Genomic DNA, 41579 nt, shown 5'->3' on the forward strand with positions numbered 1-41579 from the left:
GCTGATGCAAACTGGCCAAGTGCTACAAAACTTGGCGACCCTACGGGGATTCGAACCCCGGTACTCACCGTGAAAGGGTGATGTCCTAGGCCTCTAGACGATAGGGTCATAACCTGGACGGATTCTTGCGAATCATCTCGACACTTTGGTGGAGGTAAGCGGGATCGAACCGCTGACCTCTTGCATGCCATGCAAGCGCTCTCCCAGCTGAGCTATACCCCCTTTGGAATACCGCTTGAACATTGCTGTTTGAGCAGAAGACCTCGTTGGTGTCGAGCCTCAAATTATAGACAGAAAATTCAGGCGTTTCTCAGTCTTTGCAGAATTTTTTCTCTTTTGCTCAAGGCCAGCACCGCATCCAGTGAGGGCGTCTGCGCCGTGCCCATGACCAAGACACGCACAGGCATGGCCAAGAGCGGCATCTTCAGGCCGGTTTCGGCCAAGGTCGCCTTGACCGCCGCCGCAATCGATGGCTTGTCCCAATCGCACACCGCCAACTTGTCGGCCAACAATGCCAGTGCGGGTTGAACGGCCTCGGTCACATGCAAAGCTTTTTCCTCGGGATGGGGCACCACGTCCACATAGAAGGCCGAAATCCACTTGGCCAACACCACCAGCGTGTCACAGCGGTCTTTGAACAAACCGCAGAGGGTGGCTAAGCGCTCGTCAGGCGTGACACCCAGTGGGGACAAAAAGGGCAAAACATGTTGGGCCAATGCCGCATCGTCCATGGCCTTGAGGTGCTGGGCATTGACCCATTTCAGCTTGGCTTCGTCAAACTGCGCGGCGCTGCGGCCCAGGTGGTCCAGATTGAACCAGTCGATGAACTGGGCACGGCTGAAAATTTCGTCGTCGCCGTGGCTCCAGCCCAAGCGGGCCAAATAGTTGACCATGGCGTCAGGCAGATAACCCTCGTCGCGGTAAGCCGTCACGGCTTTGGCGCCGTTGCGCTTGCTCATCTTCTCGCCCTGCTCGTTGAGCACGGTGGGCAGGTGGGCGTACACCGGTGGCTCTTGACCCAAGGCTTGGAAGATGTTGATTTGGCGCGGGGTGTTGTTCACATGGTCATCGCCGCGGATGACGTGCGTGATCTGCATGTCGATGTCGTCCACCACCACACAGAAGTTGTAGGTCGGCGTGCCATCGGGCCGGGCAATCACCAGGTCGTCCAACTCGTCGTTGCTGATCTCGATGCGGCCTTTGACCTTGTCGTCCCAAGCCACCACACCGCCGATGGGGTTTTTGAAGCGCAGCACGGGTTTGACACCTGCCGGGATGGCGGGCAAGCTTTTGCCCTCGGCAGGACGCCAGGTGCCGTCGTAACGGGGTTTTTCCTTGTTGGCCATTTGACGTTCGCGCAACGCGTCCAACTCGGCCACGCTCACGTAACAGGGGTAGACATGTCCGGCCGCGATCAAATCGGCCAGCACCGCTTTGTAGCGGTCCATGCGCTGCATTTGGTAAAAGGGGCCTTCGTCGTGGTTCAGTTCCAGCCAAGCCATGCCTTCGATGATCACATCCACCGACGCTTGTGTGGAGCGGTCCAAGTCGGTGTCTTCGATGCGCAAAATGAAGTCGCCGCCGGTGGCGCGGGCAAAGGCCCAGGGGTAGAGGGCCGAGCGGATGTTGCCCAGGTGGATGAAGCCGGTGGGCGATGGGGCAAAACGGGTTCGGGTGCGGGCACGCGTGGGGTTGCTGTCAGCAATGGGGAGCTTGTTCGTCATATCAAAGGGTGTCGAGGCCAAGGGACAGGTCTTTTTGCACGTCTTGGGGATGCTCCAAACCGACCGCCACACGGATCAGGCCTTGGCCAATGCCGGCGGCTTGGCGCTGGGCCTCGGTCAGGCGGCCATGCGAGGTGCTGGCCGGGTGGGCCACCAGGGTTTTGGTGTCCCCCAAATTGGTGGACAAGGACAGCATTTGCATCGCGTTGAGCACATGAAAGGCATGTGCCCGCGATTGCTCGGGGCTGTCGGCCTTCATGTCAAATGACACCACGGCCCCGCCCAAACCCGACATTTGGCGCATGGCCAAGTCGTGCTGCGGGTGACTGGCCAAGCCGGGGTAGTGCACGCGCGCCACGGCGGGGTGTTTCTCTAGCCACTCGGCCAGCGCCAGCGCACGTGCAGATTGGGCACGCATGCGCAAGTCCAGTGTTTCCAGCCCCTTCAAAACGACCCAAGCATTGAAGGGTGCCAAGCTCATGCCCCCGCTTTTGAGCACCGGCAAAAACTTCTCGGTGATCATTTGCTGCGAGGCGCACAGCGCCCCCGCCATCACGCGGCCTTGGCCATCAAGGTACTTGGTGCCCGAGTGCATGATGATGTCGGCCCCCATGGCCACAGGGCGTTGCAAAGCAGGCGTGGCAAAGCAGTTGTCCAGCGCCAACAAGGCACCCGCGTTGTGCGCCATGTCGGCCAGGGCTTGGATGTCGCACACCTCGGTCAAAGGGTTGGTGGGCGTTTCTGCAAACAAGAGCTGGGTGTTGGGACGGACCGCTGCTTGCCATTCCTTCAAATCGGTCTGCGAGACAAAACTCGATTCGACACCAAACTTGGCCAAATCAGAACCAATCAGCTTGATGGTCGAGCCGAACATGGAGCGCGAGCACACCACATGGTCGCCCGCCTTCAAAAGGCCCATGCACATCATCAAAATGGCCGACATGCCCGATGAGGTGCCCATCGCGGCTTCTGTGCCTTCCATGGCGGCCAAGCGCATTTCCATGCTGCTCACCGTGGGGTTGCCGTAACGGCCATAGGTGTAGCCCTCTTCGTCGCCCGCGAATCGACGCGCTGCGGCTTCGGCCGTGGGCTGCACGTAACCACTGGTCAGGTAAAGGGCCTCGGAGTTCTCGCCATACTGGCTGCGCTCGACCGCCGCACGCACGGCCAAGGTGTCAATGTGCAGGTCGTCAAATCGGTTGGATGCGGTCATGGTGGGAGCTCACACGCTGGCGTTGGGCAAGGCCAAACGCGAGTTGTCGTCATCGCCCTCTTCGGTTTGAGGGCGGGTTTGGTTCAAACGGTTGATGTCGTCGGCAGAGATATCGCCCGTCACGTACACGCCGTCAAAGCAAGAAGCGTCGAAATCCGACAGCGCACCGGCCGCATTGACACGCGCTTGGGCCACCGCGGTTTTCATGGCGTCCACGTCCTGGTATATCAAGGCGTCGCAGCCAATGATCTGTCGGATCTCTTCGATGCTGCGGCCATGGGCCACCAACTCTTGGCTGGTCGGCATGTCGATGCCATACACATTGGGGTAGCGCACAGGGGGCGCAGCGCTGGCCAGGTAAACCTTGCGCGCGCCCGCGTCTCGGGCCATCTGCACGATTTCTCGGCTGGTGGTGCCGCGCACGATGGAGTCATCGACCAGCAGCACGTTGCGGCCCTTGAATTCGCTCACGATGGTGTTGAGCTTTTGGCGCACCGACTTTTTGCGCACCGCCTGACCCGGCATGATGAAGGTGCGGCCCACGTAACGGTTTTTGACAAAACCCTCGCGGTAAGGAATGCCCAACAAATGCGCCAACTGCGTGGCACTGGGTCGGCTCGATTCTGGGATGGGAATGATCACATCGATGTCGCTGGGCGGCACCGTCGAGATGACACGCTTGGCCAAGGTTTCGCCCAAATTCAAACGGGCCTGGTAGACCGAGATGCCATCCATGGTGGAGTCGGGTCGAGCCAGGTACACATACTCAAAAATACAGGGGCTGAGCTGCGCTTTTTCAGAGCAAGCCTGCGTGTGCACCTGAGCGTTCAGATCCACAAAAATGGCTTCGCCCGGGGCCACATCGCGCTCAAACTGGTGCGCCGTGCCGTCCAGGGCCACCGATTCGCTGGCCAGCATGATGGAGCCGTCTTCACCACGACCCATGCACAAAGGGCGGATGCCGTGCGGGTCACGAAAAGCCACCAAGCCATGGCCCGCGATCAAGGCGATCACCGCATAAGAGCCTTTGACACGGCGGTTCACGCCGCGCACGGCCTCGAACACGTCCACGGGCTTGAGGGGCAAGCCGCGGGTGGTTTTTTCCAGTTCATGCGCCAACACGTTGAGCAAGACCTCGGAGTCGCTGTCGGTGTTGATGTGGCGGTGGTCGTTGGAAAAAAGCTCGGCCTTCAGCGCCTGCGCGTTGGTCAAGTTGCCGTTGTGCACCAACACCAAGCCAAAGGGTGCGTTGACGTAAAAGGGCTGGGCCTCTTCTTCGCTGAAAGCGTTGCCCGCCGTGGGGTAGCGCACCTGGCCCAAGCCGCAGTTGCCCGGCAAGCTGCGCATGTTGCGGGTGCGAAACACGTCGCGCACCATGCCCTTGGCCTTGTGCATGAAAAACTTGCGGTCCAGTTGCGTGACGATGCCCGCCGCGTCTTGGCCCCTGTGCTGCAGCAGCAACAAGGCGTCGTAAATCATCTGGTTGACCGGAGCGCTGCTGACAACGCCAACAATTCCACACATAGCTGTTTATCCGTTCAAAAATCGAAACACCCCAACGTCCTCAGGGCAAAAAATTCAACAGCGCTGGTGGCAGCATGGGCTTTAAGCCTTTGAGCATTGTGTCAAGCCACACCGGACCCACAGCGTTTTGCCACCAAGACCCAGATGCCATGCCCAGCAGCTGCAAAACCAACGTCAGCGCCAACAGCAATACCAATCCACGGGCCAAACCAAAAATCCCCCCCAAGGCCCGGTCTATCGGGCGCAAACCAACGGTTTCCACCAACTTTTTGACCAACCAAGACACCAGTCCTGCGGCAAAAAGAACGGCGATAAAAACCAATGCAAAACCCACCGCATATTGAACCTGGGTAGCCGCTTCATCCAAGTAGGGCAACAAACCCGCCACATCGACCGCAAACCATTGGGCCATGGCAAAGGCGACAACCCAACCCGCCAAAGACAGCACTTCATACACCAAACCACGCCAAAGACCCACCAACATGGAAGCCAGCAAGAGCCCCAACAAAATCAAGTCCGTCAGGGCCATTTGCACGTCAGAGCTTCAACACAGCGGGCGACAAATCGAGTCGCCGAATTTTGGCGGCGGCTTGGTCGGCCTCTTCGCGGCTGGCAAAAGGGCCCACGCGAATGCGGGTGGTGGGCTGGCTGGCCTTGCCGTCGATGACCTGGATGAAAGTGACCCAACCGGCTTGCTCCAACTTGCGCCGGACTTCACGCACCTTGGCAGGGTCTGTGAAAGCCCCAACCTGAACCACATGCCTTGTGGGGGCACTGGCACTGGCACTGGCACTGGCATTGGGTCTGGCGATGGGAGGGGGGGGCGTCCTCCCCTCCAACAGGGCGCGGGCTTTGCTGCCGTCGTCCCTTGGCTTGGATTCAGGCTTCGCAGGCTGCGGGGCTGCGGGCTTGACTGGCGACTTGGCTTCGTTTTTTTCAGCAAGTGCCTGAGGCTTGGCGGGCGCGGCGGGTGCGCTGAGTGCGGCTGGCGGCTGTGCTGGCACTCGCGAGGATGCACCCGGGTCGGAAGAAGGCAAGGCGACCTGCTCTTCGTTGTCGTCAAGGCCCGCTTGCGCAGGCAGCGCAGGCTTGCCAGGCGTCAGCGGCTGAACCGGGTCTTGGGCGGCACCACGCAAAGCGTCTGTCGGGTAGCGGTCAGGCATCAAAATGGGGGTGTCCACTGCAACCGGGCGCGGCTGGGTGTCAAACACCAGTGGAAAACCCACCACCGCCAAAGACACCAAGACCACGGCCCCCATCAAGCGGTGACGGGCTCGGCGTCGCAGCACTTCGATGCCTTCACCTGGGCTTGCGCCAAGGGCCTCTGACGAGGCATCTTGACCGGGGGAACGGAACTTGAAAAACGCCATGACAGGTGTTCAGGGGGTGAGGTGTTTGGCCAGCAAACGCGGGATGCCGTCTTTCAAAACACCGCCCACCGTGTAAAAAGAGCCAAAGACGACAATTCTATCAGCCGGGTCTGCCGCTTCGATGGCCGCCTGCAGGGCCGACAAGGGGTCTGCGTACACGCTGGACGCGGTGTCTGCACGGGTGTTTTGCGCCTGCCAGGCCTGCTGCAAATCCAAGGCTTTGGCCGCACGGGGCACGGGCAAATCGGTGAAATACCAACGGTCCACCATGGGGTTGACGCGCTGCAGCATGGCCAACAGGTCTTTGTCCGCCATGGCCCCCAGCACGGCATGGGTGGTGGGGTAAAAACCCATGGCATCCAGATTGACCGCCAGCGCCGCCACCGAATGGGGGTTGTGCGCCACATCCAGCACCAAAACCGGCTGGCCTGGCACGATCTGAAAACGCCCGGGCAACTCGACCATGGCCAAGCCATTGCGCACCGCTTGGGCGGTGACAGGAATGCGCTGGCGCAAAGCATCCAAGGCGGCCAACACGCCCGAGGCATTGATCAGCTGGTTGGCCCCGCGCAAAGCCGGGTAGGCCATGCCGCTGTAACGGCGCTCGCGCCCAGCCCAGGCCCATTGCTGCTTGTCGCCCGAAAAATTGAAATCCCGGCCAAACAACCAGACATCGGCTCCCAAGGCGGCCGCATGGTCCAACACGCTTTGCGGTGGCACCGGGTCGCTCACGATGACAGGCCGTCTGGCCCGCACGATGCCCGCCTTTTCAAAGCCAATGCGCTCGCGGTCTTTGCCCAAGATGGCGGCGTGGTCGATGTCGATGCTGGTGATCACCGCACAATCGGCGTCGATGATGTTCACCGCATCCAGGCGCCCACCCATGCCGACTTCCAAAATCGCCACGTCCAGATGGGCCTGAGCCATCATGTGCAAGATGGCCAGCGTGCTGAATTCAAAATACGTCAGGCTGACCTCGCCGCGCACCGCCTCCACGGCCGCAAAAGCAGCGGCAAACTCGTCGGTCGAGGCCGACTCGCCATGCAAGCGGCAGCGCTCTTCAAAACGCACCAAGTGGGGCGAGGTGTAGACCCCGGTGCGGTAGCCCGCTTGCAGCAAAACCGCCTCCAACATGGCGCAGGTTGAGCCTTTGCCATTGGTGCCCGCCACCGTGATCACGGGACAGTCAAAACGCAGCGCCATGCGGTCCGCCACGGTTTTCACGCGCTCCAAGCCCATGTCAATCGCCACGGGGTGCAGCTGCTCGCACCAGTCAAGCCATTCCTGTAAAGTCTTCATATGCGGCGATTGTCGCCCAGTCTGCTTCCATCCCATTTCTGCACGCCCCCATGGTCCTCATTGTTTACGGCATTCCCAATTGCGACAGCGTCAAAAAGGCCCGCACCTGGTTGGCCCAGCAAGGCCTGCAAGCGGCTTTTCACGATTTCAAAAAGCAAGGCGTGCCTGAAGCCGAGCTCGACCAGTGGCTGAGCGCGGTCGGCTGGGAGACCCTGCTCAACCGCAAAGGATCGACTTGGCGTCAGTTGGATGCTGAGCGACAAGCGGGCGTGACCGACCGTGCCAGCGCCAAGGCCGTCATGCTGGCGCATGCCAGCACCATCAAACGGCCTGTGATTGCATGGCCATCGGGCCGCATCACGGTGGGCTTTTTGCCAGAGCAATGGCCGACCTGAACCCTGAACTGCCGGATTTTTGATCTGTTTTGCATCGCAAACACCCTTGACTGTTACCCAACTTTACAAGCCGCACACACGCTTTTGACCACAGCTTGCCTACACTGAACGCACATTCACCACCGGGGAAACGCCCATGAAACAGCCCATCATCTCCACTGCCCTGCTGGTCATGGCCTTTTCGACCCATGGGGTGGTCACGGCCCAAGAGCTTGGCCAAGTCATCTCCCGCACTGCGGTTTACCAAGCTGTGGCTGTGCCTCGGCAAACCTGCGTACAGACCCCAGTGGCCGTGTCATCCACGTCAGGGGCTGGTGCCTTGATGGGAGCCATCGCTGGCGGGGCCATGGGCAATGCGGTGGGCGATGGCTCGGGCCGAGCTTTGGCCACCATGATCGGCATTGTGGGTGGTGCCATGGTTGGCGACCGGATCGAAGCGCCCAGCACCAGCCACAGCGTCAACCAGACCCACTGCAGCACGCAAACCGCCTACGAAAATCGCCTGGTCGCCTACAACGTGGTTTACGAATACGCAGGCAAACAATACAGCGCTCAACTGCCACAAGATCCAGGCCCCACCATCGCCCTGAGCATCACGCCACAAGTGCAGGACATGCGCAACCAAGCCCCGCCTGCGCCAGAGCAAGTCACCGTCATCACCCAGCCACCGCAAGTGGTGTACCTGCCCGCCCCTGTGTATGGCACGGCACCGGTGTACCACCCTGCGCCGGTGTATTGGCATGCCCCGGTTTACCGCAGCCGGCCATCCCTTCACACACACATCGACCTGAGCTGGCGTGCCAACCGACCGGTGGCTCGTCACCCCAGTCACCGCCATCCCTCTGATCGGCCACCCGGTGTTCGACACCCTCTTCGTGATGACCGCCAGTACTGGCGTTGAAATACCGCACCGATGCCTTTGACACCGGCCTTGGAAACAGCGGTGTCGGGGATCATCGCTTGACAAGCGCTTTGCTCAAGCCCATTGGCCAAAGTGGGGTGGCCTAAAATAGTGTGGTCTTAACCTGTGCGCGGCCTGCGTGCCGCGCTTTTTTGCGGGCGCTCTTACCCCGCCAACCTTTGTCTGTTCAGCCCATGACCACCCACACCATCGACGGCGTCTGCGTCAACACCCAAGCCAATGTTTACTTTGACGGCAAGTGCGTCAGCCACGGCCTGACCCTGGCCGACGGCACCAAACTGTCGGTGGGCGTGATCTTGCCCGCCACGCTGACCTTCAACACCGGCGCACCCGAGATCATGGAATGCGTGGGCGGCTCTTGCGAATACAAACTCGAGGGCAGCACCGAATGGGTCAAGTCCAGCGCGGGCGAACAATTCAGCGTGCCCGGCAACTCCAAGTTCGAGATACGTATTCCCGAGGGCGGCGAGCCCTACCACTACATCTGCCACTTTGCTTAAGCCGCTCGTCATTGCCCATGCCAGCTGTCGCCAAGCCCAGCCTGCGTCACCGCCAAGCCCAGCTTGCGTCATCGCAAGTGTCAGCCTGCGTCACCGCCAAGCCCAGCTTGCGTCATCGCAAGTGTCAGCCTGCGTCACCGCCAAGCCCAGCTTGCGTCATCGCAAGTGTCAGCCTGCGTCATCGCAAGTGTCAGCCTGCGTCATCGCAAGTGTCAGCCTGCATCACCGCCAAGCCCAGCTTGCGTCATCGCAAGTGCCAGCCAGCGTCACCGCCAAGCCCAGCTTGCGTCATCGCGAGCGAAGCGTGGCGATCCATGGGCCGCTTCGCTTTGCCCGCAGTGACGAAGTGACTGGGTCACATGAACGAACAAAATTGACTTGTTGAAAACCCCATGAGCACCATCTTGCAAAACCTGCCCAAAGGGCAAAAAGTCGGCATCGCCTTCTCGGGCGGCCTGGACACCTCGGCCGCCCTGCTGTGGATGAAACAAAAGGGCGCCCTGCCCTATGCCTACACCGCCAACCTGGGCCAGCCTGACGAAGCCGACTACAACGAAATTCCGCGCAAAGCGATGGCCTACGGTGCCGAAAAAGCCCGCCTGGTCGACTGCCGCACCCAGCTGGCCTATGAAGGCATTGCCGCCATCCAAAGTGGCGCCTTCCACATCTCCACCGGCGGCATCACCTACTTCAACACCACGCCACTGGGCCGCGCCGTCACCGGCACCATGCTGGTGGCCGCCATGAAGGAAGACGAGGTCAACATCTGGGGCGACGGCAGCACCTTCAAGGGCAACGACATCGAGCGCTTTTACCGTTACGGCCTGCTGACCAATCCGAGCCTGAAAATCTACAAGCCCTGGCTGGACCAGCTGTTCATCGATGAGCTGGGCGGCCGCGCCGAAATGAGCGCCTTCATGAGCGCCAACGGCTTTGGCTACAAGATGAGCGCCGAAAAGGCCTACTCCACCGACAGCAACATGCTGGGCGCGACCCACGAAGCCAAAGACCTGGAAAGCCTGCAAAGCGGCATGAAAATCGTCAACCCCATCATGGGCGTGGCGTTCTGGAAACCCGAAGTCGACGTCAAGGCCGAAGAGGTCAGCGTGCGCTTTGAAGAAGGCATGCCCGTGGCCCTCAATGGTGTGGCATACGCCGACCCGGTTGAGCTGTTCCTCAAAGCCAACGAAATCGGTGGTCGCCACGGCCTGGGCATGAGCGACCAGATCGAAAACCGCATCATCGAGGCCAAGAGCCGCGGCATCTACGAAGCCCCCGGCATGGCGCTGCTGCACATCGCCTACGAACGCTTGGTCACCGGCATCCACAACGAAGACACCATCGAGCAGTACCGCATGAACGGCTTGAAGCTGGGACGTTTGTTGTACCAAGGCCGCTGGTTTGACCCGCAGTGCATCATGCTGCGCGAAACCGCCCAGCGCTGGGTGGCCCGCGCCGTGACCGGCACCGTGACGCTGGAGCTGCGCCGTGGCAACGACTACAGCATCTTGAACACCGAATCACCCAACCTGACCTACGCCCCAGAGCGTTTGTCGATGGAAAAAGTGGAAGACGCGCCGTTCAGTCCGCTCGACCGCATTGGCCAATTGACCATGCGCAACCTTGACATCGTGGATACCCGCGCCAAACTGGGCATCTACGCGCACACCGGTTTGTTGTCGGTTGGGGAAGGCCCACACATCTACAAACTGGACGGCAACGGCAAGAAGTGATGCTTGTGATGTTCCAACAAAAAACGGCCTTTTGGCCGTTTTTTGTTGTCTTGCTTGTTTTGTGGACGTTCTCCGCCTTGTCACTGCGGCCAGCCGGCCCGCCTCATGCTCGCTTCGCTCGCCAAATCGGCTCGTCCGGCTGCCCGCAGTGACAAGGCTGCGTGATTGGCAACATCTGGTTAATTGGACGGCGGCCATTGCATGGCGGCATGCAGTACCCGAAGGACGCGGACATGTTCGCCCACTACGTCGTAAACCAGCAAGTAATTGGGGTGCACCACCAGCTCACGCGTTCCCATCACCCTGCCCTTTCGTCCCAAGCCCGGATGGTGGATCAAAAGCCAGGCTTTTTCCGAGAATATTTCATCCAATGCCAACGCCGCAGTGGGTTTGTCGGCTTCGATGTAGTCATAAATACCCTCCCGGTCCGCAATGGCCTCGGGTGTCCAAAACAAATCCATCAGCCAGCCGCTTCAAGCTTGCCGCGAGTGGCTGCACGACGCGCCGCGAATTGCGCCTCGACATCCGCTGCGGAAACCAGATTTCCGGCATTGGCCGAATCCAGTCCCGCCTGAACCTGCTGACGAAACCAGACCTCATGGTCGGTCGATGCTTGTTGTTGCAAAACAAATTCACGCATGAAATCACGGAGCAGTTGTGCACCGCTGCGATCCCGCCCTTTGGCCGCTAAAGTGAACTGCTCTTTCAATGATTCCTCGACTCGAAAGGTGAAGGTTGCATCACTCATATCAGCTCCATGTGTTACAAATAAAGTACATGGTAGCACTACACCAGAAATTCAGCGCCGTGCAGCCTTGCCCCAACCCGGTAAGCGTTTCAGCGGCAGGCCTTGGCCGTGGTGCTCAGAGAGCTCATGCCTTGGTGTCGTCGCTTTTGTTGAACCTGTCATGGCTGGGACATCGATGACGCGGCTCTGCTGTTCGCATCAATGATGGCCCCAATCCGCTCGATCAGCGCTCTTTCAGCGGAGGTCAGCGGGTATTGTCTGATAGCGGTGCTCACCGTTTTGTCCCAACACCTGCGCACATCTTTGGCCATTTTTCGAAACAAGGCCATGGTGGGTTTGAAAGCAAAACCACAGTCATGACAAAACGCTTTCCAGGAATGGACCCCGACCGTCTCGTAAGTGCTCTCATCACCGATGAACAATGCCAAATCATGGTCGCCATAGGCTTGCACACACATGAGGTCGTAAAAAGGCGCAAGCCCGTAAGCTTGGTTGTTGACCATCACTGAAATATTTTTGGCATGTGCATCGCTGTTGCCAATCAAGTAATTGAACATCACCCACCGCTGCACTGAAAGCAAGTCTTTGCCCGGCAGCTTCACATCACGAAAGGCTTTCACAATTTTGGGGAGACTCACGAAACCACCTTGCCGCTCGTACTTCCAGTCAGCACCCACGCTCAGCAACTGGCACGCATCAATCTGATGCAAACAGACCACCCCGGCACGGGTGATCCGGCGGTCATATCGCTGCACCAGATACACGGTCTCGGGCACCTGCAACAAATGAACAGGCGGTACGGGCAAACGCATCTCATGCGCCAACTTCATGCACAAATACTCGTTGATCGCACTCGGCTGGTACTTGTGCAGCCTCGAATCCGGTTTGGCAATGTGTGTGGTCGGCGCGCCGCCCACGCTGTTATACAAGACATCTCGCCGATCGTCGTAACGCAAGCCGACTTTGTCTTGCGCACCAGCCAGAGACATGCGCGTTTGGGCATTGGAAGTCAGCAACGGTTGGCCGCTGGCACGCGCCCTGACCCGTGCACTCAAGGTTTCTTGAGACAACTTGCTGTAAGTTTGCTGTGTGTCTGGTGCCTGTGCTTCTGGCAAAACAGAGAGCACGCCGGGCAATTCAGCTCCCAACTCGCCCATCAGTTCGAAGGTGTTGGCGTTGCGAATCGGCATCTGACTCAAGACTTCGTCCAGCGGTGTGCCTTCGGGCAACAAATTCGCAAAGAACGTCTTGACCGCGTCGCCTCTGAAGGGCTCGGTCCGCAATTCAAACTGAGGGGCCAACGGAAATGCAGCCTCATCCTGAACCCACTGCACGTCGTATTGAAAAAAGTACTGCGCCGCCTCATGCCCCAACCACCCTACAGGCTGGGCATTGGCCCACACACGCAGCCTGATCATGAGGGTTCACCTTGGGCGGTGACGATCCGATCGTCTGACACCCCAAAGTCAGGCCGCCCAATCGCACGGGCCGGGTGCTGCCCCAAGACTTGCGCTTGAGGCAAGCCCATAAGGTCCAGGCTCAGCCCCAAACCATGGATCAGTCTCACGAGCTTGCCCAAGCTGCAGTTTTGCGGGGCAGACTCTGCATCGCGAATAAAAGAAGCGCTCACCCCGCAAACCGACGCAGCCTCTTCACGTGAAAGCTTTTGACGTTTGCGCTCGATTTCCAGCACTTTGGCCAACTCACTCAGATTGGACTCTTCAATGATCATATTTTGACCTCATGGGGTCATACTGTGACAGAAAACAGATGCCATGTCGATAATTTATCCTCATGAGGTCAAATTTCAAAATATTTCCATGTCTGCGATCTTATTTGACCTCATAAGATCAAAAAACCACCCACATTTACAGGTAAAGCAGCCAAGACCCGTCTCTTGATCCGGCCATGTGAAGTTTGCAGGTGCCCTGGCTCAATCCCCAGCTGGGTCATCTCGGCCTTGTTTTTTTACCATCCCGGCCTTGAGATGGGATCCAGTGCATGCTGCCGATTTTTCAAAGGGGCCATGGTGCGCACTGGATCCCGGGTCTTCACCCGGGATGACAATGGTTTCATGGATATTGCAACTTCATCGGGCTGGAGCAATAGCCCCGTGTAGGGGCCTGAGCAGATCGGCCGATTTGGCGAGCGAAGCGAGTACGAGGTTGGCCGTTCGGGCCACAAACCGGTGCGGCGAAGCACCACAAACGCCCAGAATCAAATCACCACAGGCTCAGGCTCCAGCCGAATGCCAAAGCGCTCGTACACACTGGTTTGAATGGCTTTGGCCAGGGTCATCACCTCGCCCCCGGTGCAGGGGTTCTCGCGTCCACCCCGATTGACCAGCACCAGCGCCTGTTTTTCATAGACCCCGGCATGGCCCACGCTCTTGCCTTTCCAACCGCAGGCGTCGATCAACCAGCCGGCCGCCAGCTTGATGCTGCCGTCGGGCATTGGGTAATGCACCACTTTCGGGTCGCGGGCGATGATGTCGGCGCATTGTTCGGGCGTGACCGTGGGGTTTTTAAAAAAACTGCCCGCGTTGCCAATCACCGCCGGGTCGGGCAGTTTGGCCCGGCGAATGGCCACCACCCAGTCAAAAATTTGCCGCGCATCGGGGCTGTGCATGCCGGTCTCGGCCATCTTGCGTTGCAGGTCCAGGTAGGCCAGCTCGGGTTTCCAGCGCTTGGGCAGCGCAAAACGCACGCGCAAAATCACCGCCCGCCCGGCCAAGCCCAAACCCTCGGCTCCAGAAGAAGCGTGTTTGAACACCGAATCGCGGTAGCTGAAGCCGCATTGCGCGGCATTCAGGCTGAACAATTCGCCGGTGAACAGGTCCATGGCGTCGAGCGAGTCAAAGCGGTCTTGCAGCTCCACGCCGTAAGCGCCAATGTTTTGCACGGGCGATGCGCCCACGGTGCCGGGGATCAGGGCCATGTTTTCCAGGCCCGGATAGCCGTGGTCCAGCGTCCAGACGACCAGTGCGTGCCAGTCCACGCCCGCGCCCGCCTCGATCACCCAGTGTTTGTCGGTCTCATGGGCCAGGCGAATGCCCGGCACCTCGACCTTGAGCACCAAGGCTTTCACGTCACCGGTCAGCACGATGTTGCTGCCGCCCCCCAGCACTTGACGCGGCCAAGTGGCCAGGTGCGGGTCGGCCAACAGCGCCAGCAAATCGGCCTCTGAGTGCACCCGCAGCAACGCCTGGGCCTTGGCGGCGATGCCGAAGGTGTTGTAAGGCTGCAGCGGGACATTTTTCTCAAGGAACATGGGAGAATTGTCGCACTCTCAACACTCGGATTTTCACCACCATGCCCTCGTTTGACACCGTTTGCGAACCCAATATGGTCGAAGTGCGCAATGCCGTCGACACCTCTGCCAAAGAGATCGGCACCCGTTTTGACTTCAAAGGCACGTCTGCGGCCATTGAACTCAAGGACAAAGAGATCACCATGTTCGGTGACGCCGAGTTTCAGCTCACGCAAGTCGAAGACATCCTGCGCAACAAACTGACCAAGCGCAATGTGGATGTGCGTTTTTTGGACATTGGCAAAGTCGAGAAAATCGGCGGCGACAAGGTCAAGCAGGTGGTCAAGGTGAAAAACGGCATCGAGACCGAAGATGCCAAAAAGATCACCCGCCTCATCAAGGACAGCAAGATCAAGGTTCAAGCATCCATCCAGGGCGATGCGGTGCGCGTGAACGGTGCCAAGCGCGATGACCTGCAAGCCGCCATGGCCCTGCTGCGCAAAGACATGACCGAGTTGCCACTGTCCTTCGACAACTTCCGCGATTGATCAGGGCGCTGGGTCGTCCAAAAAACCGCCCGAGCGCAGCGTGACCACCAAGGTGTCGCGCCAGCCGCCCGGTTGTTCGGGTTGGATGGGGGTGGTTTCATGAATCACGCGGCTGTCGTCCAGCAGCAGCACCGACCACGGCTCGCTCAAGGTGAAACGCTGTCCACGCGGGCTGTCCATGTCAAACACCCGGGTTTCGCCGCCCTTGATGCCCTGGCGTCCCACCAAAAACACCGCCACCCAGTTCACGCCATCGCGGTGCGCCCCCTCGGGTGTGGGTCGGCCAATGCCGTCAGTGGTGTCGATGCGGAACTGGTGCGCTTCAGTGAACCAGGTTTGCGGGCCTTGCGCCGCAGAGGCCACATGACCGAGCCAACACAGCAATTTTTGCCAAGCGGCTTGCTGCACCACCTCGGGCGACATCGGCTCAAACCAGCGCTGCATGCCGCCGTGCAAAGCGTTGTAAGACAGGGGTTGCCAATGCGCCCGGTGCGGTACCGCCTGCACCTCTTGGCCTGTCAATTCAAAACTGGCATGACGGCGGCGGCGGTAACGCCCACCGTCCTTGAGGTGCTGGTCGGCTGGCAAATCGTTCCAGCTCGGCTCCAGCGCTTGCAAGTCCGCGATCGAGACACCCGCCAAAGCGCCAACACTTGTGGCGTCGAGCACCGCAAAGCCTTGCACGGCCAAAGTGGCCTGGAGTTGATCGGGTGCGGTCAAAGGGGGCAGCAGCGTTGATTGGGGCATGAAAACGTCCAGGAGATCAGGCAAAGGACGCAAGCATAACGCCCCGCCGATCCTGGCCTCAGCAGATGGCGCAGAGCAAGGCTTTTCCATCCTCAAGCCTGACCTGCGTCAAAGTCCGCAGTCCATTGGCACCCTAAGCTGGGGCATCAGAAAAGGACCGACGATGAGCAGATTGCAATGGAGCGACGCCTTGTCGCTGGACATGCCCGGCATGGACGATGGGCACAAAACCTTGGTCAGCTTACTGGACCTCGCGCATGAAGCCCCCGATCCGGTTTTGGCATCACGCTGGCGCGATCTGGTGCAACACACCGCCCGCGTTTTTGAGCGGGAAGAGCGCTGGATGCACATGACGCAATTTTCTTCCGACCACATCCACAGCACGCAACACAAGGTGGTGTTGAAAGTCATGCAAGAGGGCCTGCGCTTGGGCGAATCTGGCGACTTGGCACCGATCCGCAACATGGCGGCCGAATTGGGGCAATGGTTTGCCAAGCACACCCAATCCATGGATGCCGCACTGGCCCTGCACCTGCGCCGGGTCGGCTATGACCCGGTCACGGGCGTGCTCAGCATGCCCGATGACATCGCCCTGGAGGACTGCGCTCAGTCCTGAATTCAAGCGTAACGCTGGCTGGCCAGTTTCGCGCCTTCGGCCAGGGCCTTGAGTTTGGCCTCGGCCACAGCGCGGCTCATCGGGGCCAAGCCGCAGTTGGTGCACGCAATCAGGCGGTGCTTGGGTACGAACTGCAAAGCGCGACCAATCGTGTCGGCGATTTCTTCGGCGGTTTCGATGGCCGGATTGGCCACATCGATCACGCCCACCATCACGTCTTTGCCTTCCAGCAGTTTCATCATCTCCATCGGCACATGCGAGTGCATGCACTCCAGGCTCACTTGCTGGATGCTGCTCTTGGCCAAGGCTGGGAAGACTTTTTCATACTGACGCCATTCGTCGCCCAGCGTCTTTTTCCAGTTGTTGTTGGCCTCAATGCCGTAGCCGTAGCAAATGTGCACGGCGGTGGTGCAGCTCAGGCCGCGCGCGGCGATCTCCAGCGCCTGCACGCCCCAGTCGGCGGCCTCGTCCATGTAGACGTTGAAGGCCGGTTCGTCGAACTGGATGATGTCCACGCCATCGGCCTGCAGCGCCAGTGCTTCTTGGTTGAGCAACTCGGCAAAGGCCATGGCCATCTTGACCTTGTCGCCATAAAAGCGGTCGGCCACGGTGTCCACAATCGTCATCGGGCCAGGCAAGGTGAATTTGAGTTTTTTCTTCGTGTGGGCACGCGCCAGTTGCGCTTCAAAGGCGTGCACACGGCCCCTCAGGCGCAGCGGGGCTACCACCTGTGGCACCTGCGCGTCGTAGCGGTTGTTGCGGATGCCCATGGTGACCTTGTTCACAAAATCGATGCCCTCGACCTGCTCGACAAAGCCATGCACAAAGTGCTGGCGGGCTTGTTCGCCGTCACCAATCACGTCCAGCCCTGCATCTTCTTGCGCTTTGATCCAGAGCAGCGTGGCGTCGGCTTTGGCTTGCTGCAACTCGGGGCCTTGGCTGGTCCACTGGGGCCAGAGTTTTTCGGTCTCGGCCAACCAAGAGGGTTTGGGCAAACTGCCAGCGATCGCGGTGGTGAACATGAAAAAAGTCCTTGGATCAAACAACAAAATCGAAAAAAATTTGCGCCCGAAAATCAGACCACCACGGTTGCCGCCAGCGCAAATTCTTGCGCCAGCAATTCGTAAGACCGGCATTGGGCCGCAGGGTCGTGTGTCCAGGTGATGAGCACCAACTCATCAACCTGCAGGCGCGCTGCCAGTTGGCGCAGTTTGCGCCCCACGGTGGCGGCCGAGCCGATCAAGGCCCCTTCTCGCAGGCGCTCTAGTGCAAACTGCTCGGCCGGGCTGTAGTCACGGGCCGCTTCTTCAGGCGACAAGAGCACGCCAATGCGGCCCAGGTTGCGGTCCATCTTCCAGCGGGCCCGGCTCTCGAAAAGACGCAGCGCTTCTTCATCGGTGTCGGCAGCCAAGGCCCAGACGCACAGGGCGGCGTGGGGCTTTTGCAGCGCCTCACTGGGACGAAAAGTCTCACGGTAAATCTGCAGGGCGTCATCTTCGCCCTGCCCGTCGGTGATGAAGTACGCAAACGCATAGGGCAGACCCAAATGCGCCGACAGTTGCGCGCCATAGTCTGAGCTGCCCAGCATCCACACGGCAGGTGCAGTCTCTGACAGCGGGTAGGCAAACACGTTGTGCCCCGGGTGCCCGGGCGGCAAGTTTTGCCCATTCACCCAAGCCTGCAATTCCATGACCTGCTGCGGAAATCGTTCGGAGGCATTGCGATCAGGGTTGAGCAATTGCGCGGTGCGCCCGTCGCTGCCCGGAGCGCGCCCCACACCCAAGTCGATGCGGCCCGGCGCCAGCGCATCCAGCACCCGAAACTGCTCGGCCACCTTGAGCGCCGCGTAGTGCGGCAGCATCACGCCCGCGCTGCCAATGCGGATGCGTTGTGTGCGGGCGGCAATCGCCGCCATCAACACCTCGGGCGCACTGCCCACGATGCTGGGGTGGCTGTGGTGCTCACTCACCCAGAACCGGTGGTAGCCCCAGGCCTCGGCTTTTTCGGCCAAAGCCAGGGTCTGGCGAACAGTGGCGTCTTGGCCGCGCCCTTCGGCAGCGGCAGATTGGTCGAGGATGGAAAGTGTCAGGCTCATTCAAGATCAAGGTCGGTTGTAGGCAATGGGGGTGCGCGTCGTTTGGCCCCCACTCAAGCGCCTTTGGACGAATGCAATGCCGCCACTTCGGCTTCTTGCAGCGCCCGCCACATGACTTTGCCGCTGCCACTTTTGGGCAGTGCATCGACAAAACTGACAGCGCGGGGTATTTTGTAAACCGCCATGTTCTCACGGCACCAGTCGATGATGTCTTGCTCACTCACCACAGCCTGCTGGCCTTGGCGCAAGACCACCACCGCCTTGACCGACTCGCCCCGGTAAGCGTCGCGCATGGCGATGACGCAAGCCTCTTGGATGGCCGGGTGGCGAAACATGAGCGCCTCCACCTCGGCGGGCCAGACCTTGAAACCGCTGGCATTGATCATGCGTTTGAGGCGGTCGGTCATGAAATAGTAACCCTCCTCGTCCACCCGGCCCATGTCGCCCGAGCGGAAGTAGCGCAGCCCATCGCGCTCAAAGAAGGCTTCAGCCGTGGCTTCAGGCCTTTTCCAATAACCCTTGAACACCTGCGGCCCGCTGATCGCGATTTCGCCCGACTCGCCAATGGGCAAATCGGCCAGGGTCTCGGGGTCAATGATGCGCGAATGCACGCTCAAGAAAGGGATGCCCAGGCACTGCTTCTTGGGCGCATCGGGCGGGTTGGTGTGCGAAGGAGCCGCCGTTTCGGTCAGGCCGTAGCCCTCGATGTAGCGCAGCCCGAATTGGTCCAACAAACGCTGTGCCACCGCCTCGGGCATGGCCGCGCCACCGCCGCCAATGTAGACCAAGCTGTTCAGGTCGTAACGGTCCATGTTTGGGCTGCCCAACAAATCAATCACCATGGTGGGGATGTTGGTCCAGTGCGTCACGTGCCATTTGGAAATCAAATGCCCCGCCACATCGCGGTCCCAGCGCGGCATGATCACCAAACTGGCTCCCAAGTAAATGCTGGCGTGCATCACGCTGACCATGCCAGTGATGTGGAACATGGGCACCACACACAGGCTCACGTTTTCGGGCGTGCCATTGCCCCACAGGCCGCTGGCCATGGCGTTGTGCATGATGCTGCCATGCGTGTGCATGCAGCCTTTGGGCAGCCCGGTGGTGCCACTGGTGTAGGGCAGCACCGCCAAGTCTTCGCTTTTGGCTTGCGTTGCGGGCAAAGCCTGCGCAGCTTGGGCCATCACATCGGCCCACGCATGCACCTGGCCCGACTGCAAACCCGGCAGTTCCCGCTGGGGCAACAGCCACGTGGCCCAAGCCTCTGGCATCTCTTCAGGGCTGACCGCAGCGGGGTTAAAGACATCGGTGAACTGCGTCACCAGCACATGTTTCAGGCGCTGGTCAGCGGGCAAGGCATCGCTGGCCTTGACCAACTCAGGTGCCAAATCCGCCGTGGTCACCGCCACCCGGGTGTCCGGGTCGGTGATGTAGTGCTGGAGCTCCTGCGCGCGGTTCATCGGGTTCACCGGCACCACCACCGCATCGATGCGCAAAATCGCAAAGTGAGTAATTACCCACTGCGGACAATTCTGCATGTCCAACACCACCCGGTCACCGGCTGTCACGCCCAAAACTTGCAGTTGTCCAGCCAAACGCTCGGCACTGGCCAATATCTCACGGTATGTCCAGACCTGGCCCATGAAAACCAGCGCGGTTTTGTCGGGGTAACGCAAGGCACTGATCGCCAAGTTCATCCACAAAGACGCGGCAGGTGCATTAATTTTGACGGGCAGTCGGGCAGGCCAGACGGCAGCGTGGGCAGTCATTGAGGGTCTCCTGTGATGTAGGGCCATGTTACTTGGGTGGTTCGAGTGCAGCGACACCCTGTTAGTCGCAAGCGGGACCGGACCAGATGCGCAAGAAGCGCCCAACAGAGACAGATTTTTGTAAGTTTGAGCTAAATTGTTTCGAATTGTTTCAATCAATCAAAATTAGTATTCTTTTTTAACCATTTGCCATTTTTATTATTAAAATTGAGTCATGCAAACACATCCCACACCCGATACGCCCGAAGACTACTGTGGTACCACCTACGCAGCCAAATTGCTCGGCCTGTCGGTGGGAACCATCCAAACTTTGGTTGAAAAAAATGAACTGGTCGCCTGGAAGACGCAAGGTGGACACCGCCGCATCTCCATGCCCTCCATCCGCGAATACCAAAAAAAGCACAACATGCAGATGAGTCCCGGCCAAAACCGCGAGTACCGGCTGCGCATCTTGTTGGTCGAAGACGACCCGGTTACCCGTGAAATGGTGCGCGACTTTTGCAACCGTTGCGAAATGCCTGTCGATTGCACCGCGATGTCTTCCGGCCTAGAAGCCCTCATTGACATGGCCAGCATCCAACCCGATGTGCTGATCGCCGACTTGAATATGCCCGGTGTAGACGGTTTTGAATTGCTGCGCACCCTCAAACACTCAACACAATTCCAACGCATGACTTGTCTGGTGATCTCTGCACTGACACCAGAAGAGATTGCAGCCCGTGGCGGCTTGCCCGAGGGCACTATTTTCATGGCCAAACCCGTGAACATGCAATGGTTCAACGGCTTTTTCACGGCCTTGATCGCGGGCCGAAAACAGGAGCACCAAGCCGCCTGATGTTTTTTAAAACTAAAACATTTTGTTTCAATTTTAAAAAACAAAACCCACGCAACAAGCCACACGTTTCTCACAATGGTCAGCGCTGCAGATTTTTGCAGTCAACCCAAGGAGCGTCATCATGTGGAAGAAGATTGCAAGTTTGCTATGGGCATTGGGGTTTGCAAGCCTGTCTTGGGCTCAGCAACTCGACTTGAACAAAGCCACTGAAATTCAGTTGGATGCCCTCAAAGGGGTCGGCCCCGTGCTGACCAAAGAGCTGATCAGTGAACGCCAAAAAATGCCATTCAAGGACTGGAATGACGTGACCACCCGGGTCAAAGGCATCGGTGCACAAAAAGCCAGCAGCCTTTCAGAGCAAGGGGTTCGGGTGCAGGGCGCTGCTTTTGCTGGAACAACAGACAAAAAACAGACCAAAGACGCTGGCAAAGACGCGACAAAAACAGCCCCTGCCAAATCGACAGACGCTGCAGCGCCCAAAACCTCGCCTGCCAAAAACTGAGGCTTTGCTTGAAGCGGGGCCGCTCTGGGATCGGCCAGCCAACGTGCCAAACTCAGGCCCTTCAAGCCCTTCAAGCCCTTCAAGCCCCTCAAGCCCGTTCACGGGCTTGAGCACCCGTCTCACCAAACCCGCCGCCACCCGGCGTGTGGATCTCAAACACATCCCCCGCCTGCATCTCGACCTGGCCAATGTGCGCGAGCTCTTGCACGCTGCCATCCCTGCGCACCACCCGGTTGATGCCCGGCAGGCCGCTGTGCCCGCCCGCCATGCCAAAGGCCGGATGAACGCGCCCGTTGGACAAAATGCCTGCCGTCATCGGCTCTAAAAAGCGCACGCGGCGCACGCCCCCATCGCCACCCTGCCAGCGCCCCGCGCCGCCTGAGCCTGGGCGAATCGCGTAACTCTCCAGCCGCACCGGAAAGCGGAACTCCAGCACCTCCGGGTCGGTGAGGCGTGAATTGGTCATGTGGGTTTGCACCACCGAGGTGCCGTCAAAACCACCCACCAGTTGGCCCTGTGCGTCATAGCGACCGCCCGCCCCGCTGCCGCCCGAGATGGTTTCGTAATACTGCACCCGCGCATTGCCAAAGGTGAAGTTGTTCATGGTGGGCTGGCTGCCCGCCATCACGCCCAAAGCGCCAAACAGCGCGTTGGTGATGCAGGTCGAGGTTTCCACATTGCCTGCCACCACCGAAGCCGGTGGGTTGGGGTTGAGCATGGAGCCCTGCGGAATGGTGACCTTGAGCGGCTTCAAGCAACCCGCGTTCAGCGGGATGTCGTCGTCCACCAAGCTGCGGAACACGTACAGGACGGCCGCCATGCACACCGCACGCGGCGCATTGAAGTTGTTGGGCAGCTGGGCGCTGGTGCCGGTGAAGTCAATCTCGGCCGTGCGCTCGGCGCCATTCACGCGCACCGCCACCTGGATCTGCGCGCCGTTGTCCAGCGGCAAAGTGAATGCGCCGTCTTTCAGGCGCGTGATGACGCGGCGCACCGATTCTTCGGCGTTGTCCTGCACATGGCGCATGTAGGCCTGCACCACGTCCAAGCCAAACTGCGCCACCATGCGGCGCAGCTCTTGCACGCCTTTTTCGTTGGCGGCAATCTGCGCTTTCAGGTCGGCCATGTTTTGTGCTGGGTTGCGCGAGGGGTATTCGCCGCTTTGCAGCAAGGCCACCATCTCGGCCTCGCGCAAATGGCCCGCATCGACCAGCTTAACGTTGTCGATCTGCACGCCCTCTTCTTCGATGCGCGTCGAAAACGGTGGCATGGAGCCCGGCGTCAAACCGCCCACATCGGCGTGGTGCCCGCGTGAGCCGACATAAAACACAGGGTCAGCGTGGCCCTCCAAATACACCGGCGTGATCACGGTGATGTCGGGCAAATGCGTGCCGCCGTGGTAAGGGTCGTTCAGCACAAACACATCGCCCGGCTGCATGCGGCCTTGGTTCTCCTTGATCACGGTTTGGATGCTCTCGCCCATCGAGCCCAAATGGACCGGCATGTGCGGCGCGTTGGCAATCAAATGGCCCTCGGCGCTGAACAAGGCGCAAGAGAAGTCGAGGCGCTCTTTGATGTTGACCGAGTAGGCCGTGTTTTGCAGCTGCAGGCCCATTTGCTCGGCGATGTTCATGAACAGGTTGTTGAACACCTCCAGCAGCACCGGGTCGGCCTGCGTGCCTGCGGCGTGCTGCACCGCCCGCGCTTGCACGCGCACCAGAAGCAAATGGTCCAGCGCCGTCAATCGCGCTTGCCAACCGGCCTCCACCACGGTGGTGGCGTTCTTCTCGGCAATGATGGCGGGGCCGTCGATCACGTCGCCGGGGCGCATGTCTTCGCGCACCACCAAAGCGGCGCCTTGCCACTGGGCCACACCTTGCGCATTGGCGGCATAGACCTGCACCGTGTCACGGCGCGGCACATCGCGCTGCGGGTGCACGGCCAGCACGGCTTCTTCGGGCGCATCGCCGGGCAACACGGCCTCGACCGACACGGCTTCGACCACCAAGGCCTTGCCCTGCATCAAGAAGGCAAAGCGCTGGCGGTACGCGGCCTCAAAACCGGCCACCAACTGGGTTTGATCGCCCCAGGGCACGACCAAGGCCGAGTCGGTGCCCTCGTAGCGCAAATGCACGCGCTGGCGCAGCTCGATGCGCTGGGCACTGGCCGCATCCCCACCCATTTGCGCCAGCAAGGCTTGTCGCGTGGACTCGCCCAAGGCGTGCAAGCGCTCGGCCATGAAGGGCATGGCCGCAGCGTCCAGACGCCGTTCAAAGGATTCTTCGCGCATCACGTTCTGGTCGGCCAAGCCCATGCCGTAGGCCGAGAGCACACCCGCCAGCGGGTGCACCATCACCTGCGACATGCCCAAGGCATCGGCCACCAAACACGCATGCTGCCCGCCCGCACCGCCAAAACACTGCAAGGTGTAGCGCGTCACGTCGTAACCCCGTGCCACCGAGATTTTCTTGATCGCATTGGCCATTTGCTGCACCGCGATCTGGATGAAGCCATGCGCCACGTCTTCAGCGGCGCGCCCGGTTTGTGTGGCAAGTTTTGCAAAATGCCCGTGCACCACCTCGGCGTCCAGCGGCTGCTTGGCATCCGGCCCGAACACCGACGGGAAAAATTTCGGCTGAACCTTGCCCACCATCACGTTGGCATCGGTCACGGCCAGCGGCCCGCCCCGGCGGTAACTGGCGGGCCCCGGGTTGGCCCCCGCGCTTTGCGGCCCCACCCGAAAGCGCGCACCGTCATAGGCCAGCAAAGACCCGCCGCCTGCGGCCACGGTGTGGATGCTCATCATGGGCGCGCGCATGCGCACGCCCGCCACCTGGGTTTCGAACTCACGCTCAAACTGCCCGGCAAAGTGCGACACATCGGTGGAGGTGCCGCCCATGTCAAAACCAATCACCTTGTCGTGCCCCGCCAGCTGCGCCGTGCGGGCCATGCCCACAATGCCGCCCGCCGGGCCGCTCAAAATCGCGTCCTTGCCCGCGAACACCTGCGCGTCGGTCAAGCCGCCAGACGACTGCATGAACATGAGCTTGACGCCCGGCATTTCACTCGCCACCTGGTTCACGTAGCGTCCCAAAATCGGCGACAAATACGCATCCACCACCGTGGTGTCGCCCCGGCTGACCAGCTTCATCATCGGGCTGGTCTGGTGCGAAGTACTCACTTGCGTGAAACCGACCTCACGCGCCAGGCGCGCGGCGGCCAGCTCATGCGCCGTGTGCCGCCAGCCGTGCATGAACACAATGGCCACCGAGCGCACGCCTTGAGCGTGCGCGTTCACCAATTGGGTGCGCAAATGCGCTTCGTCCAAGGGCTGCAAGACCTCGCCGTCCACCGTCACACGCTCTTGCGCCTCGACCACCGCGCTGTAGAGCAACTCGGGCAAAACAATCTGGCGGTCAAACAAGCGCGGGCGGTTTTGGTAGGCAATGCGCAGCGCGTCGCCAAAGCCTTGGGTGGTCACCAGCAGGGTGGCCTCGCCCTTGCGCTCGAGCAGCGCATTGGTGGCCACGGTGGTGCCCATCTTCACGCACTCGACCTGCTCGGGCGTGACCGGCTCGCCGGGTTTCAAACCCAGCAAATGCCGGATGCCCGCCACCGCCGCATCGCGGTATTGCTCGGGGTTTTCGCTCAAAAGCTTGTGCGTGACCAGGCTGCCATCGGGCCGTTTGCCAACCACGTCGGTGAAAGTGCCGCCTCGGTCGATCCAGAATTGCCAGCGTTGTTGGCCAGAGAGTGCGCTGTTGGAGTCAGTCATAAAGCGATAGAGAAGCTAAAAGGGATCACAAAGAAGCCGCAGCACGCGCCGCCTGGTCGTACATGCCAGACAGTACACGCAGCAAGCGGGCCAATTCACCAATGTCACGGTTCAGACCGTCGTCGGCCTTCAGGGCGTCGATCAGGCAGCTCTCGCGAATTTCGCGGTAGCGCTGCACATGACTGCGGCCCAAATCGGTCGCAGCATAAGTCACGTCCTTGCCATGCTTTTGCGACTGCACCACGCCCAGGCCTTGCAGCTTTTTCAGGGCGTAGTTCACCAAGTGGGTGTCTTCGATGTTCATGATGAAACAGATGTCGGCCAGGCGTTTGTCGCGGGCGCGGTGCGTCACATGGTGCAGCACCAGCACATCGAGCGGGGTTAAATCCTTCAAACCCGCCGCCGACATGCAGTGGATGATCCAGCGGTGAAACGCATTGCCCGCCACGATCAATCCAAACTCGAACTCGCTCATCTCAGCGCTGTCTGGCGAGACCAGATGGGCCGACGACACAATGGGGTTGGCCACGCTGGCGGCCATGGAGGATTTACGCGGCATAGGTGAAGATGGGGCAGTTGGTGTTTGGTAAAAAGATGAGAAAGTTTAGGCCAACTGCCGACAATTTGCCAACAATTTGTTGACTATAAGGGAAAGTACCGATCACAAATTGTCGTTAGATTGCCTACAGTGAGCATCTGCCAGAGGCTTTTAATGCGCGCTTGTAGCGGGCTCGCCTCTTGCATAGACCCATGGACTGTCCGTTCACCCACCGCTTGTTCCAACACCTCACAGGAGTTCTCATGCACCGTCGCACTCTTCACCTCAGCCTGCTGGCTGGCCTGCTCGCTGTTTCCGGCTTTGTGTCGGCCCAAACCAAGTGGGACTTGCCGGCCGCTTACCCCGCCACCAATTTCCACTCGGTCAACCTGAACCAGTTCGCTGCCGATGTGGACAAAGCCTCGGGCGGCAAACTCAAGATCACGGTGCACCCCGGTGCCTCGCTGTTCAAAGCCCCAGAAATCAAGCGCGCCGTGCAAGGTGGGCAAGCCCAGATTGGCGAGATTTTGTTGGCCGCCTACCAAAACGAATGGCAAATGTTTGGTGCCGATGGCCTGCCCTTTTTGGCCACCAGCTACGACGACTCGATGAAGCTCTACCGCGCCCAGCGCCCCATCTTGGAAAAAAAACTGGCCGAGCAAGGCATGATGCTCTTGTACGCCGTGGCTTGGCCACCTCAGGGCATCTACAGCAAAAAGCCCATCCAGAGCGCTGCCGACCTCAAGGGCAGCAAATGGCGCGCCTACAGCCCATCCACCTCGCGCATTGCCGAACTGGTGGGCGCGCAGCCCGTGACAGTGCAAGCGGCCGAACTCTCGCAGGCCCTGGCCACTGGCGTAGTGGAGTCCAACATGACCTCGGGGGCCACAGGCGTGGACAGCAAGCTCTACGAACACCTGAAGTTTTACTACGACGTGCAAGCCTGGCTGCCCAAGAACGCCATCATCGTCAACAAAAAAGCCTTTGACGCGCTCGACAAGCCCACCCAAGACGCCGTGGTCAAAGCCGCTGCCGAGGCCGAAACCCGTGGCTGGACAGCTTCGCGCAAAGTCAACACCGACACCATGGCCGTGCTCAAGGCCAATGGCATGAGCATCGAGCCGCCATCGGCGCAACTCAAAGCCGACATGCAAAAAGTGGGCGAGACCATGCTCAAAGAATGGCTGGCCAAAGCGGGCCCAGAAGGCCAAGCCATGCTGGACGCTTACCGCAAGTAAGCACAGGCACGCCCCCTGAAGCGCCCAACTCGCTTCAGGGGGTTTTTCTTTGAACCGAAAACCATATTGATATGCGAAAAACCCTGAACGCCCTTTACGAAGCCTCGGCCTGGGTGGCGGCTTTGCTCATGGTCGGCGTTTTGCTGATGGTGCTGCTGTCCATCGTCAGCCGTTTGCTGCACTTTTATGTGCCTGGCACCGACGCTTACGCAGGCTACACCATGGCGGGTGCGGGCTTCATGGCCCTGGCGCACACACTCAAACGCGGCGAGCACATCCGGGTCACGCTGATTTTGGGTCGGCTCAAGGGCGTGGCACGGCATCGGCTGGAGCTTTGGGCGCTGACGGTGGCATCGGTGCTGTCTTTGTTGCTGAGTTTTTTTGCTTGGCGACTGGCCTGGCAATCGCATGTGTTTCATGACATTTCCACGGGCAGCGATGCCACGCCCTTATGGATTCCGCAGATTTTGATGGGTCTGGGCTGCACCGTGTTGTCTCTGGCTTTGCTCGATGAATGGTGGCTGGAATGGCGCGGTCAACGCGCGCACAGCCAAGGGACAGGCCATGAATGACTTTTTGATCACCTTTTTGCTCATCGTCTCGCTGTTCGCCCTGCTGGGCAGCGGTGTCTGGATCGGCCTGACCCTGGCCGGTGTGGCCTGGATCGGCATGGAGCTTTTCTCCACCCGCTCGGCGGGCGATGCCATGGCCTTGACCATTTGGGGCTCGGCCAGCAGCTGGACCCTCACGGCCTTGCCCTTGTTCGTTTGGATGGGCGAGATTCTGTTCCGGACCAAGCTCTCAGAAAGCATGTTTCGCGGCCTGGCGCCTTGGGTCAATGCCCTGCCCGGTCGTTTGCTGCACACCAACATTTTGGGTTGCACCATCTTCGCGGCGGTCTCGGGTTCGTCGGCGGCCACCTGCGCCACCATCGGGAAGATGAGCATCCCTGAGTTGACGCAGCGCGGCTACCCGGCCGACAAAATTGTCGGCTCGCTGGGCGGCGCCAGCACGCTGGGCCTGCTGATTCCGCCCTCCATCATCATGATCGTGTATGGCGTGGCGGCCGAAGTGTCGATTGCCAAACTCTTCGTGGCAGGCGTGATTCCGGGCATGATGCTGGCTGCTTTGTTCAGCGGCTATTTGATGGTCTGGGCCTTGCGCAATCCGGACCAGGTTCCGCGCTCGGACGAGCGCATGAGCCTGCGCGAGAAACTCAGCGAGTCGCGCCACCTGATACCGGTGGTTTTGTTGATCGGCGGGGTGATCGGCACCATTTACACCGGCATCGCCACCGCCACCGAAGCGGCGGCCGTGGGCGTGGTGGGTGCTTTGCTGCTGTCTGCTGCGCAAGGCTCGCTCAACTGGGCCACCTTCCGCGAGGCGCTGATGGGCGCCACACGCCTTTACTGCATGATCGCGCTGATCCTGACCGGTGCTGCTTTCCTGACCTTGTCCATGGGCTACATCGGTTTGCCACGGCATTTGGCCGAATACGTCACAGCCCTGCAGCTCTCGCCTGCGGTGCTGATCGTGGCGCTGGCCTTGTTTTACATGCTGCTGGGCTGCTTTCTCGATGGTATTTCCATGATTGTGCTGACCATGGGCGTGATCTTGCCCACCGTGACGGCCGCCGGCATCGACCTGATTTGGTTTGGCATCTTTGTGGTCATCGTGGTCGAGATGGCGCAAATCACGCCCCCGGTGGGCTTTAACCTGTTTGTGCTGCAAAGCATGACCGAGCGACAAATCACCTGGATCGCCCGAGTGTGCATGCCCTACTTTTTCATCATGGGGCTGGCTTTGGCGCTGCTTTGGTGGTTTCCCGGTTTAGCGACCTGGCTGCCCTCGCGCATGTGATGACGCGGTCACTGCATCGCATTCACCTGACTTGATCCTCTAAGATAGCCCCTTGTTCGGCCGATGCTTGCGCCGAAGTCTTAGAGGATTGCTGTGTTCAAAAATGTGATGGTTTACCGCATCGGCGAGGGCTTTGCGCCCGCATTGGCCGATGTGCAGGCGGCGCTGGAGCCGATGCAGTTTGTGGAGTGCGGCGCCAGCCAGGACAAATCTATTGGCTGGGTGCCGCCCCGGGGCGAGGCCCACGGGCCGCTGGTCGAATCGGTCTCGGGTCAGTGGATCATGAAGCTGATGATCGAGTCCAAGGCCGTGCCCGGCAATGTGGTGCGCCGCAAGGTGGACGAGCGCATCGCCGAAATCGAAGCGGCCACCGGCCGCAAACCCGGCAAAAAAGAAAAGCGCGAGCTGATGGAAGACGCTCTGTTGTCGCTCTTGCCGCAGGCCTTTGCGCGCCAGTCCACCGTGCTGGTGTGGATGGACCTGGAAAACCGCCGCTTGGTGCTCAACGCAGGCAGCCAAGGCAAGGCCGACGAAGTCATGTCGGCGCTGATGAACGTGATGGGGGGTTTGTCGGTCTCGCTGATCCAGACCGTGACCTCCCCGCAAGCGGCCATGACCCAATGGCTGCTGGCCCCCACACCCGATGAATGGCCTGCCGATCTGACGGTGGAGCGCGAAACCGTGCTCAAGTCCACCGGCGAAGACGCGGCCAGCGTGCGCTTCACCCGCCACCACTTGGCCAACGACGATGTGCGCAAGCATGTCATGGAAGGCAAGCTGCCCACCCAATTGGCGCTCAGCTGGGACGGCCGCGTGGCCTTTGTGCTGACCGAGACCCTGCAGCTGAAAAAAGTGCAGTACCTCGACGGCGTGATGGACGAGTCGGGCACCGACAAAACCGAAGACCGCTTTGACGCCGATGTGGCCCTGTCCACCGGCTTGCTCGGGCTGCTGATCGACAGCCTGATCGAAGCCCTGGGCGGCGAGATGGAACTGGGCGCAGCAGCGGCCGACCCGGCCCAGCCGAACCCAACGCGCACCGTGGTGAATTCGACCCTGCAGACGGGTGCAGCGGGTGCAGCGGGTGCAGCGGGTGCAGCGGCCACCGAAGAAGACCCGCCGTTTTAATCGTCGGTAAACCCCAAGCGTAAGGACCCCCGCCATGCTCACGGTGATCGCGATTTGCCTGGGGGCTTGTGTGGGCGCGCTGTCGCGCTGGCAGCTGGGCCTGTGGCTCAACCCCAGCACCGCAAGCGCTGGCCTGCTGCCCTGGGGCACCTTGGCGGCCAACCTGATCGGTGGCTACTTGGTCGGTGTGTGCGTAGGCGTGTTCCAGCAACTGCCCGAACTTGACCCGGTTTGGCGCTTGGCCTTGGTCACTGGTTTTCTGGGGGCACTGACCACGTTTTCCAGCTTCTCAGCCGAAGTCGTGGCCATGCTGCAGCAAGGCCGCTTTGCGCTGGCGGCAGGCACGGCCAGCTTGCACTTGTTCGGTTCGTTGGCCCTCACGGTGCTGGGACTTAAAACCGTGGGTCTGCTCTGGGCGCGCTGATCGGGCGAGGGGCGGGTTTGCAGCGGTAGCGGACATAGAAAAAGTCTACTGACCTGCTGATAACGGGCAGTAGCCGACGCTGCCCAGCAGCAACTGTAGAGCCGTCTACTTCATCGCATCTTTGCCGAATGTGGGTGCTATTTAGACCAGCCGACAATGCCTCGTCCGATCGACAGCGGCTTGCGTCGCATAGAGTGCGCGTCGGCCGCCCCCTTATGACGACATTCTTGACTAAAGCTTAAGTCTGTCTCCTGTATCCTGTCTATTAGGAGGTGCCACAGGGTGGCGAAAATATTTGCATATGAGCAAGAAGAAAGACACCGAGCGCGACCCTCTTACGGGCACTCAAGTAATGAGCACCGTCGCAACAGGCGGAGGAGGAGGCATCTTCCAGGCCCGCGTAGGAGCGCTCTACCTTGCGAACATGCTGACAGGGCTACCCACTGCCTTCAGCTTACATGGCTGCCGCGTCGAAACCGTCCGATTTGAGGCCCGCTATACCGGGGCCCATACCGACGACATCTACTGTCAGATCAGCCGCAACGGCAAGACTTGGCAGCAGTTCATCCAGTGCAAGCGCGGCCTAAACGCCACGGCTGGTGAGACAGACTTCATCGATAGCCTGCAAGGGGCCTGGCGAGACTTCCTGACGGTTGAAGGGACTCCCTTCGTTCGAGGCCTTGACGTGCTGGTGATTGCCACCATAGCGCCCGCGACCCCAGCCAATCAAGCTGCCAAACGGCTATGCGAGCTGTCCCGGGCCTCTGTTGACCTGGCGGACTTCCTCCTTAAGTTGGAGTCGAAGCTGTTTGACCGCAAGCACAGGGACACTTGGGCAGCCTTCAAAACGGTTTCTCAGGCCACCCTTGGGGACAAATACACCGAGGAGCTTGTCTTCGAGCTGCTGCAGCACCTGCGATTCGACATTCACGACCTAGCAAATGATTCATCTCAGGAACTGAGCCTCGTTCAGGCGTTGCTGACCTCTGGGCAGCCAGGCGACTCAGGCGAGGCCGTCTGGGACGGATTGTTTGCCTATGTACAAGAACATGGGATTTCGGTAGGTACAGTAACCCGACAGACTTGGTGCTCGACGGCAAAGGCTGGCCTGCAGGAAATGGTGAGCCGTCTGAGCATCCAGCGAGGCCTTGGCAGCGCTGCGGATCGCATGAGCGAGCGTGCACTGATGCAGCTGTCGCTTATATCAGCCAAGCTTCCCAATGACGCGCATATACCGCGTGGCGATTGCATCGCCCGTCTACTTGCAACCCTCGACGAACGCCAGCTGGCTATCGTGACCGGAGGCCCGGGTGCGGGCAAGTCAGCGGTTATCTCGGAGCTTGCCCCCCTGCTTCGAGAATCCGGTCCGCTCTTTTTCTTTCGAGCCGACGAACTCGAAGCGCCTAGCTTGGCTGCAGTTCAGTGCCTGCAAGGTCTGCCCGATCCGGTTCTTAGTTTGTCTGCGATGTTGCACGCAGGACGGCCCACCGTTGTCATCGATTCCATGGAGAAGATTCTCGAAGGCAGCAATCGCGGGGCTCTCGAGGAACTGCTGGCCCTCGTTCGCCAAAACAAGCAAGCGCGGCTATGCGTAACGACTCGCTCGTATGCGCTCAACAGCCTCTACTTGAACTTTCTCTCTAGCCTTGCGCACCAGGTGGTCGATGTCCCGCCGCTCACGGACGCCGAGGTGGCCGCTGCGGTCGCCGGTAGCGCGCTTGAAGACGCTGTCGCCCGAGACGCGGGTGTGCGTGAGGTGCTGAGGGCGCCGTACTACCTGAAGCTGGCTTTCACCTACATCGCTGCGCAAGGAACACTGCCTCAAGCCTCCGGCAATGACCTTCGACGCCATCTTTGGAAGGAGCGCGTTGCACCCAGCAAGAGCCCCGCAGGAATGGCGACTAGGCGCCAAGCCGCCTTTGACGAGGTTTGCTATCAGCGCACTGACCGCTTCGCGCAGTTCGTCGATGCGCCTTCAGACGCCGAGGCGGTGGCGGCGCTCATTCAAGACTCGGTCTTGGCCAAGGACAGCACCGACAGAGTAGCTCCTGCCCATGACGTGCTGGAGGACTGGTCGCTGATCTTTCGCGTGGAGCGCGAAGTGCGGTCTGCTGAACGGGACTGGGGGGCCTTGTTCGCAAAGCTAGGCTCGCACGCGGGCATGCGCCGATCATTGCGGTCCTGGACGGCCGAGAAGTCAGCTGTCGGGGATGAAGACGCCTACGCCTTGCTTGAGGCGGCGCTCAGACCTGACCCGGCGATGCCGCAGCTATGGCGCGACGAGGTAGCGATTGGGCTGCTGCGCTCAGAGCGTGTGGAAGAACTTGTCACAAAGCTTGGAAGCAGGGGCGCCTTCAACAACGCCGCACTGCTTCAACGCCTAAGCCACTTGCTGCGGGTTGCTTGCAAGGGCCCCACGTCCTTCGATTACTCACAGCTTGCTGACGATCCTGCGAACAAGGAGATCCTTGCTCGCATTGGGATGGCCGCTCCCGTAGGCAAAGCGTGGGACGTGATGATTGCGCTTGTCGCCAAGGCATTCCCGAGTTTGCCGCCTGAAGAGCACGGCTGGGTCGTTCAACTCGCCGAAGACGCGATTGCCCACAACGCGCAGTGGTGGGAGCCGTCGCACCGCGTGCTTGATGTCTTCAACCTTGCGGAGCAATTCTGTTGGCAGGATAACGACCCTTGGTATCGAGAGCGGTCACTTGGCCAACGCTTCTATACGCTCCTCTGCAGCACCTGCGGGGCAGACGGGCCTCGGTTCAAGGCCTACATCGACGCGCTCATTGAGCGGCTGGCTAAGGCAACCGAGAGCAGAGATGGTTACGCGGAAGAACGCCTCGAGTACCTTACCAACTTCAAGCACAGCAGGGAAGTAAGCTGCTTTCACCCGGAACTGGTGCGCAGGGTCTTCCAAGTCCTCTACGTTGAGACCGAACCGCAGGAACATCGAAGGTTTGGCATGAACGGCTGGGAGGCCGACATGGGCCTCACCGAGAGAGCTGCACACGCCTTCTGGCCCGCTTCGGTCATGCAGGGCCCTTTTCGGAATCTCCTACTGTTCTCGTTTGCCAAGAGCCTCATATTTGTTATCGATCTTTGCAATCACGCAGCAGAGAGTTTCGTGAGGAAATGCTCCGATCAGGTGTCATTGATTGAAGCCGCGGAAAGCCCCAATGGCAGGCCGCACATCCATGATCAGAGACTTTGGGGCGCCTACCGCGGGATGTCAGTCTCCAGCGACATCTTGGTAAGTGCTCTCATGTCTCTGGAGGAACGCCTTCTCATCGAGGCAAGGTCACAGCCTGAGCTGATCAAACACGCGCTTGAACTCATCCTCGACCGAGGCACTTCAAGCTTCACCACGAGTGTGGCGGCCAGCCTGATGACGGCTCATCCGAGTCTGGTCACAGAGAAGATGTTGGGCATCTTCAAGTGCCCGTGGTTCTTTGTCGACGACTTTTCCCGCTGCCAGCAAGAGCCGCTGGTGCTCGCGATACATGGCGGACACGATGGACTGGACGGCGAGCGGCAGAAGGAACGGATTGCAAGCAAAAATCTCCCGCACAGACGCTACAACTTGGAAGACCTAGCGCTTCAACTGCAGCTGAGTCGCTTGGACCTTCGTGATGCGATCTTTGCCATCCTGGACCAGCATAAGGCAGCCCTGCCGGCGAATCCAGAGGACGCTCAGTCCTGGCGCATTGCTCTTAAGCGCATGGATCTTCGGGAGTTGAAGGTCGGCAAGCAAGTAGAGGGTGGAAGAGCGGTGACCCTTGAAGTTGCCAACTTGGAGCCTGAGTTGCAGCAGGCAAGCGCTCGCGCGGGAGAGCACTTGCAGTGGATGGAGCGGCTGTCGGCTATTCGGCTGTGGGCAGCCTCGATAACACGACCAGACACAGTCTCCGATCCCAATCGAGCCGACAGCTTCTCCTCCCCAACGGAGGTGTATGACGAGTTCATGAAGGTCCGCATGGAGTTCACCGGTGACGACAGCGCAATGCTCATCGGCCTGCAAGACGAGCTCCCGTGCGCGCTGATTCAGCGCTGGCCAGAAAACTCATCGCCGGCCCTTCAATGGGCCCAGAACTACCTTATCGAGACAACCGCACAGAAGCCGGACAAAAAGACTTGGTTGCTACGCGGATCTATGGAGGGTGAGTTAAGGGTTCGTACCTTGCTGATCCTCGCGAGTAGAAACCCATCGCTGCCCAACATGCCGACGGCACTGGCCAACATCGTCACCGAGCCGGTTTGGGAGGTAAGGCGAGCCGCAGCCGATGGTATTTCGGATGTCTTGAGGGAACGACAGCCAGAGCTGGCCGCCATTCTCACCTGGGGTCTTGCTTACTACGCGGAGAACATGGAGACAATGATCTCGCAGTCACGCAACCGAAAGCGAGTCTTGGTCGACAGCGCTCGGGACGAAAGCTCCGAGGCTCTGTTTCGCGCCCTAGCAAACGGCAAGCCAGGCGAAATGCCAGTTCCAACGAGTCTTGCTGCCGCCAAGGAGTGGACTATCGCGCTAGCCGCCGCCAGGACAGAGTCGCCGGGGGCATGGCGTGTTAGCGCGCTCTCAACGCTGGTGCGCTTCATGGCGGATCACGAAAGAGAGCCCCGAGTCGATCACAATGACCCAGAACATGTTGACTTTGAAGCTCGCCGGGAAACAGGGGACCTTTTAGCTTTCGAGCTGCTGGCGCAGTCATCTAGGGAGGGCCCAGCTTTCGAGCTGCTGGTTTACTGTTTGAAGCACGCTCCTGAATTCAGCAATCAAGTGCTCGAGTCAACACTCGTGGCGAGCATGAGGCAGGAGTACGACAATCCTGAAGCATTCTGGCGAGTCTGGGACGAGGCCATTGATATCGTCCTTGCCGATCAGTCACTTAGGACCCACACGAAGCAGTCATATAGTAGGTTCGACAAGGCTCTTCGAACGTTGCTGTTCTGTTCGGTGCCGTGGTCGAACACGCGGTACGACTTACCTCTTCTTCAATGCCGTCCCGATTTCGTTGCGCAGTGCCTCAAGTTGGCAGGGGACAGCCGACCAACACTAGAGAACTTGCTGAGACTTATGGCTGGCATCGGGCAGACACAAGCAGTGCCTGCCGCCGTACCTCAGCTTCGAGATGCGATTCGCAGCGCCCCAGCCGACCTGTTCGATGATGGGAACTGTCTTTGGAATACGGAGACTATCTGCCGTGTAGCAGTGCATGAGCACCGTCCAGCGCTCATGCGAGACGTCACCCTGCGAAGGGCGACGCTCGATGTGCTTGACCGGCTCGTAGACGCAGGGTCCTCCCTAGCCTTTCAACTCAGAGACTACCTCGCATCTTCCGCTACGACATCTAGCGCTGCCATCGAATAATCGTCAATACCAATCCTGAAGCCCTGCGATCGGCGGAAAGTGGAACCGTGATCAATGTCTGGTGGCAAGGTTATGGCCTAAAGTTAGTGCAAGCCGACATGCTTTGAAAGGGCTTGATCGAACGTTGAGCGACGGCTTTAGGCAATGATCTCTTGACTCTGATGACCGCAATCGGTCGGCTCCAGCCCGTCACCTGCACATGCTGATCGACCGCTAACAGCCTATTTCAGCCACTCGCCCAAACTCACCCTCCACCCCGCTGCATCGTCAAATCAAAGTGCTTCATGAAGCGCTGGCGTGCATATTCTTCAATGGGTACGCTGAGCGGTTGACTGAAGGACAGACGGCCTTCTTGCCAATTCTCGAAACCTATTTAATGGGTGTACAATAAATCGCATGGGCCTTGAGTTCGACGCTGCAAAACGAGACCAGACGCTGTTGGAGCGTGGTTTGGATTTTGCCCGCGCTCAAGAGGTCTTTGAGGGCATGCACTTCACCGGGCAGGACTCAAGGATCAACTACACCGAAGACCGGTTCATCACTGTGGGTTTCTTGGATGCCCGCTTGATTGTTTTGGTCTGAACCCCACGCGGCAAAGTGCGCCGCATCATCAGCATGAGGAAAGCCAATGACCGAGAAAAAGCGCTCTACGCCCGCGCCCTGGATGGATCCGGATGACGCGCCGCCTTTGACGGCCGAGTTTTTCAAATCGGCGGAACTTTACGAAGGCAAGCAACTCAAACCCCGAGGACGCCCCAAGGCCGCCATGACCAAAGAGCCCGTCAAGCTTCGTTTGGATGCAGATGTCCTGGCCGCCTTGCGTGCCAGTGGCGAGGGCTGGCAAACGCGCATCAACGAGGCATTGCGCGCTTCCTTGAGATTGGCCGGGCAGCTCTGAAGGACCCCAAGCCAAGCCGCCAAGACTTGCGTTCTCAGGGTCATCAGAGCGAACTGGTCGCCATGGGCAAGCTTCAAAAACTGGCCCAAGGGCTTTATCACGCGCCCAAACCATCCAACTTAAGCCCATTCCCGCCTGCCGACGATCAGGTGGTGAAAGGCTTTCTGCGGGACAAGGAATTTTGGGTGTTCTCGCCCACACACTCACCCGCCACCGCGCTGCATGTAAAGATCAAAGCGCTTCATGAAGGCATAGCGCTCCTGCGCATCCAGCCCCTCCAGCGCAAAGTTCACCCGCAGGACCGGCATGCGCATGAGCGCGATCACGCGGGGCGGCATGACTTGCCAGCGCAAATGCAAACGACCTGCGCCGATGGTGGCCACTGCGGTCTGGCCTGCGTGCTGCCAAGGGCAGTCGCCCATGGCGGCGGGCAGCCAACCCAACCACTCCGCTTCGGTGCAGCCCATGTCGCGCTGAAATTGCTCGGCGTAACTCGATTGCATAAGGACTTTAAAAAGCGCTCAGCCCCCGGCCACGGGTGGCCAGATGGCCAGCACATCGCCTTCGGCCAAAGTGGTGCTGCCGCGCTCTTCGGGCGCGATGAATTTGCCGTTGACCAGCACCAAATGCACCAACTTGGGTGGCAAGCCAAAGGGTTCGATGATCTGGCTGATGCTCGCGTCCGCAGCCACCTCTAAGGTGACTTGGTTGCTGCGCCGGGCCTCGGCGGGCAAATAGTCGGTCAGCGTGGCAAACAGTTTGAAAGTGATGTTCATGCGCAAAGGCCCATCTCAATGGCCAGCACCTGAACGGCGACGCTCGTCCGCCGCCCCATTCCAGCGGCCTTGGCCTTGGGCGCAGTCCAGGTAAGCGTCCATCAATTTGGTGGGGTCTTGAACCAAGCGGTCTTTCCAAGGGCCCAAATGCACCTGGCCTTCAACCAAGCCACGCATCACGCCCACATGTTCGGTCCAGCCCACGCTGTTGCAACCCACCATCACATCGTCCTTGAACTGCAAGCTCAGGTGACGGCCAGCGGCCTTGTCGGTCAGCACCGCCGACTGGCCATCGGCCACGCCTTCCCAGTTGCCAAAACTGGTGGAGATCAAGCCCAGGGTGTCGAGCACGTTGATTTGCGTCACGCCTTTGAGCTCGGTTTTTTGGCCCACCATATTGAGCGCAGCCACACGGGCCTGCTCGGCGGCGTTGGGCTGGATGGCGCTCACAATCGTTTTACCGCTGACCATGTCAAAGGCCTCGGCGCAGTCGCCTGCAGCGTAAATGCCAGGCACATTGGTTTGCAGGTGCTCATCGGTCAACACGCCTTGCAGGCAGGTGATGCCGCTGTCTTTCAAAAAGCCAATCGCTGGGCGCACACCGGTGGCGCTGATGACCAGATCGGCCTCGACGGTTTGGCCATTGGACAGGCGCACGTGCAGCGCGCCGCTGTCGTCGTCAGACCCCAAGCCCACCGCCGCAGCCAATTTGCCGATCAAACTTTTTTCAGCCCCTTGGCTGATGGCTTCGACCTTGGTGCCGGTGAACACCTGCACGCCTTTGGCTTCGCACCAGTCGCGGATCATGCCGCCTGCAACAGGCCCCATCATGCGCGGCACCATGCGGTCGCCCATCTCCACCACGCTGAGCTTGACACCACGCGCCGCCAGCGCTTCCATGATGATGCAGCCAATGAAGCCTGCGCCCATTTGCAGCACACGGGCACCGGGCTTGGCCAAGGCTTGAATGGCCCGGGCGTCGGCCAAAGTCCAACAGGGGTGCACGCCGGGCAAATCCATGCCGTCAATCGGTGGGCGCATCGGGTGCGAGCCGGTGGCGATCAAGAGCTTGTCAAAGGCCATCGACTGGCCATTGTCCAAATGCACCGTCTTGCCCGCCGCGTCCACACGGGTCACTTTGGCCTTGACTTGCGTGATGCGCAAATCATCGAAGTGCGAGTCGCTTTTGCGCAGGTAAGTGCCGCGCTCGTCGATGTTGCCAATCAGCAGGTAAGGGATGGCCATGCGCGAGTAAGGCGCATCGGGCTCGTCGCCCACCAAGGTGATGCTGTCGGCGGGGGCGTGTTTGCGCAATGTCTCAGCGGCAATGACGCCGGCGGGGCCTGCGCCCAAAATGACGTGGTGCATGGTTCGGTCTCCAAAAACGGGCTGCGGCCCGAAGGCCGCAGGAAAGTGAAAAAAGGGATCCGCTTCAAGCTGCGCCGAGCTCAGACGGAGCCCAACGCAGTGTTCACGGATCCTGGGCACCACACTGGCGATGACAGACAGGTCAAGGCCAAGGCAGCGCGCCACCCTCTCACAGGCTCAAACGCGCCTTGGTCTCGGCCGTGGGGCGGCCTTCGCTGTCCCAGCCGCGCACGTCGTAGTACTTGGGCAACATTTCAGCCAGCATGCTCACTTTGCCTTTGGACGGACCGGTTTTGGCAGCCTCGGTCAAGAGGCGCTTGGGCAGGTTGTCGTCGGCCTTGGTAAAGCCTGCGGCGTTGTTGAACTCGCGCTCCATGTTCCAGATGCGCTCACCGATTTTTTCCAACTCTTCGGTGGTGTATTCGTCGTTACACGCCGCTTGCAGTTGCGGGGCCAAGTCGGCCACGCCCCAAGCAAAGGTGGTGAACACGCACAAACCCGACGAGTCGAAAGCGGCCGTGGCGTCTTGGAAAGCCTTGACCAACTCGGGCTTGCCTTCGTGCTCCAGCGGATCGGTCTTGACCGGGATGCCCAGCACTTCAGAAGCGATGGTGTAGCCGCGCAGATGGCAGGCACCGCGGTTGGAGGTGGCATAAGCCAGGCCAATGCCCTGGATCGAGCGGCCGTCGTAGGCAGGGAACTCTTGACCCTTGACGCTCATGGACAAGTCGGGGTGTCCATACTTGGCGGTCAGGCGCTTGGAGCCTTGACCGATCTCGATGCCAAAGCCTTCACCCTTGGCGGTGATTTCGGCAAAGTGCGCCAGCGCCTCGGCCGAGCCGAACTTGGCGTCGATGCCCAGCTGCTCTTTGGTGAGAACACCCATCTCGTACAGCTCCATGACCGCGCCCACTGTGGTGCCAAAACTGATGGGGTCGAAGCCCTCTTCGTTGCACAGCAAATTGGCGTACTGCAGGGCTTCGAGGTCATTCACGCCGTTGGCCGCTCCCAGCGCCCAAGCCGCTTCGTACTCCAGGCCGCCATTGGCACCCCAGTACTCAGGCTTGTTTTTCACAGTGAAGTGGCCTTCGTCCATCTTGCTGATGCGGCCGCAGGCGATGGTGCAACCAAAACAGGCCTGGTTGGTCACCAGGTGTTTTTTGCCGTCGGTCTCACGCGGAGTGGCCATGGCTTCGGCCGAAATGTCTTTGGCGCCTTCGAATTGCACATCGCGGTGGTTGCGGGTGGGCAAAGCGCCCATCTCGTTGATCACGTTCATCAGCACCTGGGTGCCGTAAGCAGGCAGGCCTTGGCCGGTGACGGCGTTTTCGGCCAAGATTTTCTTCTTCTCGAAGGTCACCTTCATGAAGGCCTTGGGGTCGCGGATGTTGCCCACGCCCTTGGTGCCGCGCACCGCAATGGCCTTGAGGTTCTTGCTGCCCATGACCGTGCCCACACCCGAGCGGCCAGCCGCACGGTGCAAATCGTTCACCACTGCGGCGTAAAGCACGCCGTTTTCACCGGCCTTGCCAATGCTGGAGACACGCACCAACGGGTCTTGCAGGCTGCTTTTGAGGACCTCTTCGGTCTTCCAGACACTTTGACCCCACAAATGCGAGGCGTCGCGCAGCTCGGCGTCGTCGTCGTTGATGTAGAGGTAAACCGGCTTGGCCGATGCGCCTTCAAAGATGATCATGTCCCAACCGGCCATTTTCAGCTCAGCGCCCCAGTAGCCACCCGAGTTGGAGCAAGCGATCGCGCCGGTCAGCGGACTCTTGGTGATGACGGTGTAACGGCCACCGGTGGAGGCCATGGTGCCAGTCAGTGGGCCGGTGGCCCAGATGATTTTGTTGTCGGCCGACAACGGATCGACTTTGGGGTCGACTTCGCTGACGAGGTATTTGCTGCCCAGACCACGCGAACCGATGTAGGCACGTGCCCACGCCATGTTCAGCGGTTCGGATTTGACGGTGCCCGCAGTCAGGTTGACGCGGAGAATTTTTCCAGCCCAAGACATGTTGATGCTCCTTGTAGGTGCTTGAATTAAGCGGCTAAATTTAGGCGGCCGAGGGCTGATTGCCCAACTTGTCGGCCCACTGCTTCATCTTGTCGATGCCAGTCCAGTTGGCGTCCACAAAGGTGATGGCACCGGTGGGGCAAGCCTCGACGCAAGCCGGGTCGCCACCGCACAAGTCGCACTTTTGCACCTTGCCGGTTTCCTGCACATAGTTGATGGTGCCAAACGGGCAGGCGATGGTGCAGACCTTGCAGCCCACACAGGTGGATTCGTTGACCACTTTGGCGCCGGTGGCTTTGTCCACGGTGATGGCTTCCACAGGGCAGGCGTGCAGGCACCAGGCTTCGTCGCACTGGGTGCAGGTGTAGGGCACTTTTTTGCCGGTGTGATGGAAATC

The 41579-nt window shown here is 59.9% G+C and carries 38 protein-coding genes and 2 tRNA genes; 16 read left to right on the forward strand and 24 right to left on the reverse strand.

From position 1 onward, the window contains the following. Nucleotides 1-32: 32 nt before the first annotated feature. From ACIQ39_RS04185 to folC, 8 genes are all read right to left on the reverse strand, one after another. Nucleotides 33-108 (reverse strand) — tRNA-Glu (locus ACIQ39_RS04185). 38 nt (nt 109-146) lie between these two features. Beyond that, nucleotides 147-222 (reverse strand) — tRNA-Ala (locus ACIQ39_RS04190). 77 nt (nt 223-299) lie between these two features. Continuing rightward, nucleotides 300-1724 (reverse strand): glutamate--tRNA ligase, encoded by a 1425-nt coding sequence (gltX, locus tag ACIQ39_RS04195; RefSeq protein WP_396433356.1) that lies wholly within the window; start codon nt 1722-1724, stop codon nt 300-302. Between the two features lies 1 nt (nt 1725). Further along, on the reverse strand, nt 1726-2937 hold the full coding sequence (locus ACIQ39_RS04200) for an O-succinylhomoserine sulfhydrylase (RefSeq protein ID WP_396433357.1): 1212 nt from the start codon (nt 2935-2937) through the stop codon (nt 1726-1728). Between the two features lie 9 nt (nt 2938-2946). After that, nucleotides 2947-4461, reverse strand: a complete 1515-nt coding sequence (gene purF, locus ACIQ39_RS04205; protein ID WP_396433358.1) for an amidophosphoribosyltransferase — start codon at nt 4459-4461, stop codon at nt 2947-2949. 40 nt (nt 4462-4501) lie between these two features. Continuing rightward, nucleotides 4502-4990 (reverse strand): CvpA family protein, encoded by a 489-nt coding sequence (locus ACIQ39_RS04210; protein ID WP_396433359.1) that lies wholly within the window; start codon nt 4988-4990, stop codon nt 4502-4504. Nucleotides 4991-4997: 7 nt separating this feature from the next. Next, entirely contained in the window at nt 4998-5831 is an 834-nt protein-coding gene (locus ACIQ39_RS04215; RefSeq protein WP_396433360.1) for an SPOR domain-containing protein, read from the reverse strand. Between the two features lie 9 nt (nt 5832-5840). Next, entirely contained in the window at nt 5841-7130 is a 1290-nt protein-coding gene (gene folC / locus ACIQ39_RS04220; protein WP_396433361.1) for a bifunctional tetrahydrofolate synthase/dihydrofolate synthase, read from the reverse strand. A 50-nt stretch (nt 7131-7180) separates the two neighbouring features. On the opposite strand from folC, the gene ACIQ39_RS04225 reads away from it, so the two are divergent. The 4 genes from ACIQ39_RS04225 (at nt 7181) to argG (ending at nt 10680) form a co-directional block, all read left to right on the forward strand. Continuing rightward, the gene (locus tag ACIQ39_RS04225; RefSeq protein WP_396433362.1) at nt 7181-7525 is read left to right on the forward strand and encodes an arsenate reductase; all 345 of its coding nucleotides are present in this window, start codon (nt 7181-7183) and stop codon (nt 7523-7525) included. Nucleotides 7526-7661: 136 nt separating this feature from the next. Next, nucleotides 7662-8426, forward strand: coding sequence for a hypothetical protein (locus tag ACIQ39_RS04230; RefSeq protein WP_396433363.1), 765 nt, complete (start codon nt 7662-7664; stop codon nt 8424-8426). A gap of 194 nt (nt 8427-8620) precedes the next feature. Beyond that, nucleotides 8621-8947 carry a pyrimidine/purine nucleoside phosphorylase gene (locus tag ACIQ39_RS04235; RefSeq protein ID WP_396433364.1) on the forward strand — a complete coding sequence of 109 codons (327 nt, stop codon included), beginning with the start codon at nt 8621-8623 and terminating at the stop codon, nt 8945-8947. Nucleotides 8948-9339: 392 nt separating this feature from the next. Next, nucleotides 9340-10680: an argininosuccinate synthase gene (argG, locus tag ACIQ39_RS04240; protein ID WP_396433365.1), complete on the forward strand. Its 1341-nt coding sequence runs from the start codon at nt 9340-9342 to the stop codon at nt 10678-10680. A gap of 179 nt (nt 10681-10859) precedes the next feature. Here the strand turns inward: argG and ACIQ39_RS04245 are convergent, their stop codons facing one another. From ACIQ39_RS04245 to murB, 5 genes are all read right to left on the reverse strand, one after another. Beyond that, nucleotides 10860-11141 carry a type II toxin-antitoxin system RelE/ParE family toxin gene (locus ACIQ39_RS04245; protein WP_396433366.1) on the reverse strand — a complete coding sequence of 94 codons (282 nt, stop codon included), beginning with the start codon at nt 11139-11141 and terminating at the stop codon, nt 10860-10862. Continuing rightward, the gene (locus tag ACIQ39_RS04250) at nt 11141-11428 is read right to left on the reverse strand and encodes a CopG family ribbon-helix-helix protein (protein WP_396433367.1); all 288 of its coding nucleotides are present in this window, start codon (nt 11426-11428) and stop codon (nt 11141-11143) included. The genes ACIQ39_RS04245 and ACIQ39_RS04250 overlap by 1 nt, the downstream gene beginning before the upstream one ends. A 158-nt stretch (nt 11429-11586) precedes the next feature. After that, nucleotides 11587-12846, reverse strand: a complete 1260-nt coding sequence (locus ACIQ39_RS04255) for a HipA domain-containing protein (RefSeq protein ID WP_396433368.1) — start codon at nt 12844-12846, stop codon at nt 11587-11589. Beyond that, entirely contained in the window at nt 12843-13160 is a 318-nt protein-coding gene (locus ACIQ39_RS04260) for a helix-turn-helix domain-containing protein (RefSeq protein ID WP_396433369.1), read from the reverse strand. Before ACIQ39_RS04260 ends, ACIQ39_RS04255 begins: the two co-directional genes overlap by 4 nt. A gap of 485 nt (nt 13161-13645) precedes the next feature. Continuing rightward, entirely contained in the window at nt 13646-14698 is a 1053-nt protein-coding gene (murB, locus tag ACIQ39_RS04265) for a UDP-N-acetylmuramate dehydrogenase (RefSeq protein ID WP_396433370.1), read from the reverse strand. Between the two features lie 41 nt (nt 14699-14739). Between murB and ACIQ39_RS04270 the strand changes: the two genes are divergently transcribed. Further along, nucleotides 14740-15225, forward strand: coding sequence for a YajQ family cyclic di-GMP-binding protein (locus ACIQ39_RS04270; RefSeq protein ID WP_396433371.1), 486 nt, complete (start codon nt 14740-14742; stop codon nt 15223-15225). Here ACIQ39_RS04270 and ACIQ39_RS04275 read toward each other — a convergent pair whose 3' ends face one another. Further along, the gene (locus tag ACIQ39_RS04275; RefSeq protein WP_396433372.1) at nt 15226-15972 is read right to left on the reverse strand and encodes a 2OG-Fe dioxygenase family protein; all 747 of its coding nucleotides are present in this window, start codon (nt 15970-15972) and stop codon (nt 15226-15228) included. 163 nt (nt 15973-16135) lie between these two features. Between ACIQ39_RS04275 and ACIQ39_RS04280 the strand changes: the two genes are divergently transcribed. After that, entirely contained in the window at nt 16136-16588 is a 453-nt protein-coding gene (locus ACIQ39_RS04280) for a hemerythrin (protein WP_396433373.1), read from the forward strand. Between the two features lie 2 nt (nt 16589-16590). Here the strand turns inward: ACIQ39_RS04280 and ACIQ39_RS04285 are convergent, their stop codons facing one another. The 3 genes from ACIQ39_RS04285 to ACIQ39_RS04295 are packed head-to-tail and all read right to left on the reverse strand — an operon-like array spanning nt 16591 to nt 20452. Beyond that, the gene (locus ACIQ39_RS04285) at nt 16591-17610 is read right to left on the reverse strand and encodes a methionine synthase (RefSeq protein WP_396433374.1); all 1020 of its coding nucleotides are present in this window, start codon (nt 17608-17610) and stop codon (nt 16591-16593) included. Nucleotides 17611-17663: 53 nt separating this feature from the next. Next, on the reverse strand, nt 17664-18683 hold the full coding sequence (locus ACIQ39_RS04290; protein ID WP_396433375.1) for an LLM class flavin-dependent oxidoreductase: 1020 nt from the start codon (nt 18681-18683) through the stop codon (nt 17664-17666). Nucleotides 18684-18736: 53 nt separating this feature from the next. Then, nucleotides 18737-20452, reverse strand: a complete 1716-nt coding sequence (locus tag ACIQ39_RS04295) for a long-chain fatty acid--CoA ligase (protein WP_396433376.1) — start codon at nt 20450-20452, stop codon at nt 18737-18739. Between the two features lie 214 nt (nt 20453-20666). Here ACIQ39_RS04295 and ACIQ39_RS04300 point away from each other — a divergent pair, with 214 nt between their 5' ends. Further along, complete coding sequence (locus tag ACIQ39_RS04300; RefSeq protein WP_396433377.1) at nt 20667-21287, forward strand: response regulator; 621 nt, start codon at nt 20667-20669, stop codon at nt 21285-21287. A gap of 121 nt (nt 21288-21408) precedes the next feature. After that, nucleotides 21409-21789 carry a ComEA family DNA-binding protein gene (locus ACIQ39_RS04305; RefSeq protein WP_396433378.1) on the forward strand — a complete coding sequence of 127 codons (381 nt, stop codon included), beginning with the start codon at nt 21409-21411 and terminating at the stop codon, nt 21787-21789. Between the two features lie 88 nt (nt 21790-21877). Here ACIQ39_RS04305 and ACIQ39_RS04310 read toward each other — a convergent pair whose 3' ends face one another. Together ACIQ39_RS04310 and ACIQ39_RS04315 are read right to left on the reverse strand one after the other, a co-directional pair. Continuing rightward, nucleotides 21878-25564: a hydantoinase B/oxoprolinase family protein gene (locus ACIQ39_RS04310; protein ID WP_396433379.1), complete on the reverse strand. Its 3687-nt coding sequence runs from the start codon at nt 25562-25564 to the stop codon at nt 21878-21880. Between the two features lie 25 nt (nt 25565-25589). Beyond that, nucleotides 25590-26123, reverse strand: a complete 534-nt coding sequence (locus ACIQ39_RS04315) for a winged helix DNA-binding protein (protein ID WP_396433380.1) — start codon at nt 26121-26123, stop codon at nt 25590-25592. Between the two features lie 242 nt (nt 26124-26365). Between ACIQ39_RS04315 and ACIQ39_RS04320 the strand changes: the two genes are divergently transcribed. The 8 genes from ACIQ39_RS04320 (at nt 26366) to ACIQ39_RS04355 (ending at nt 37021) form a co-directional block, all read left to right on the forward strand. Beyond that, a complete protein-coding gene (locus ACIQ39_RS04320) occupies nt 26366-27340 on the forward strand; it encodes a TRAP transporter substrate-binding protein (RefSeq protein WP_396433381.1) in 975 nt (324 codons plus the stop codon). 71 nt (nt 27341-27411) lie between these two features. Beyond that, nucleotides 27412-27912 (forward strand): TRAP transporter small permease, encoded by a 501-nt coding sequence (locus ACIQ39_RS04325; RefSeq protein ID WP_396433382.1) that lies wholly within the window; start codon nt 27412-27414, stop codon nt 27910-27912. Then, nucleotides 27905-29200 carry a TRAP transporter large permease gene (locus ACIQ39_RS04330; protein ID WP_396433383.1) on the forward strand — a complete coding sequence of 432 codons (1296 nt, stop codon included), beginning with the start codon at nt 27905-27907 and terminating at the stop codon, nt 29198-29200. The genes ACIQ39_RS04325 and ACIQ39_RS04330 overlap by 8 nt, the downstream gene beginning before the upstream one ends. A 93-nt stretch (nt 29201-29293) precedes the next feature. Then, nucleotides 29294-30328, forward strand: coding sequence for a recombination-associated protein RdgC (locus ACIQ39_RS04335; RefSeq protein WP_396433384.1), 1035 nt, complete (start codon nt 29294-29296; stop codon nt 30326-30328). Between the two features lie 34 nt (nt 30329-30362). Beyond that, complete coding sequence (crcB, locus tag ACIQ39_RS04340) at nt 30363-30752, forward strand: fluoride efflux transporter CrcB (RefSeq protein WP_353238686.1); 390 nt, start codon at nt 30363-30365, stop codon at nt 30750-30752. 301 nt (nt 30753-31053) lie between these two features. Continuing rightward, nucleotides 31054-36123 carry a hypothetical protein gene (locus tag ACIQ39_RS04345; protein WP_396433385.1) on the forward strand — a complete coding sequence of 1690 codons (5070 nt, stop codon included), beginning with the start codon at nt 31054-31056 and terminating at the stop codon, nt 36121-36123. A gap of 396 nt (nt 36124-36519) precedes the next feature. Then, nucleotides 36520-36705: a BrnT family toxin gene (locus tag ACIQ39_RS04350; RefSeq protein ID WP_396433386.1), complete on the forward strand. Its 186-nt coding sequence runs from the start codon at nt 36520-36522 to the stop codon at nt 36703-36705. 46 nt (nt 36706-36751) lie between these two features. Further along, nucleotides 36752-37021, forward strand: coding sequence for a BrnA antitoxin family protein (locus tag ACIQ39_RS04355; RefSeq protein ID WP_396433387.1), 270 nt, complete (start codon nt 36752-36754; stop codon nt 37019-37021). A 203-nt stretch (nt 37022-37224) separates the two neighbouring features. On the opposite strand, the gene ACIQ39_RS04360 is transcribed toward ACIQ39_RS04355, so the two are convergent. The 5 genes from ACIQ39_RS04360 to ACIQ39_RS04380 all read right to left on the reverse strand — a co-directional run. After that, the gene (locus tag ACIQ39_RS04360) at nt 37225-37524 is read right to left on the reverse strand and encodes a hypothetical protein (protein ID WP_396433388.1); all 300 of its coding nucleotides are present in this window, start codon (nt 37522-37524) and stop codon (nt 37225-37227) included. Between the two features lie 18 nt (nt 37525-37542). After that, on the reverse strand, nt 37543-37797 hold the full coding sequence (locus ACIQ39_RS04365) for a MoaD/ThiS family protein (protein ID WP_396433389.1): 255 nt from the start codon (nt 37795-37797) through the stop codon (nt 37543-37545). A 15-nt stretch (nt 37798-37812) separates the two neighbouring features. Further along, on the reverse strand, nt 37813-39165 hold the full coding sequence (locus tag ACIQ39_RS04370) for an NAD(P)/FAD-dependent oxidoreductase (protein WP_396433390.1): 1353 nt from the start codon (nt 39163-39165) through the stop codon (nt 37813-37815). A gap of 169 nt (nt 39166-39334) precedes the next feature. After that, nucleotides 39335-41182, reverse strand: a complete 1848-nt coding sequence (locus tag ACIQ39_RS04375) for an aldehyde ferredoxin oxidoreductase family protein (protein WP_396433391.1) — start codon at nt 41180-41182, stop codon at nt 39335-39337. A 40-nt stretch (nt 41183-41222) separates the two neighbouring features. Further along, a partial coding sequence (locus ACIQ39_RS04380; RefSeq protein WP_396433392.1) for a 4Fe-4S dicluster domain-containing protein occupies nt 41223-41579 on the reverse strand: 357 nt, incomplete at its 5' end.

Source organism: Limnohabitans sp. (assembly GCF_044361645.1).
Lineage (GTDB): Bacteria > Pseudomonadota > Gammaproteobacteria > Burkholderiales > Burkholderiaceae_C > Limnohabitans_A.

Bases quoted from the DNA above. Each gene is read 5' to 3' on its own strand.
- gltX (WP_396433356.1), bottom strand. From the start codon at position 1,724: ATGACGAACAAGCTCCCCATTGCTGACAGCAACCCCACGCGTGCCCGC.
- ACIQ39_RS04200 (WP_396433357.1), bottom strand. From the start codon at position 2,937: ATGACCGCATCCAACCGATTTGACGACCTGCACATTGACACCTTGGCC.
- purF (WP_396433358.1), bottom strand. From the start codon at position 4,461: ATGTGTGGAATTGTTGGCGTTGTCAGCAGCGCTCCGGTCAACCAGATG.
- ACIQ39_RS04210 (WP_396433359.1), bottom strand. From the start codon at position 4,990: ATGGCCCTGACGGACTTGATTTTGTTGGGGCTCTTGCTGGCTTCCATG.
- ACIQ39_RS04215 (WP_396433360.1), bottom strand. From the start codon at position 5,831: ATGGCGTTTTTCAAGTTCCGTTCCCCCGGTCAAGATGCCTCGTCAGAG.
- folC (WP_396433361.1), bottom strand. From the start codon at position 7,130: ATGAAGACTTTACAGGAATGGCTTGACTGGTGCGAGCAGCTGCACCCC.
- ACIQ39_RS04225 (WP_396433362.1), top strand. From the start codon at position 7,181: ATGGTCCTCATTGTTTACGGCATTCCCAATTGCGACAGCGTCAAAAAG.
- ACIQ39_RS04230 (WP_396433363.1), top strand. From the start codon at position 7,662: ATGAAACAGCCCATCATCTCCACTGCCCTGCTGGTCATGGCCTTTTCG.
- ACIQ39_RS04235 (WP_396433364.1), top strand. From the start codon at position 8,621: ATGACCACCCACACCATCGACGGCGTCTGCGTCAACACCCAAGCCAAT.
- argG (WP_396433365.1), top strand. From the start codon at position 9,340: ATGAGCACCATCTTGCAAAACCTGCCCAAAGGGCAAAAAGTCGGCATC.
- ACIQ39_RS04245 (WP_396433366.1), bottom strand. From the start codon at position 11,141: ATGGATTTGTTTTGGACACCCGAGGCCATTGCGGACCGGGAGGGTATT.
- ACIQ39_RS04250 (WP_396433367.1), bottom strand. From the start codon at position 11,428: ATGAGTGATGCAACCTTCACCTTTCGAGTCGAGGAATCATTGAAAGAG.
- ACIQ39_RS04255 (WP_396433368.1), bottom strand. From the start codon at position 12,846: ATGATCAGGCTGCGTGTGTGGGCCAATGCCCAGCCTGTAGGGTGGTTG.
- ACIQ39_RS04260 (WP_396433369.1), bottom strand. From the start codon at position 13,160: ATGATCATTGAAGAGTCCAATCTGAGTGAGTTGGCCAAAGTGCTGGAA.
- murB (WP_396433370.1), bottom strand. From the start codon at position 14,698: ATGTTCCTTGAGAAAAATGTCCCGCTGCAGCCTTACAACACCTTCGGC.
- ACIQ39_RS04270 (WP_396433371.1), top strand. From the start codon at position 14,740: ATGCCCTCGTTTGACACCGTTTGCGAACCCAATATGGTCGAAGTGCGC.
- ACIQ39_RS04275 (WP_396433372.1), bottom strand. From the start codon at position 15,972: ATGCCCCAATCAACGCTGCTGCCCCCTTTGACCGCACCCGATCAACTC.
- ACIQ39_RS04280 (WP_396433373.1), top strand. From the start codon at position 16,136: ATGAGCAGATTGCAATGGAGCGACGCCTTGTCGCTGGACATGCCCGGC.
- ACIQ39_RS04285 (WP_396433374.1), bottom strand. From the start codon at position 17,610: ATGTTCACCACCGCGATCGCTGGCAGTTTGCCCAAACCCTCTTGGTTG.
- ACIQ39_RS04290 (WP_396433375.1), bottom strand. From the start codon at position 18,683: ATGAGCCTGACACTTTCCATCCTCGACCAATCTGCCGCTGCCGAAGGG.
- ACIQ39_RS04295 (WP_396433376.1), bottom strand. From the start codon at position 20,452: ATGACTGCCCACGCTGCCGTCTGGCCTGCCCGACTGCCCGTCAAAATT.
- ACIQ39_RS04300 (WP_396433377.1), top strand. From the start codon at position 20,667: ATGCAAACACATCCCACACCCGATACGCCCGAAGACTACTGTGGTACC.
- ACIQ39_RS04305 (WP_396433378.1), top strand. From the start codon at position 21,409: ATGTGGAAGAAGATTGCAAGTTTGCTATGGGCATTGGGGTTTGCAAGC.
- ACIQ39_RS04310 (WP_396433379.1), bottom strand. From the start codon at position 25,564: ATGACTGACTCCAACAGCGCACTCTCTGGCCAACAACGCTGGCAATTC.
- ACIQ39_RS04315 (WP_396433380.1), bottom strand. From the start codon at position 26,123: ATGCCGCGTAAATCCTCCATGGCCGCCAGCGTGGCCAACCCCATTGTG.
- ACIQ39_RS04320 (WP_396433381.1), top strand. From the start codon at position 26,366: ATGCACCGTCGCACTCTTCACCTCAGCCTGCTGGCTGGCCTGCTCGCT.
- ACIQ39_RS04325 (WP_396433382.1), top strand. From the start codon at position 27,412: ATGCGAAAAACCCTGAACGCCCTTTACGAAGCCTCGGCCTGGGTGGCG.
- ACIQ39_RS04330 (WP_396433383.1), top strand. From the start codon at position 27,905: ATGAATGACTTTTTGATCACCTTTTTGCTCATCGTCTCGCTGTTCGCC.
- crcB (WP_353238686.1), top strand. From the start codon at position 30,363: ATGCTCACGGTGATCGCGATTTGCCTGGGGGCTTGTGTGGGCGCGCTG.
- ACIQ39_RS04345 (WP_396433385.1), top strand. From the start codon at position 31,054: ATGAGCAAGAAGAAAGACACCGAGCGCGACCCTCTTACGGGCACTCAA.
- ACIQ39_RS04350 (WP_396433386.1), top strand. From the start codon at position 36,520: ATGGGCCTTGAGTTCGACGCTGCAAAACGAGACCAGACGCTGTTGGAG.
- ACIQ39_RS04355 (WP_396433387.1), top strand. From the start codon at position 36,752: ATGACCGAGAAAAAGCGCTCTACGCCCGCGCCCTGGATGGATCCGGAT.
- ACIQ39_RS04360 (WP_396433388.1), bottom strand. From the start codon at position 37,524: ATGCAATCGAGTTACGCCGAGCAATTTCAGCGCGACATGGGCTGCACC.
- ACIQ39_RS04365 (WP_396433389.1), bottom strand. From the start codon at position 37,797: ATGAACATCACTTTCAAACTGTTTGCCACGCTGACCGACTATTTGCCC.
- ACIQ39_RS04370 (WP_396433390.1), bottom strand. From the start codon at position 39,165: ATGCACCACGTCATTTTGGGCGCAGGCCCCGCCGGCGTCATTGCCGCT.
- ACIQ39_RS04375 (WP_396433391.1), bottom strand. From the start codon at position 41,182: ATGTCTTGGGCTGGAAAAATTCTCCGCGTCAACCTGACTGCGGGCACC.